Raw genomic sequence first — 40434 nt, forward strand, 5'->3', positions numbered from 1 at the left:
CTTCGGTATCGCCACGATGACGATGACCTCGTCCCTGGGCGAGAGCTTCTACCGGTCCGTCAATCTGCCTTGGTTGCAGAGCATTTCGGATGACCAGCATATGGGCGGCGCCATTGCCTGGGGTTCGAGCGAGCTGCCGGTCGTCATCGTGGTGATTGCCCTGGTGGCCCAGTGGGCACGTCAGGACCGCCGGGCGGGTGCACGCGAGGACCGCCACAGCGATCGCGGGTACGACGACGAACTCGACGCCTACAACGCCATGCTGAGCGAGCTGGCCCGTAACCGGCGTTGACTCCTAGGTCATTCGGCCGCGTCGGAACCGCACGTGCAGTTGCTCCCGCAGGTGCAGTTTTCACACGTACAGTTCGGGTTGTCGCACTTGGTCGACTCCACGGTTTCATTGCTGGTCATGCATATGAGGTTACGCCCCAGGGGTGCCGATCACGCCACAACGGAACTAATCACGTCGTGCTCCCGACCAATCAGCAGGGCCATCGAGAACCGCAGTGCGCAACTGCCTCTCGTGCCCGCATTGAAGGCGTAGCTCAACGAGCCGTGGGGGGAACCACAACCATGCAGCAGTCGCATCGATTGCCCGCGCCCCGGGTGGAGCTGTGGGAGTGGCAGCGGCTGGGACGGTGTCGAGATTCCGGGCAGGCGATGTTCTTCTTCGGCCCGGACGGGGAAGATCGGCGCACCCGCAACCGAAGGGTTCAGCAGGCCAAGCTGGTGTGCGCAGACTGCCCGGTACAGTCGACATGTCGTGACCACGCACTCGCCGCGGCCGAGCAGCACGGTATCTGGGGCGGCCTGACCCCAAGCGAACGTGACGCGATTCTCGAGAATTCGCCGCCCCGCCACGCCCCTATGGTCCAGGTCAGGTAGTCAGACACATTGATGAGCGAGGTATCTCGGTGACGACGAGGCAGACCAGCGACACGGTCGAGGCCGAACTACGGGCGATCGAGCGTCGGGTCTTCGAAGACGTCTGGATCAGCGCCACGCGCGCCCGTGCTCTGGCCGCACTCGCCACCGCATTGACGGTGTCCGCCGTGGCACTGCAGGCGACCGGCGCGACACCTACCGGCGCTACGCGCAACGGGCACTGGATATCCCTGGTGGCGTTCTCCCTGTTCGCCTTCGCGGCATCCGGATCGGCATTCGCTCTGCTGCGCCGCCGTTTTCGATGGTGCTGCATGGCGATGTGCGCGTCGGCTGTCGCCACTGTTGTTGGCGCCGGGGCGTTCTGGTGGCATCACACCACACATACCGCTTCCTGGATTCCGGCGGCACTGGGCACACTCTTCGTTGCGGCACTGACCGCAGCATGGCTTGGTGTGTGCCTGGCCCCGCTGGCCTCGTCTCAGCCGGATATGCGCGCTGCCGGCAACTGAGCATCACCGAACGTATTCGGTTGCACCGTACCGTAATTGCGCAACCGCAGGCTGTTCGAGACCACCAGGAAAGACGACACCGCCATCGCCGCGCCGGCGATCAACGGGTTCAGCAGGCCCGCCGCAGCGATCGGGATGGCCGCGACGTTGTACCCGAAGGCCCAGATCATGTTGACCCGGATGGTCCGCATCGTCGCCCGGGCCAGTCCCAACGCCTGCGGGACCGAATCGAGGTTGTCGCGAACCAGGATGATGTCGGCCGCGCCGATGGCTACGTCGGTCCCCCGACCGATGGCCAGGCCCAGGTCTGCGCAGGCCAACGCGGGGCCGTCGTTGATCCCGTCGCCGACCATGGCCACCACCCGGCCCTGGTCGCGCAGCTTCTCGATCGCGCCGACCTTGTCCTCCGGCAGCACCTCGGCGACGACGTCGTCGATGCCCACGGCCGCGCCGATCGCGGCTGCCGTGGCGGCGTTGTCACCCGTGAGCAGCATGGTCTTCATGCCCTCGGCGTGGAGCTGGGCGATCGCACCGGCCGCCGAATCCTTGACGGCGTCGGCGACACAGATGGCGCCGCGCACGGCATCGCCGCAGGCGACGAATACCACTGTCTGGCCCCGTGACTCGCCGAACTTGCGGGCAGCCGCCAGATCGGCGGGCACCACCCGGTCCCGGGTGACCCAGGCCGGACGCCCGACCGCCACGGCGACCCCGTCCACCGAACCGGTCACACCGTGGCCGGCGAACGCCTGGAAATCCTCCACTGCGGCGATGTCCCGACCCGCACGGGCGGTGACGATCGCATGGGCCACCGGATGCTCGGACGCCGACTCGACCGCTGCCGCATACGCGAGAACTTCGTCCTCGTCCCATCCGCCGCCCTCTGCGACGACGACGGTGATGACCTGAGGCTGCCCGGTGGTCAGGGTGCCGGTCTTGTCGAAGACGACCGTGTCGACGGCGCGGATGGCCTCCAGTGCGCGATGGCCCTTGAGGAAGATGCCGAGTTGAGCGCCCCGCCCCGAGGCCACCATCATCGCCGTCGGGGTCGCCAACCCCAGCGCGCACGGGCAGGCGATCACCAGCACTGCCAGGGCAGCCGATACGGCTCGGTTGACATCTCCATCGATCAGCAGCCAGCAGATCGCGGTGGCCGCCGCGATCACGAGCACGCAGGGCACGAACACCGCGGCGATGCGGTCGGCCAGTCTCTGCGCGTCGGCCTTCTGGGCCTGCGCCTGCTCCACGAGGCGGACCATCCCGGCGAACCGGGTATCGGGCCCCACCGCGGCGGCCTCGACGACCAAGCGACCATCGAGGACGACGGTGCCACCCACCACGCTCGAACCTTCGTGGGTCTGCACCGGTTTCGACTCTCCGGTCATGGCGCTGACGTCGACCGCGGCCGCCCCGCTCACCACGAGACCGTCGGCCGCGATGGCCTCGCCGGGACGCACGACGAACCGCTGGCCCTCTTTGAGCTCGTCCGCGGGCAACACCAGTTCGCCGCCATCGGCAAGCAACACCGTGACCGACTTGGCGCCCAGCGCGGCAAGCGCGCGCAGCGCTCCCCCGGCGCGCGAGCGTGCCCGGGCTTCGAAGTAACGGCCGGCGAGCACGAAAACCGTTACGCCCGCGGCGACCTCGAGGTAGATCGCATCGCTGCCGAGCAGCGCCTGCCAGATCCCCGCAGCGTGGTAGGTCTGATGATCGAAGAAGATCGTGTACATCGACCACACGGTGGCCGCGGTCACGCCGATGGAGATCAAGGTCTCCATGGTCGAGGTTCCGTGCCGGGCGTTGCGCAGCGCAGTGCGGTGGAACGGCCACGCCGCCCACGTCACGATCGGCGCCGCCAACGCGGTGAGCACCCACTGCCATCCCGCGAATCGGGTGTCGGGCACCACGGCAAACATCACCGACAGATCGGCCAGGGGAATGAACAACACTGCGGAAATCGCGAGGCGCCGGAGCAGGCTGTGGGCATGGTCGGCATCGGGGTCGACGTCGGTCGTGGAGCGCTCGGTCCGGGGCGCCGCCTGGTAACCGGCCCGCTCGATGACCGCACAGAGCTGCTCGACACCGATGTCGGGATCGGCTTCCACCGTGGCGACGCGTGTGGCGAAGTTCACTGACGCCCGTACCCCGTCGACCTTGTTGAGTTTGTTCTCCACGCGGGCAGCGCAGGCCCCGCACGACATTCCTGTGACGTCGAGCGCAATGCGCTGAGTCACCTCTTTGTCGGGGACAGTTGCTGTTGTCACCACCACTCCCATTGCTCACTCACCACGTCGGTGGCATACGTCACCGATTACATAGTCGGTCCAGCCCGATGCCGAGTTCCCGGGCGTCATCGAATAATGTCGATGGCTGTGACTACCGAACGCAGCGAGGATCACGTTACGCGGCTGGCCTTCGCCGCCGGCCGCGGTGATTCGGCGGCGCTCGAGCAATTCATCCGGGCCACCCAGACCGATGTCTGGCGAACGGTCGCCTACCTGGGCGATTCCGGGTCTGCCGACGACCTGACCCAAGAGACGTTCATGCGCGCCATCACCGCGCTGCCCCGGTTCAGTGGCCGGTCCTCGGCCCGCACCTGGCTGCTGTCGATCGCTCGGCGGGTTGTGGTCGACCAGATTCGGCACAAGCAGAGCCGGCCGCGGACCCAGCACGGTGTGGACGTCGAGCAGGTTCTCGAGAGCTACCGCCCGGTGGGTGGGTTCGAGAAGATGGTCGAGATTCGCCTCCTGTTGGACGGACTCGATCCCGACCGGCGGCACGCGCTGTTGCTGACCCAGGTCCTCGGCTTGTCCTACGCGGAAGCGGCCGAGGTATGCGGCTGCCCGGTCGGCACCATCCGTTCACGGGTCGCGCGCGCCCGCGAAGACCTCATCGCGGCGGCCGAACGCGACGATCTGACCGGCTAGCGTTGCCGGCGGTGCTGTCGCCATCCCATAACGACGTCCACGGCCACGAACACCACCAGGCTGACCCCCAGCAACGGGATGAACCAGCCCACGGCGGTGGCCACCAGGACCACCGCGACCGCCGCGCCGGGCGGTAGGCCGGTGAGGACACCGCGACGGGGTGCACTACCCACCAGGGCACGGCTCGCCGTGGGGCGACGGTGCCACCACAGCAGGTAGCCGCGCACGATCACGGTGACCAACGCGACCGCAAGGCCCAACAACACGAGCTGGTTGGCGACCCCGAACAGCAGTCCCATGTGCAGTTGGATGCCCCATGCGGAAAGCTTTGCCGCCAAGGGCCAGTCGGCGAACCACGCGATGTCGGTCACCTTCGCGGAGGTTCCGTCCACAGCCACCGCGTTGTTCGACATCACCCAGGGCTGCCGGGTCTGCGCCACGGTGAACGCGGTGTGCGAGTTCGCGGGAATCCCGACCTCGACCCTGCCGCCGACCCCGGCATCGCGCGCTGCCTTCAGCACCCCGTCGATGTCGCCCACCAGCGACGCGTTGGCCACGTGTGCGGCGGAGGGGGCCGCAACACCGTGATGCCCCTCGTGACCGGACATGAGGCCGGGCATATCTTCCGCTGCGCCGTCGAGCGCCGTCGAAACGGTCGGCGTCGTCCACGACAGCGCGGCACGGACAGCGGTGATGTTGTCGCCGGCGAACCGCGACCAGGTGAGCCCTGTCGCCGACAGGAACAGCAATCCGACGGCGATCCAGATCCCCACCGCCCCATGCCAGTTCAATGCGCGCGCTCGACCCCGGAGGGCGCGGTCGAGCGTCAACAACCGGGGCTCTGCACCGCCGCGCCGCGACACACGACGGTATCTGCCCCACCACAGGAACACCCCGGCCAGCGCGATCAGCCACAGCCACGACGCCGCAAGTTCGCTGTACATGCGGCCCGGCTCGCCCAGATGCAGGCTGCGGTGCATCTGATCGATCCAAGTCCGCAGTGGCAGTGCGCCACTGCTGCCGTACACCGTGAGCTCCCCGTGCGAGGCGCCCGTCACCGGGTCGATGAACACAGCATTACGTTCGGACTCACCCAATGACGGATCGTCGAACATGACGCGCGTGGTCTCACCCGGCCCGGTGGCCGGGCGAACCGCGGCGACCGCCAGATCGCGTCGCACGGTTTGGGCCGCGCGGATCTGTTCGGCAACCGGCAGCAGGTCACCGCTGCTGTGGGATTGAAGTTGATCCCGATAGACGAACTGCTCGATGGTGGGTGCGATCGCGTACAGGCCGCCGCTGATCGCGGCGATCAGCAGGAAGGGCCCGACGAAGATCCCGGCATAGAAGTGCAGACGCAGCAGGAACGCGCGGTAATGCGCTGTCCCCGCCGGTGGCGAGATCGACGATTCCGGAGGCGTGGTTTCATCTGTGGCTGTCGACGGGTTCTCGCCCATGGCTCCTCAGCGGTCGAACGGTTCCTCGATAAGAGTGGTCGTTCGCGCCGCGCCGACAGTTCCCGACAAATATTCAGCCACCCATGTGCCCGATGGTCACCCACCGGATGGCCCTCGCCACCAAGGAGGGTTTCGAGGACGGCCCCTCGGGCGCGGTTTCGGGGGCGTCGAGGGCGGTGCGCTCTTCGGCGTGGTAGCCGGCCTGCTCAACGGCATCGCAGAGGTCGGCCACACTGATGTCGGGGCCGGCATCGATGGTCGCGATCTTGGTGGAGATGGCGACCGAGGCCTGCACCCCGTCGATCTTGTTCAGCGCGTTCTCGACCCGGCGCGAACACGCTCCGCAGGACATTCCTGTCACGTCGAGGCGGATCCGTCGGGTACCTGATGTCTCGTGTGCGACCACGTCTGTCACTGCCATCCCTCACTGTCTAACGGCGTCTGATTGATGAGTCGTTGCACAGGCGGGTTGAGTTCCCGAGCCTTGGGTGAGCAGTGCCCGCACCGAGGTCGGCTCCGCCACGAGCTCGCCGACGAATCGCACGTCCAGCGGTAAGGCGGGGTACCCGGCCAGGTACTCCGCGTAGGTGCGTCCATCGAGCTGCAGGCCCAATCCGATCCACGCGTCGATCACCGACCAACGCCGCGGATTGGCTCTTGCCCAATCACTTTCGTCCAACCGGCGCTTCCACTCGTGGCTGTCGACCTCTTCGGAGGCAATCGTGCCGAGCAACTGCCGGTATGCCACCGTCTGCCCGCGCATCACCTCGATCCCGGAACCGAGCTCGTCCGGTCCACCGAACTCGGGCAATCGGCGAAGAATGCTCTCCGCCGCCGCGCGGCCGGTCGTCACTTCCTCGATCAACTCCACCGCCGGGTAAGCCTGTAGCGCACGGCAGGCATCGGCAACGGCCACCAGGATGTCAGCGGACCCGCGCACCTGTTCGGTTGTTCCCAGGACCCGGGGCAGGCGCACGATCGTGAAGTCGAGGTCTCGACCGGCCCCGGCCACTGCCAGTTCTGCGAGTGCCTTGGAGGCTGCGTAGGGGTACGGAGCCTGACACGGGTCGACGACGTGTGGCGAGGAAACATCCGCATTGACGACATAGGACGAAAGGTGCACCAGCCGGGCACCGGTCGCCGCACACGAATCGGCCATGGTCTTCACCAATTCCACATTGGCCGAACGGAGTTCGCGGTAAGGAACCACCACGTTGGTGTTCCCGATGCAGTTGACGACAGTCTGGGCACCGGTCTCGCGGATCAGCGCCTCCAACTCGACCGGACCGAAACCGGCGACGAGGGTCTCGATGCGGACGCCTGGCGTGCCGCGAAGCTCCGTCCAGACCCGGTTGTCGGGGAGGTCCGATCGGGTGGCCAGCACCAGGTCGGGGCGCAGCACATCCGAGCGGGTCAGCTCCAGAATCGCCTCGGCGAATCCGGTCCCCAGCACTCCGGAGGAACCGAGCACCAGCACGGGCTCTGCACCGTGGGCGGACGGTCCCCGTCGTCTCGGCGCTGTCGGGGCGTCCCGCGTCGAAAGTCCCGTGAAGTCACGCTCGATCTCCATCGCGGTGTCGGTATCCATCCAGCTGCCGGTGAACGACATGTCGTCCACCAGGTTCGCCGCGGTGTCGGCACTGATGAGGTCCAGGATCGACACCTGTCGATCGAGATACCTCCGGGTAGCGGGCAGGATTCGCACGAGGTCCAATGACCCGATGCCTTCGTGCAAGAGCGACGCATGCGGTGTGATCGACCTCTCGAGGCAGACGCTCCAGAGTGCGGCGAGACCGTCGGGCCGCTCTCCTGCTTCGGCGGTGTGGGTTCCTGATCCAGACGCGGCAGGTCCCGGCAGCCTCGCCGTGTCGACCTTCCCACCGGGCTTACGCGGAATGCTCGCGACGCTGGAAACAGAGAACGACGGCACCCGCGAGTCCACCAGGATGTTCCTGATACGTGCTGCCGCAGCAGGGTCTTCATCACCGTCGCGGGTTCGCTGGGTTTCGAACCACACCCCCAGACCGGCGTTGTGAAGCTCGACCGCAACGTCGACCACGGTCGGGTCGGTCCCGATACGTCGGGTGATCTCGGCGGTGTCGACGCGCTTGCCCGCGATCTTGACGATCGCGTCCTTACGTCCCGCGAACATCGGGTATCCGTCACCGTCGATCGTCACCCGGTCGGCAGTCGAAAAGGCTCGCTGTCGCCGACCGTCGGGCGTCACGACCCAGCCGAAACTGGCGCTGTCCACGCCGAGGTAGCCGCAGGCCACCATCTCCCCCATCACCACGACTTCGCCGAACGCGACCACCACCGCGTTCGGAACGAGTGGTCGCCCCAGTCGAAGGCGCCCGCCGTACTCGATCACCTGGCCACCGTCGATGATCGGCAAGTAGGTCACCACGACGGTGGTCTCTGTCGGGCCATAGCTCGACACCAGCGATACATCCTCGGTGCCCACGGTGTCGATCCACTTGTCGACAACGGTCGGGCGGACCGGCTCGCCGCCGATCACAATCTGTCGGAGTCGAGAGCGGCCGACTCCGGAGATCGCGTCGAGATCCTCACCCCAGAGCTGCCACAGCGCGGTGGGCAGATCGACGATGGTGGCTCCACTTTCCACCAGATCATGGGTAAGGGCCTGCAGATCAGTGTCTTTCACTGCGGCTGAACGGACGATCCCTGCCCCGGCCAGTGCGGCACCGAACACTTCTTCGACGCTGATATCCGATGTCAGCGGCGCACATTGGAGGATCGTGTCATCCGGTCCCCAGCCATATGCCCGGGTCGCACCGACGCAGAACGTCGCGAGTGCACTGTGGCTGACGTGCACGAGTTTGGGTTCCCCGGTCGACCCCGACGTGGGCATGACGTAGGCGGTCCTGATGGCCAGGCACGGGTCCGTCGCCGTCTGCTCGACACGGGCCTCCACCAGGCGGCGACGGTCCCCGTCGAGATGCGGCAGGATGGTCGCCGACGCGACATCGACGATGTGCGCCGAGATCCCGTTGCCGGATTGGTTGATTCGTTCGGCCCGCGATTTCAGCTGATCATCGCGGTCGCAGACGCTGTACCCGCAGCCCGCGAAGTGACACCCGATCAAGAGGCCGATTGTCTTGTCGGTGCCGTCATCGGCGAACACCACCACATCGCCCGGCGCCGCACCGATTTCGAGCAGCCAGGCGATCGAGGAATCGACGTGGGCGTGGCGACGACGACATTCAGCGATGGTCTCGGGACAGTCGAGAAACCACGCGGGCGCCGGCGATGCCGCAGGCTCAGATTCTTCCGAAACCGGACACAACGACCCGTCCGTGGCGACCGGTCGCCAGGCGCCGACCGTCATCGCGATCGGGGAATCCCACATCGCCGGCATCGATTTCAGGGCGGCCGCGATCCGGGTCGCCACGTTCGAGACACTCTCCCGGGGCAGATCGGGCCGATTCCACATGTTGAGGGTCAATGTGTGGTGGTGCTCGTCGAGCACGGCCGCCACCGTGATGCCCTCGACCGGTCCGATATCCGACGTCACCGGTGCGTCCGACAAGAACGGCGCCAGCTCAGGCGCACAGGGCTCACGCAGAAAATTGAGCGTCAACGTCTCCACGGAGGTGGTCCGATTGATCGCCAGATACATTCGGCGGTACTGCTCTTCGCGCAGCCAACGGCGCCGGCCGGCCTTGACATAGCCCCGGTCCACCACGCGCACCAGGTCAGCCACCGAGGCGTACGGAGAAAATCGGACCGGCTGCGCCAACGAGTTGACCAAGCACGTCGCGACATCGAGGTCAGGATCACCGAAGCGGTTGTCGACCGCATGTACCAGCAGACTCTCGGTGGTGTGACGAAGGCTCGCGTCCACCGCCGTTGCCGCCGCCGCGACGAGGATGTTGAGCGGGATGTTCCCCCGGGCCGCCAGATCAACGATCTGGTCGTAGTCTTCGCCGCGGACCACCACAGTTTCGACGAGAACCCCTCTGGCCGCGGTGGCGGGGCCGCCAGCGGCCGCAGGTCCGTGACCCCCCTCCTCGGCAGCCGCGGCGAGCTCCCGCTGCACAACGGTGGTGAGCCCCGTGAGAGATTTGTCGATCCGGGTCGCCTCTCGGCGGTGAGCGGTGGCGACACCGGTCAGGCCGGCATGAACGCAGGTGGTGTCACCAGGGTCGGCGCCGGAAAGGAAGCGCCCCAGGTCGGCTTCGATGATGCCGATCGCTCCCCCGTCGAGCAGAATGTGATGCGCGTGGGCAGCAAGGCCGACAACCAGGCCACTGCTGTCGAGATGCACGGTATAGCGCGCCAATGGCGTTGCGAAGATACCCGATTCCCACTCGTGCGACAGCGCGGCGTAGGCGTCGCTACCGGACACCTGCACGATATCGTCGGCGGCCAGCCGCGGCACGAGCTCGGGATAACCGCCGGGATCGGACGGCGCCGACAGCACACACAGCTGAACCGGGTTGGCGCGGATGGTCTTCCGTAGAGCGGCCAGGAACTCCGGCTGCGGCGTCGGACGCAACCGGTAGTGCCTTCCGATCAGGTACAGGTGCGGATCATCATCCTGCAGCAGCCCGTTGAAGATGTTCTGCTGTGATCGACTCAGCGGAATGCGTTGCAAATGAGAATCTTCAGGCAGGTTCACCCAGCTTCTCCAACTCCTGGACCCATCCCGCGAGCGACAGGTTGTCCGCCAGCCGCCGCGGAACATCCGATTCCCGATCGATGCCGAGCTGCTTCATCAACAGCACGAAGCGAACGGAGTCCAGCCCGAGATCTCGTAGGTCGGTGGCGTCACCGTCGATAAGATCTGACTCGTCGACGTAGAGCACCTCAGCGAGTGCAGCGAGGATTCTGCTTCTCGACGTCTCACCCACCGGTTACCAGGCCCAAGGCCGCCCGCATGATCTTGCCGGACTGGGTGCGGGGAATCTCCTGCACGAACCTGATTGTCGACGGCCTGGCCATCGGCTCAGATTCCTCTCGGAAGCGGGCCGCAATGGCGTGCTTGAGCCTCCTGGCCCCGGAATCGTCCATGCCCATCGACGTGACCACAGCCAGACCCACCAGCGCGCCGAACTCCTCGTCGGGGATCTCGAAGCAGGCTGCCTCCTCGACGCCCGCTACCCGCTCGGCGATTCGATCGACCTCATCGGGCGCGATGTTGACACCTCCGGAGATGATCATCTCCGATGACCGCCCCCTGATGTAGAAGAAGCCGTCGTCGTGACGATCGAGAAGGTCTCCCGTGTTCACCCACCCGTCGACCAGAGCTTCGGCGGTGCGATCGGCGTCTTCCCAATACCCCAACATGTTCGCCGGGGACTTGATCCACAGCGTGCCCGAAGACGCCGAACCGGAGGAGGACCTGGTGGGTGGACCGCTGCCGTCACCGTCCAGATGGACCTCCACGCCGGGATACGGCCGCCCGACCGCCCCGGCTTCGATCCTGGCGACCGACCCTTCCTCGGTGGGAAGACACAATGCGGTGCAGCCGGTTTCGCTGAGCCCGTAGACCTGAGCGGTATGAACCCCGGCAGCTTCGACAAAGCTGACATCGGAGGCAACCGCGCGGGATCCGCCGTAACCCACCATGCGCAGTGCTGGCGGGACCGGTTTTCCGGCGGCCCGCAGTTCGGCCACGAGGCGGGTCAGGAGCGTGGGCACCAGGCACGTCGTCGCGACGTCGTTCGCGGTGAGGATCTCGGCGATCGACGCGGAAGTCTCACCGCCGGTGATGCAGAGGCCGCCCTGCATCAGGCAATTGAGGATCCACCAGAGACCGCCGATGTGCGTCGCGGGCAACGGTGAGTAGGTCGTTTCGCCGACGACCCAGTCAACCCAGGTCAACTCCGCTCGCTTCAGGATGTCGGCGATGGAGTAGAAAGTCCGGTTGGGCAACAGCACGGCTTTCGGCGCGCCGGTCGTGCCACTGGTGAAGATCATCGCCAGCGGGTGATCTGCTCCATCGACGAGATCGCGGGGCGATGGGTCTGACACCGGTTGGTCAGCGCGGTCGGCCGCGCCTGCGGCGATGTTGACATCGAAGGCAGGGATTGCCTGGAGCGAACTCGAGAGGTCGGACGTTTGCAGCCGGCAGCCCGGTGCGGTCAAAATCGCAGCGGGGTTGGTGATTTCGCCGAAACGGTCAACGGTTGCCGGAGGCAGTCCGCCGTCCACCATGACCGCGATGGCGCCCACTGCAGCACAGGCCAGCACCGACAGGTAGGTCTCGGGTCCATTGTCCGAGACGACGAACACACGGTGTCCCCGAGCGACCGATCGGGAGGCGAGATCGGCTGCCATCCTGTCCACTTCGGCCATCAGGTCCCGGTACCGAATCGAGCTGGATCCGTCGCAGCGACGGAGGGCGATCGCCTCGGGACGTTGTCGCGCCCGCTCGGCGATGCGTTCCAGCACCGTGGATGGTGGGGGTGTCATAGCCATCTTGCTCTCGTAGAAGGTCAGGGGATGTTGAGTGCGGCCAGTTCGACTTCGCCGGATGCGGCGCCCCCGTCCTCATCCCAGAATTCGACCGTGCACGGAATCTTGAGATAGCGGATCGTCCGGTCGACCACCTCGAAGTCCTTGCACAGCAACCGCGCCGAGAACTTCTGGGACTTGATCGGACGCTTGAACCGCGATTTGGTCGTCTTGATCAACATGCTGGGGAGTTGATAGTTGAAGTAGTCCTCGATCGACCAACCCCGGAATTCGGGTATCACCTCGTTGAGGATGGCCGGCGCAAATGCGCTGTACGCGAGTTGGTTGAAGCACAGGACCCATTCGGCGGCGTTGAAGTGACCGGTGTCCCGGATGTATGCGGGCTCTTTGATGCTGAAGTTCCCCACGGCGGATACCGAGGTCTCGGTGGCCTCGTATTCCGCATCGAGAAGGTACCGACACCCTTTGTAGGAATAGGGTTCCAACACCTTGACCAGCAGATCCTCGGGGATCGGCGCCATGTGGGTGATGTCGTACCCACTCGTGACCACAGACAGTGTTTCGGCGGTGCTCATTCTCATACCCCATATCCCGGTGTTGTGAGGCCGTCCAGCATGGTCAGCCGATGTGTCGTCAGAGTTCCTGGCGTCGTTCCGTGTTTCGCCCGGTGCATCAGAACCCGGTTGTCCCACAACACGACATCGCCCACTTCGTAGTGCTGGGCATGGATGAACGGCGAGGTGAAATCCGGATCGAGCTGCCCGGTGGCGGTCATGAGATCCTGCAGCACAGTGGGATCCAGAACACTTCCGTTCTCGTCCTCGATCTTCGTGGTGCCGGATGCGCAGATGTACAGGATCTCCTGCCCGGTCTTCGGGTGTCTGATCACCGTCGGCCAGGCGATCGGAGGCGTGGTCCTGGAGATCTCATCCCATACCTCGCCGATCGGCTTGTACACGTCATGCGGGCGAATCTTGATGTGCCGCCGCGGATCATGCGTGGCGAAGGTGCCACGGACGGGGTCGCGCACGGCATCGGGCAGGGATTCCCACACCTTGTTCAGATCGATGAAGTAGGTCCCTCGGTCAGTCCCCGGCACGGCGAGAGGTACCACCATCGAGAATGCGAACGGCTCGGGCATGAACATGTAGTCGATGTGCCAGAACGCACCGGTCCTCGGGACGCCGAGCCCCTCCTCGGTGGAGGAAACGAAGATCTCCGGGTGGTCTTTGTGGTGATAGATCGGCTCGTAGTACGTGACGACGTCGCCGACGATGCGGCCCAACCGGAGGAATTCCTCGGGCGTCGGATGAACGTCTTTCAGAATCACCAGCTTGTTCTGATAGACGATCTCCCTGATCTCGTCCCTGGTGATGCCGTCGAGATTTTTGGGGTCGATTCCCGTGACGTGCGCCCCGAGCCCCTCCCCCAACACATTCAGCGTCAACTCTTCTCCTCGTTCGGCACAGTTGTGCGACTACCGGATTGGTCGAATCAAACTCGTTGAAAGTTCCGGCTATTCGGGATTTTTCTGTGAACTACCTGTCCAGGTGGCCGGCAGCATCGGGACGGATTCTCCGGAGCTTTCAGACCGAACCATCCCCGCCGCGGTTGCATTCGCGGCGACCGCAGCGGCGCCGGAGAACCCGAGAGTGGTTACCCCCTGGGCACTGGAGAGCGGTGACGCGGGTCGGCCGCTATCAGGGACCTCCGCTGCCTCGGTGTCCTCCAGAAATTCGTGGCGGTAGCTCCGGGCGCGGTCTCGGTCGCGACCAGACTGCTTTCGACGAGTACGCGCGATGACCGCTGCCCTGGCCGCCGCGACGGTGGCCAAGGTATCCGCCATTTCTCCAGGGGATTTCGCACCGGCCCTCGGACCTGCCGCCACTGCCGGCGGATCCAGACCCGGTACGGCGTAGCCAGCGAGGGACGGGCCTGCCGGTCCGCCCGCGGCACCAGGACTGCTCGGGGCGGGTACACCTGACCCCGTAGTGGGCTGCGGAAGTGCTGTTGGCCCCGTGGACAGGGGCAGCGGCATTCGGACATCGACCGACCCGCCGGCGCGATGGCCGGCGTCGACATCGGCGGGTCCTGGCATCGAGCCAGGTACCGGAACCCGGTTCTGCAGCAGCGTCAGTGCGCTCAACGCGCTGAGGGCACTGAGCGCCGGCGCGAAGAACGGCAGGAGCAGTAGCGAGTACGAGGCGTAGTACGGGTACCAGAGCATGTCGTAGAGCACCAACGCGATGGCGGCGAGGATGGCGGTCTCGGCCGGGTTGAAACCCAGTTGCGCGAAGAACTGTTGGAACGTTTCAAGGAGCTGTTGGGGATTGCCGGCTCCCGAGATGAGGTCCGAGATCAGCTTCCAGATGTCGTTCAGCGGCAGGTCGCCTGAGGTTGTGCTCGACGTGTTCTGCAGCTCGCTCGGCGCTTCTCCCCCCGGCGCCAGGATCGACGGAGCCGGCCGGGTCTGCGGAACCACCGAGTACGCGCTCGCGGCCGCCGCTTCGTAGGTGGCCATCGATTCGGCCGCCTGAAACCACATCCGCACGTAATCGGCCTCGTTGAGTGCGATCGGAATGGTGTTGATACCGAAGAAGTTGGTGGCCAGCAGCACGCCGTGGGTGACATGGTTCACCGCGAGTTCCGCCAGGGTCGGCATGGTTGCCAGCGCGCTGCTGTACGCCGCAGCGACCGCCTCATGCTGCGCGGCGGTGACGGCACTGTCGGCTGAAGCCTGCTCCAGCCACGCCAGGTAAGGGCCGTGGGCAGCCACATACTGTGCGGCGCTGGGCCCTTCCCAACTGCTGGTCTGCACGTCGGCCAGGATCTGCGTGAGTTCCACCGCCGCTGCGCTGTATTGCGCACTCAAGCCCTGCCACTGGGCAGCTGCCGCAACCAGGGATCCTGGACCGGGTCCGGCGGTCAACAAAGCCGAATGCACCTCAGGAGGCACCGCAAACCAGAGCGGTGCGGTCACGTCATCACCTCCTCGCATGAGCGTTGATTGCGACCACACAGCCCGGTACGCGTTGCCTCGTAATTCAGCTAGTCGGGCCCGTGCGCCAGAAAGTTCCCGAGAAGTCGGTATTGACCGGTCAACCGGGGCAATGACTCTCGATGGTGTGACACGTGTGCCGCTGCTTGTGCGTTCACGGGTACGGTCGGCGCATGCCAGTCATCGACGCTCGTCACCTGACCGCGATCTCAGAGACCGCGCTCCTGACCCTGCACCAGAGAGCAGCCGAGGCGGCGCGTCCCGACGGCATCATCGAGGACCCGCTGGCGATCGCGCTGCGCGACAGCCTCGGGTACGACTACCAGCATTTCGGCCGTACGCACCAGGCCACCGCCCTGCGGGCCGTCGCGTTCGACAACGCCACCCGCCGTTATCTGCAGTTGCAGCCGCGGGCCACCGTGGTTGCCCTGGCCGAGGGCCTGCAGACCAGCTTCTGGCGCCTCGACAATGGCGAGATGAATTGGCTCTCTGTGGATCTGGAGCCGATTGTGCGACTGCGTCAGCAACTGCTTCCGCCCTCGGACCGACTCCGCCACCTGGCACAGTCCGCGTTCGACTACTCCTGGATGGACCATGTCGACCCCACCAATGGTGTGCTGATCACCGCCGAGGGCTTATTCCAATACCTGGAGCGCGACGCGGTGTTGGATCTCATCGCGGCATGTGCCGCCAGATTCCCCGGAGGACAGCTGATCTTCGACAGCGTCCCTCGATTTCTGAGCTGGTACTCGCAGCGACGCGGCATCAAACTCAGCAAGGAGTACACCGCGCCGCCGATGCCGTTCTCGTTGACCGCCGACCGGTATGACGAGCTGCGTGCCATCCGCGGCGTTCGTGCCGTACACGAACTCGAGATGCCGGCGGGACGCGGCAAGGTCCTGTCGCGCGCCGCGGCACTCGTCTACCGAACCCGCTCGCTCCAGCGCTTCCGAGCGCCTACCAACGTCATCGAGTTCGGTTGATACATCGCAGTAGTGGGCCTACGCGACGCCGATCAGCGCGGCGCGGGCCAATACCTCTTCGGCCTTCTTCACATGAGCGGCGTCGACGAGAACACCCTCGACTCCGACCGCTCCACGACCCGCCGCCTCGGCCTCCCGGTACGCCGCGACGTTGCGGTGCGCCAATGCGACCTCCTCGGCCGACGGGGCGAATACCTCATTGGCGATCGGCACCTGGCTGGGGTGGATGGCCCATTTTCCGGTGTAGCCGTATAGCGACGATCGACGCGCCTCGGCCTCGTAGCCGGCAACGTCCGCGTAGTCGGGGTACGGAGAGTCGATGGCGTCGATTCCGGCGATTCGCGCCGCGACCATGATCTTGTTGCGCGCATACGCCCAGAAGTCACCGGGGTACTCACCCATCGGCACGAAATTGGTGTCCACCCGTGCACCCTGGGACAGCGAGAAGTCGCCGACGCCGAAGATCACCGCGTCCAGTCGCGGGCTCGCCCGTACGATCTCCTCGGCGTTGGCCAGTCCTTCGACCTCCTCGATCAGTACCTCAAGCCGAATCTTCTTCTCCAAGGCCAGCTTTTCTTCCAGCTGGGTCAGCAGCAGGTCGACCCACCAGACGTCCTTGGCGGTGCGGGCCTTGGGGATGACGATGGTGTCGAGTTGGGCACCGGCATGAGTGACGACCTCGATGATGTCGTCGTGGCACCACGGGGTGTCGAGACCGTTGATCCGGATCGCGCGTGCGGTCCGGCCCCAGTCGAGCTCGGTCAGCGCCCGGATGGCCTTGGCCCGCGACTCCACCTTGAGCCCCACCGGAGTCGCGTCCTCCAGATCAAGGAACACCAAGTCGGCACCGCAGGTGACTCCCTTGATGAACATGTGGTCATTGCAGGCAGGCAGGGCGAGCTCAGAACGGCGAACCAGATTGGTCATGAGATGTGAATTCCTTTGCATAACTGAGTGTCAGAGCACACCAACGGTGTGCAAGTGATCGATTTCTTCAGCTGTCAGACCCAACAGCTCGTGGTAGACCTCGGCGTTGTGTTCACCGAGTCGGGGGCCCAGCGAGTCCACCCTCCCGGCGTTCCCCGAGAATCTCGGGACCGGCGCCTGCACCGTCATGGCGCCGAGTTCGTCGTCGGCGACCGATACGAACACTCCACGATGCTGCAGTTGCTCGTCAGCCACCAGATCGGCGATCTCGTACACTGGCGCGGCGGCCACTTCGGCAGCGTCGAACACCGCCATTGCCTCCGACAAGGTATGCGCGGCAACCCATTCCGCGACAACCGAGTCAACTTCGGCGGCGCGCGCCAACCGACGCTGAGGATCCGAGAAATCGTCGTCGGACACCAGGTCATCGCGTCCGATGGCGCGGAATACCCTCAATGCCAGGCTCGGCGAACTTCCGGACATGGCCAGCCAACGCCCATCGGACGTGCGATAGGTGTTGCGGGGCGCTGATATGTCCCAGCGATTGCCTGCGCGGCGCGGAACGATACCGAGCTGGTCATACCCCAACAGGTTCTGCTCCAGCAGTCGAGCCAGCGGGTCGACGAGATTGATGTCGATCAATTGACCACCGGCGCCGTGCACGTCGCGGTGATAGAGCGCCATCATCACGGCATAGGCGGCGTTCAGCGACGCCACCCCGTCGGCGAGCATGAATGGGGGCAGAGTCGGCGGACCTTCGGCTTCGCCTGTCACATGGGCGAATCCGCTCATCGCCTCGCCCAGTGTGCCGAACCCGGGGCGCTCGCTCTTGGGCCCGGACAGTCCGTACCCGGTGATGTGCAGCATCACGACACGATTGTTGACCAACCGCAACGACTCGTAATCCAGACCCCATTTGGCCAGTGTCTGCGGCCGGGTGTTGACGATCACGACGTCCGACTTCTCGACCAGGCGCCGCACCAGATCCTGGCCTTCGGTCACCCGCAGATTGGCGGTCACCGATTTCTTGTTGCGGGACACTGACTTCCACATCAACCCGACACCGTCACGTTGGTTGCCCCAGGTGCGGATGGGGTCACCCTGCCCGGGCTGTTCAACCTTGATGACATCAGCTCCGAACTCGCCCAGATACGTCGCGGCCAGGGGGGCCGCCGCGAGCGTGGCGAGGTCGAGCACCCGAATCCCGCTGAGCATGCCGCCCATCTACGACGCGGACCTGGTGAGTGCGCCGGCGGGCCGATCCAGACCCAGGTGGTCACGCAGAGTGGACCCGCTGTATTGGGTGCGGAACAATCCCCGATGCTGCAGCTCTGGCACCACCATCCGGACGAAGTCCTCGTAGGATCCCGGGGAATGCGTTGCGGCCATGACGAATCCGTCGCAGGCGCCGCTGGTGAACCACTCCTCCATCTGGTCCGCCACCTGCGTTCCGGTGCCGACGAAGCGTGGGCCTTGCAGCAGGGTGGCACGATGTCCCGCCAGGTCGCGCACCGTCACCTTGTCCCCGCCGATATGTGCGCGCAGGTTCTGCACCAGGCCCCGGATGCCCGAGACCGAGGCGATCAGCTCATCGGTCACCGGGTCGTCGAGATCGTGCTGGGCGAAGTCGTAGTTCATCAACTCCGACAGCAGGGTCAGCGACGCCATCGGATCCACCAGGTCGTTGAGGAACATGTCCTCACGTTCCTTGGCATGGGATTCGGACTCGCCTACCACCGCGTACGCCATCGGACAGATCCGCACCGATGAGGGATCCCGCCCGGTGGCGGCGATTCGCGCTTTCTGATCGCCGTAATGCTCGCGTGCCACATCGATGCCAGGATCGCCGGTGAAGATGAGATCTGCCCAGCGTGAGGCGAATTCACGCCCCCGGCCCGACGAACCGGCCTGGAGAATGACCGGACGCCCCTGCGGCGTGCGCGGCACGGTCAGCGGGCCACGCGAGGAGAAGTAACGGCCGACGTGGCCGAGTTCGTGCACCTTGCCCGGATCGGCGTAGTAGCCAGATGCCCGATCGTGCTGGATCGCGCCGTCCTCCCAGGTGTCCCAGAGTCCCGCGACCACGTCGAGGAACTCGTCGGCGCGGTCGTAGCGCTCGTCGTGACCGAGGTGGGATTCCAGACCGAAGTTCTGCGCCTCGCTGTCGTTGACCGAGGTGACGACGTTCCACGCCGCTCGCCCGCGGGACAGATGGTCCAGCGTCGCGAAGGTGCGGGCGACGTGGAATGGGGCGTAATAGGTAGTCGAGTAGGTGGCACCGAGTCCGATGTGGGACGTCGTCTGCGCGAGCACTCCGAGGATGACACTCAGATCCAGCTTGACCGGCCGTGCCCCATAGCGGACCGCCTCGTCTACCGAGCCGCCGTAGATCCCGGGCATCGCCAGGCGGTCGTCGAAGAACATCAGGTCGAAGCAACCTTCTTCGAGCTGCCGGCCGACCTTCGCGTAATACGACGCGTCGAGATAGCCGTGCTCGGTCGCTGGGTGACGCCACGAACCCGCGTATACCGAGGTGCTTCCTGCCTGCATGAATGCCACGAGCGCCATCTGATCTGTCCGCATGTTCGGAATCTAACATCTGATATATCAGATATCAAGGATGATGTTTGACGGATCGGTACGCTGCACGGATGACCCCGCTTGACATCTCAGGCACCGTTCGCGAGCGCGCGGCTCGCGAACTGCGCGACCGGATCATCACCGGCGTGCTCGCGCCCGGGTCACGCATCGACCTCGATGCCATCACCGAAGAGTTCGCGACCAGCCGCACCCCGGTACGGGAGGCGCTGCTGGAACTGTCCTTCGAAGGGCTGGTGCGGGTGGCTCCCCGCAGCGGGATCACCGTCATCGGCGTCAAGTCCGAAGACGTGACCGACAGCTTCACCATCCTCGGTGTCCTCACCGGGCAGGCCGCCGCCTGGGCGGCCGAACGAATCACACCTGACGAACTCGCCCGGCTACGCGAACTGGCCGCCGACGTTGCCCGGCGGTCGGGCGAGGACAGCATCGGCGAGGCAAACTGGCTGTTCCACCAGGAGATTCACCGCGCCGCCCACTCCCCTCGCTTGCTGACCCAGATCCGACAGGCCGCACGGGTGGTGCCGTCGAACTTCCTGACGGTGTTTCCCGAGCATGAGAAACACTCGCTCGACGAGCACGAGCAGCTGCTGGACGCCCTGGAGGCCAAGGACGCCGAGGCCGCCCGCACCATCGCCGAGCGCCACGTTCTGGAGGCCGGGCGCTCGTTGGCGGCCTGGCTCAACGCTCAGACCGCCACGAGCTGACCCCGACACCGGGCTACCCCGCGCGCACCTTCGCGGTAGCGGTGACCAGATGCTTGAGCGACTCGGTCACCTCATCAGTGGTCCGGGTCTTCAAACCGCAGTCGGGATTGACCCAGAGCCGCTCGGCCGGAACGGCTTTGAGCGCCTCCCGCAATGATGTGACGATCTCGTCGACCCCGGGCACCCGGGGCGAGTGGATGTCGTACACACCCGGGCCGACGCTGTTGGAGAAGCCGATGCCGTTGAGGTCATCGAGCACCTCCATATGCGATCGGGCCGCCTCGATCGACGTCACATCGGCATCCAGGTCGGCGATGGCCCCAATCACCTCACCGAACTCCGAATAGCACAGGTGGGTGTGGATCTGCGTGGAGTCGGCAACCCCGGAGGTGGACAGCCGGAACGCGTCGACCGCCCAACTCAGATAGGCCTCCTTGTCCTTGGTGCGTAGCGGCAGCAGTTCGCGTAGCGCGGGCTCGTCGACCTGGATGATCGCGATACCTGCCGACTGCAGGTCCACCGTCTCGTCCCGGATTGCCAGGGCGACCTGAAAAGCGGTGTCGGCCAACGGCTGGTCATCGCGGACGAAAGACCAAGCCAAGATGGTCACCGGCCCGGTGAGCATGCCCTTGACCGGCTTGTCGGTGAGCGACTGCGCGTACGTAGCCCAGTCAACCGTCATCGGCTGCTGACGAGTGACGTCACCGAACAACACCGGCGGACGGACACAACGGCTGCCATACGACTGGACCCACCCGTTCTTGGTGGCGAAGAAGCCGTCGAGCTGCTCGGCGAAATACTGCACCATGTCGTTGCGTTCGGGTTCACCGTGCACGAGCACGTCCAACCCAAGCTGCTCCTGCAGCCGGATCACCGATTCAATCTCGGCCTGCATCCGGTTGCGGTACTCGGCCTCGTCGATCTCGCCGGCCACCAGCGCCGCCCGCGCCTTGCGGATGTCGACGGTCTGCGGGAACGAGCCGATTGTGGTGGTCGGCAGCGACGGCAGGCTGAGCCGCTCATCCTGCGCCCTCTGACGTTCGGTGGCGGCACCGCGGCTGATGCCGCCCGCCAGGACGGACTCCAGCCGAGCCCGCACGCTGTCGTTGTGGAGCCGGGGATCGCCGGCTCTCGACGCGGCCGCAGCGTTGGACGACTCGATCTCGGCGGCCACCTTCTCTTCGCCGTCGCGCAGCGCTACCGCCAGAGTCGCCACCTCGAAGACCTTCTCGGCGCCGAACGCCAACCAGCTGCGCAGCGCGTCGTCGAGACCGTCTTCCGGGTCGAGCGTGTACGGCACATGCAGAGTCGAGCACGACGTCGAAACTGCAACTGCCTTGGCATTTCCGGGGAGTGCGGTCAGGGTGTGCAGCGCGCTTTCAAGATTGGTACGCCAGATGTTGCGCCCGTCGACCACGCCCGCCACCAGCAGCTTGCCCGCAAGCTCGGGAACCGCTGACAGCGCCGAGGCAGATCCGGCCACCAAATCGATGCCAATCGCTTCGACCGGCGTCCGCGCCAGAGCGGGCAACGCGTCGGTGAGTGCACCGAAGTAGGTCGCGACGAAGATCGCCGGCCGCTTCGCCAGCTCGGCCAGCCGGGTGTATGTGCGCTCAGCCAGCTCGGCAGCATTGTCGAGGATGTCGGTCACCAGGACGGGTTCGTCGATCTGTACCCACGTGACGCCCTTGTCCGCGAGCACCGCGAGCAGTTCGGCGTACACACCGACGAGCTCGTCCAGCCTGGCCGTGGGAGCGTCGGCGCCCTCGACCGCCTTGGACAGGGCCAGGAACGTGATCGGGCCGACCACCACCGGGCGAGCCGGAACACCTTGGGCTGCCGCCTCTTCCAGCTCACCGAGTATCTTCGCCGGGTTGAGCGCGAAGGTGGTGCCCGGCCCGATCTCGGGCACGATGTAGTGGTAGTTGGTGTCGAACCACTTGGTCATCTCCAGCGGCGCGATGTCGTCGTTCCCGCGAGCCGCGGCGAAGTAGCGGTCGAGGTCATCGGCGATGCCGTCGACCCGGGACGGCAGGGCACCGACCAGGACCGCTGTGTCGAGCACCTGGTCGTAATAGGAGAAATCGTTGACCGGGACCGAATCCAGCCCGGCCGCGACCAGCGCCTTCCAGGTGTCGCGGCGCAAAGTAGCGGCGACGGACTCCAGTTCGGCGCGATCGATCCGCCCGGCCCAGTACTTCTCGACGGCACGCTTGAGTTCACGATTGGGCCCGATTCGGGGTGACCCCAGAATGGTGGCGGAAAACGGTGTTGCGGTTGTGCTCATGACGAGGTCCTTCAACGTACGAAGAGGATGGCCACCGCCAGGAGACACCGAGCCGAACGCAGGCACCCGCCACGAGTGAACCGCTTTCGGCCACTGCCCATTCCGCGAGGCGATGAACCACCGGACGCGGCGCGCCCGGTACGGCTGGCAGGTCTTCGGACTCACAGGCACGCACGTGGACCGTGCTCCTACTGGCCGTCGCTTCCCAGCCGCACATTTCTGCGGGCCAGTGCTGATGACGGCGGTCGTTCCTGCATACCGCTGCGGGACAGTCCCGGATTCTCACCGGGTTCCCTCTCACGTCGCATCTCGATCAGCCTGCGACGCTCGATGTCGGCACCGTAAACGTCCCGGCGCCGACAAACCAGCTGCGTGGCTCAGACTACCCCGTGGTCAGCACTCCTCATCGAGGCATCGCGGCCTTGATCTTGTCCACCACGTCGGCTGCCTGGGTCACTGAGGATCCCGCCGGCTTGCACGCTTGGATGTCCATGACGAGGTTCGCGGCGGCGGCCAGCGCGCGCTGGCAGTCGCGGGTCTGGTCACCGTCGACGCGAGTGAACGGCAGGGTGAGTTCGTCTTCGGTTCTGGTGAGCGTGCCGCTCTTCCACTTGGGCAGCGGTTCACCGTTGAGCGTGATGTTCACCTTGTGGTCGGTGCACTTGGACCAGCGTTCCGCCGACTGAGCAAGGAAGTCGTCGGCGTCCTGCGCAGACGGAAAGATCACCACCGACTGCACCAGAAGGTTCTCCCAGTTGTCATTGTCCGGTGCCCGCAGCAGCACCTGGCGCATCGCGGCCCAGTGATCCCCGTAGATGGCGGACTCGTTTACCTGCCAGGCGCCCAGGCAGTTCAGGTTGGGCAGCAGGTTGCGATGGTCGCTCATCTCCGTGACCGGTGGGTGCGCTGTCATCCCGTCGGTCCCCATCAGCGTGTTGACCTCTTCGGTGCTGAGCAGCAGACCCTCGAGTGCCGACTTGGGCACGTCCTTCGGCGGCCCCGGGACTGTGTCGGAGTTGCCGGAACAACTGGTGGCCATCAGCACGAGCGCAACCAACGAGATCACAAGCCGGATCACGGCAATCCTTTACTGGAGGCACGGTGCACCGCGCAGGTGGGTGAAAGTTCAAAGATCGCAGGTGCCGGCCCGAGCCGCGATTACCCAATCATTCCAACGTGATTGGCGCTTCGTCAGGCGTGTGTGCCCGCGGCGGCACAGGCCATCTGCGCGTTGTTGGCATCGTTGTTGAGCTGGGTCGCCGTGTCGTTGAGCGATTGACCGCCGGTCCGCAGCCCCATCTTCAGCAGCAGCTTGGTGGCACCGAAAGACCATGAGCGCATCGGGTTGGCAATGTCGGGCGAGAGTCCCGGTGTGCCTGCGGCATTCATCGCCGACGCGGCGGCTTCACGCAGCGCCGTCCGGCCACTGGTGTTCGTCGTACTGATGGTCGGATCCCCGTAGTCGGGCCGCTCCACACCTTCGATCGAATCGGCGAAATCGCCGTAGAAGGTTGATGCCGAATCGAGCGCGTTGGCGAACGTCGAGCAAGCCGTAACCGCAGGCACGCCAGGGTCATCCGTACTCGCGACCGGCACCGGCACCGGACCCGCAACCGGCGCACCCGCTGTCACCGGCGGCAACTCGGGCACCGCGGGCGCCGCCGGCCCCGGTGCGCCCGCCTCATCGCCGGGTTCCGCGAACGCGGCGGGCGCGGAACCAAACCCAATGCTGAAGGCAATGAGCAACGATGCCACGCCTCGCTCGTACACCTGAGACGACCTCAACGATTCCTCCGTCAGTCGGATAGCAGTTCGACGCCAAGGCGCCACAGTTGACGTCCGCGCCTCATCGACGCATCTGCCGTCCCCCCGGATGCACCTCACCGTCGAGGGTCCACATGTCCAAAAGGTGAACTGCAGGCCAACCCGTTCCCCCTAACGGTCGTCCATTGTGCGCCGGCCGCACCCGTCGATGCCTCATATATGTAATGCGCTGCAGCACACGCCATTTCCCAGCAATCTCACAGGTTCGGCGATTCCAGCTCGACGGAAATGAGGTGGCAACTGTTGGGACGTTGTTCACCAAACCGAAACGCGACCGGTTCATGATTCGTCGCGACAGATTCCTTGGGCCCTTTGAGTTTTGACGACCACGGCGCGTCGCATAACGCAGGGCCCAAAACCACGAGAGGCGCAAGTTCACGCATGTTGAGTCGTTTTGCCCCCCTGGCTGCAGTCTGCATGTTGGCCCCTGTAGCGATTGCGCCCCTTGCATATGCAGATCCCCCGCCGCCGCCGGACCCCGCGGTGCCCGCCGCAGCGGCGGCGCCCGCCCCGCCCCCACCGGACACGGGCGCAGTGCCCTCCTCGCCCCCCGGAGTCCTCGACACCCCCGACGGCTGGCACGTGACGGTCGCCGGATCCAACGAAACCCTGCTGCCGGTCGCACCACTGACCACCGCGGTGTCGTCACGTGAGTACCTCGTCGGCGGCACCTTCAACGGAAAGGTATCGGGCGGGGGCAAGACCAAACTGACCGGCGGCACGCTCGAAGCCGGCGCCCAGATCGGTTGCGGCATCATCACTGACGAAACGGAAATCAACCCGGGCATCAGCTTCACCCCGGGCATCAAGATCCCGTTCACCGGTTCGGCCGGCGATGCCAGCCTCGGTACCGGTGTCAGCCTGCAGGGCAAGGTCTACCTCAAGCCCGGCACCGTGACCATCGTTCCGATCGACAAGAAGTCGTTCAAGGGCACGGGCACTCGCGTGACGATCACGGGCGTGCGTATCAAGTTCGATCAGTGCGCCGGTCAGTCGTTCATCCGCACTTACGCGACGCTGACCAGCTCCACCGACAACACCGACGACGTCGTCACCTACCTCGGCGTCACCAAGGCCGTCTGACCGCGGCCTCGCGACGGCACCGACCATCTTTCGCCCCGATCACGACGCCGATACCTCGGATTCGAACCCCATGAGAGGCACAAGTTCCCGCATGTTGAATCGTTTCGCCACATTGGCCGCTGTCTGTATATTGGCCCCGGTTGCGCTGGCGCCCCTCGCGTCGGCCGACCCGCCGCCACCACCGCCGGATCCCGCCGCACCCGTCGATGCCGGACCACCGCCGGACAACGGGCTGGTCGCCTCCGCCGAGCCGGGCGTGGTCACCACCCCCGACGGCTGGAAACTCACAGTGTCGGCCAAAGACGAGAGCCAGCTGCCGGTCGCGCCGCTGACCACCGCGGCATCGTCACGTGAGTACATGGTGGGAGCCACCTTCACCGGCACCGTCACCGGCGGCGGATCCACCTCGCTGACGGGCGGCACGCTGGACACGGGCTACCAGATCGGCTGCGGAATCGAGCTGGGCCAGGTCCGTCTGATCGGGTCCATCGGTCTGAGCACGTCGGGCTCGACGCTGGCCGGCATCATCCCGACCGGGGTGAGCATGCCGATCTCGGGCACCTTGGAGGTCCACCCCAAGCCCGGTACCGTCACCAACGTCTCGGTGAACAAGAAGTCGTTCAAGGCCGCACCGGTGCGCGTCACCCTCAAGGACGTTCACATCAAGGTGGACGGCTGCGTCGGCCAGTCCTTCCTGCGGTCCTACGCGACCCTGACCAGCTCCACCACCGACACCGACGATGTGGTCGCTTACTACGGCGTCACCAAGTCGGTCTGACGGGCTGGGCGTGAAAGCGAAACACGAAGGTATGAGCGAGAACCCGGACGCCACATTCGCGATCAAGAATGCGATGGCCGCCTTCGCCGCAGCCGGGCTGTTCGTGGTCGGCGCGGCGGTTGCCTGTTCGGCAACCGCCGCCGCCGACCCGGCGCCACCAGAGGTTCCCGGTGCTCCCGCGGTCGCCGCCCCGGCTCCTGCTCCGGCTCCCCCACCCGGACCCGACGTGCCCCTGATGGGCGCACCCCTCGGGCCGAGCGGGTTGTCGGTACTCGGACAGACCGGGACCGAGACGGCACCTGGACGCCTCGGCGTCCCCAACGGGGTCGACATGAGTCCCGGTGCGCTGCTCGGGCAGTACACGGTGCCGTCGGCACCGGGTGGACCGCCCCCGACCGAGGCACCCAACCTCAGGGCGTTCAACAACGGAAACTTCTTCCCGCAGAACGAGAAACCGTCGGCGCCCGGTCAGGGCACCGTGGTCGGGGTCCCGCCGGGTCAGGAGAACGCGGACATCTCCGGGCTCGACTGGATGCGGAACATGCGCGACATGTACCGCAACGGGAACCTGCGTGGCGCGATGCTCGGCCAGCTGCCCAAAGAGCAACTCGGTGAACCGCTTCCGGGCACCGCACCGCCACCCGGGACGAACGTGCCTTCGGGTCTCGGTGAGTACCTGCCGGATCCGGCTGCACCGCCTCCGGCACCAGGAGCTCCGCCGGCGCCGGGAGCACCTCCCGCGCCACCTGCTCCCTGACACATTCGGGCAGCGTCCGGTAATCCCGGAGGCTGCCCGATTTTCTTGGCCCCTACCGCTGCGTGAGCCGAGCCAGACCGGCCCGGAGCTGTCGGCCGCGCAAATATTCCGTCACTTTCTGTTAACTTTCCGTACACCAGGAATACACTGACTGATGACGGCCGGGGCTACCGGTGAGAGCGACAGCATGAGATCCGACCGTCAGGAGGGTCGGGATGCTGTTCCATGCTCGATATACGAAGATCGTCGGACTGGTTGTGCTCATACCGGCCATCGCAATCGGGGCCACCCCGGTTGCCACGGCGGAGCCGACTGCGGGCAGCGGCCAACGGGCCGACGAAACGATCTCGGCCCTCAGCGCCGAGGGCTACAACGTGGCGATCAACTGGGTCGGCGGCAAGAGCACATTGTCGCTGTCGCTGTGCCGCGTCAATTCGATCCACAATCCCAACCGCGGGTCGCCGCCCCTACCCAAGTCAGACGTAACGGTCTACGTCGATGTGCAATGCCCCGACGAGGGCTCGAATTCCTGAACCACGTCATACCTTTGCCGGCGGAATAGACTGGCACAAGCCGATCCGACCGCCGGAAGGGTCATCATGCGACGAGTAGTGCGTTGCGCGAAGGTGTTCACACCCTTCGCAGCGCTGTGTGTCGGCATGGTCCTGGCTCCATCTGCCGTAGCGGACCCGACGGCAGGCACCCGATCGGCCGCCGACACGATCAACGATCTCACCGCGAAGGGCTACAACGTCCAAATCAACTGGGTCAGCGGAGTCAGCAGCGAGCCACTCACACGCTGCCGGGCAACGGCGGTTCACAATCCCGATCGGTCACCCGGCGTCGACCCGTCGAACACGACTGTCTACGTAGACGTTTCGTGCCCCAACGAGCCCGACGACGACATCTCGGGTGGCATCGGAATCGGGTTCGGCTGACCCGGTCCTCGCGCGTGTCGGTCAGTACGCATCAGAACGCGGCCCCGTTGGGCACCGAAGTCGTGGCATAGGGATTCGACATCGTCGTGGTCGGCGGCGCGGTTGTGTCGGACGGGGCTTCCGGGGGTGGCGGTGGCGCAGTCGAAGGTCCGATGTCCTCGCTGGTGCTCACCGGCGTCCGCGGCGTCGTGCTCGTGCTGGTAGTCACCGCGCGCGACGACGGCTTCACCGGCGTCACCGGCGTCAGCCGATCAGGTTGAGGAGGCAGCACCGACTGGTGTGACGTCATCAGAATCGCCAACACCAGCGCACCGATGGCCACCACGGCCCCGACTCCGGCAAGGACCATCGCAGTGCGGGTCTCGTGCCATGCGGCGCTCGGCCGGTCGTCCGCTGAACCGACCCGGTGGTCGGGATTAGTTTCCAGCATGCGGCTCCGGGCTCCGGGCGGCGCCGTTGAACGGAAAACCCGACAGCGACAACGCAATCAACCAGACCACACCTGACAGCACGGCGAGATCGGCGACGTTGAACACCGGCATCGGGCCGATGGCCAGAAAGTCGACCACGTGCCCCCGCATCGGACCAGGGGCACGGAAGAATCGATCGATGAGGTTCCCCCCGGCGCCGCCGAGGATGGTCCCCAGACCCACGGCCCACCACCGAGAGCGGACGTTCACACCGATCCAGGCGATGGCCGCAGCCACGGACAGGACGACGATGGTCAGCAGCACGGTCCGGTCCGCGGCCATCGACATGGCGGCACCGGAATTGCGGGTGAGCTCGCAGGACAGCCAGGTGCCCAATAACGGGACGGGATGGCCCGGTTCGAGCGTGCCCACCGCCAGCGCCTTGGTCCCCAGATCGAGCAGGAAGATCGCCCCGGCTGCCATGAAGAGGAGCCGACGCCGCGTCGGCGTTGCCGACTGCGCGCCAGAAATACCGGCAATGTCAGCCGTCACCGAATCATTGTCCGCTCATGCCGGCGGGACCGCTGGGCAATGGGGCCGACGTTCCGATGAACATTTGTGGTCACCCGCGCCGAACATCACGTGCCGAATACCCCGCGCCGAATGTCACGCCAGAGTGGCGCGCGAGCGCGGGCGCCACTCTGGCGTGACGCTCACGGGCAATACCCACGGAGGCTAGGGTGGCTTGGTGCCGGATTCAGTGTTGGTCAGCGTCGACGATCACATCGCAGTCATCACCGTCAACGATCCCGATCGCCGCAATGCGGTGACCTTCGAGATGTCGGCAGCCCTGCGCGCCGCGGTCGAGGGGGCCGAGGCCAACCCCGACGTGCACGCCGTGATCGTCACGGGTGCGGGCAAGGCGTTCTGCGCCGGGGCCGACCTCACCGCGCTCGGCGAGGCCACCGAGGACGGGCTGCGCAAGATCTACGACGGGTTCCTGGCGGTCGCCAACTGCACGCTGCCGACGATCGCCGCGGTCAACGGCGCCGCAGTCGGCGCGGGCCTGAACCTGGCGCTGGCCGCCGATGTCCGCATCGCCGGCCCGGGCGCGCTGTTCGATCCACGGTTCCAGAAGCTGGGCATCCACCCCGGCGGCGGCGCCACCTGGATGCTGCAGCGAGGCGTCGGCCCACAGGTGGCCCGGGCGGCACTGTTGTTCGGCATGCGCTTCGACGCCGAATCCGCGGTGCGCCACGGGTTGGCGCTGTCGATCGCCGAGGATCCGGTGGGCGCCGCGCGCATGCTCGCCGCGGGCCCCGCCAGTGCTCCGCGTGACGTGGTGATCGCCACGAAGGCCTCAATGCGGGCCACCGCCAATCCGGGAACGGTCGACACCGACCAGCACGGGACAGCCGTTGACATCGAACTCGGTCCGCAGGCACGCTCGATCGAATCTCCCGAGTTCGCAGCGCGTTTGGCTGCCGCCAAGCGGAAGTAGTGGGCTACAACTCTCCCCTAGAGGTCCAGCACGGCGAGCTCGGGCGCCTCGACCAGGGCGCGCAGGTCAACCAGGAATGCCGCGGCCTGCGCGCCGTCGACGACGCGGTGGTCGAATACACACGTCAACGACATGGTCGGGCGGGCCGCCACCGCACCGTCCACGACGACTGGTCGCGGTTTGATCGAACCCATGCCCAGAATCGCCGCCTCCGGATAGTTGATCACTGGTGCGCCGTCGTCCAGGCCGAGGGCACCGAAGTTCGACACCGTGAACGTCGACCCGCTGAGCTCCGCCGGGCTGAGTGTGCCGGCTCTGGCCCGCTCCACGAGCCTGGCGACCGCAGCGGCCAACTGCCGGGTCGTCATGGTCTGCGCGTCACGGACCACGGGAACCAGCAGGCCACGCGGTGCGGCCACCCCGAAGCCCAGGTGCACGGCCGGATGCCGGTGGATCTGAGCACCTTCCGTGGTTTCCAGCCACGTGGAGTTCAGCAGTTGATGCCGCCCCAGCGCCATCACCAGCAGCCGCAGCGTCAGCACGAACGGTGTGACGGGCAGCTCCGCATCGGCGGCCCGAATCCGGTCGCGCAGCTGCAACAACGCACTGCAATCGACCTCGACGCGGGCGTGGGCATCAGGAATTTCCTTGTGCGACAGAGACATCCTTCGCGCCATGGCGGCCTGCACGCCAGTGACATCGAGATTCTCCGAATTACCCGCGGCGGCCAGCACATCGTCGCGGGTGACGATCCCCTCGGGCCCGGATCCCGGGGCAAGTGCGTCGAGGTCCACCTGCAGATCAGCTGCCAGTTTCCGCACCGGTGGTTTGGCACGAGCCCGGTCACCCGTTGGTGGCGTTCGCCTACTGGCATCCATGCTGTCGTCGGCGCCGTATCCGACCAGCACCGATTTACGCTGCGTCGCACCGTTTTTCGCAGGAAGGGTGGGGGCAGCGGCCGGCTCACCGGCATCGATCCGGACCAGCAACGACCCGACGGTCAAGGTATCCCCTGCCGCGCCGCCGAGTTCGAGCACCTGCCCAGCGAACGGACTGGGGATCTCCACCTCGGCCTTGTTCGTCTCGACGGTGCACAGTGTCTGGTTGAGTTCGACCGTGTCGCCCACCGCGACACTCCAGCTGGTGATGGTGGCGTCCTGCAGGCCCTCGCCGAGATCAGGGACCAGAAACTCGCGGTTCACGGCTGTTCCAGCGCACGCTCGACACAGTCGAGCAACCGGTCGACGCCGGGCAGCCACGCCTTCTCCAGCCGGGCAGGGGGATACGGTGTGTCAAAACCCGTGGCGCGCAACACCGGTGCCTCAAGGTCGTAGAAACATTCCTCGGAGATCCGGGCGGCAAGTTCGGCACCGAAGCCCAGAGTCCGAGGGCCTTCGTGCATCACCACCGCACGACCGGTGCGCTGCACCGCGGCCGCGACGGTGTCGAAGTCGAGCGGGTTGAGTGATCGCAGGTCCACCACCTCAAGGCTCCAGCCGCGGTCGGCGGCCAGCTCGGCAGCGTTGAGCGCGGTGCCCACCAGCCCGCCGTAGGTGATGACCGTGACGTCGGTTCCGTTGCGCCGCACCGCGGCCCGGCCGATCGGCGGCGCAGGTGCGCTCGTGTCGACGAGTTCGCGGGCCCAGTAGCGCCGCTTGGGCTCCAGGAAGATCACCGGATCGGGGCTGCTGATCGCATACCGCAGCAGCCAGTACGCATCCGACGGGGTCGACGGTACGACGACCTTGAGGCCGGCGGTGTGCAGCCAGTACGACTCGGTGGACTCCGAGTGATGCTCGACCGCGCCGATACCGCCGAACGACGGAATCCGCACCGTCACCGGCATCTTCACGTCACCGTGAGTGCGCATGTGATATTTAGCCAGGTGGCTGGCGATCTGGTCGAAGGCGGGATAGCTGAATCCGTCGAACTGCATCTCCGGGACCGGGACGAAACCGCGGATCGCGAGGCCGATGGAGATACCGATGATCGCCGATTCGGCCAGTGGAGTGTCGAAGCACCGGTCGGCACCGAAGGTTTCGGCCAGCCCCTCGGTGACCCGGAAGACGCCACCGAGGGTGGCGACGTCCTCGCCGAACACCAGGACATGTTCATCGGCAGCCATGGCGTCACGTAGCGCCCGGTTGATGGCCGCGACCATGGTCAGTTCGGCGACCGCAGGCTCGGACCGCGGGGGCGCGGGCCTCCTGAGCGGAGTCAGCTCCCGCTCCCACGGGTCCGGCGAATCCCCCTGAGCGGCAGGACGATCGATGATCTGGGTCATGGGTCTCACGCCTCCTTCGCCAGTTCGGCCAACAACTGATCGCGTTGGCGTGCCAGATCCGGGGTGATCTCGGCATACACGTTGTCGAACAGCTCGGCCGGATCGGCGTCGGCGGCTCCGACGATCGTGTCGCGCAACTCTGTGCACAGCCGCAGTGACCGCGCCGCGACTCGTTGCTCCAGACGGTCGTCGAGCACTCCGGTGGTCTGGAGGTAGTTGCGGTAGCGCGCGATCGGATCACGGGCCAGCCAGTCATCGAGCTCATCGGCCGACCGGTAGCGGGTGGGATCGTCGGAGGTGGTGTGCGGACCCATCCGGTAGGTGACGGCCTCGATGAGCGTGGGACCGCCGCCCTGCCGGGCACGTTCGGCCGCCTCTGCCATCACCGCATAACAGGCCAGCACGTCATTGCCGTCGACGCGGACACCCGGCATGCCGTAGCCGGTGGCGCGGTGCGCGATCGACGGCCCGGCCTGTTGCCTGCTGACCGGCACGGAGATCGCCCACTGGTTGTTCTGCACGAAGAACACGCACGGCGCCTTGAACACCGAAGCCAGGTTGAGCGCTTCGTGCGCGTCACCCTCACTGGTCGCGCCGTCGCCGAGAAATGCGACGGTCACCGAATCCTCGCCGAGACGTTGGGCAGCCATCGCCGCGCCGACGGCATGAAGTCCGTGAGTGCCGATCGGAATGGCGATCGGGGCGACGCAGCGCCTGGTGAACTCCGTGCCCCCGTGCCACTTGCCTCGCCACACCGCACCCATCTGGCCCGGCGTGATGCCGCGCAGCAAGAACGCGCCGATCTCCCGGTACTGGGGGAACAACCAGTCGGTCTTGCGTAGGCAGGCCGTGGCCCCGATCTGCGCGGCCTCCTGACCCCGACACGACGCGTACAGCGCCAGCTCACCCTGGCGTTGCAGGTTGATGAATTCCGTGTCCAGATCGCGGGTCACCACCATGGACTCGTAGAGCCAGGCCAGGGTTTCGTGGGGCAGATCGCGGCTGAAGCGGGTCTCGGCGGTGGGTGACCCGTCTGCGTCCACCAGGCCTACCGGGTCCAGTTCGACACTCGGTGCCGCATACATCCCAGCCATCCCGCCTCCTTCTCAGGTGACGGCATGTCGCGCCGCCAGTCCGTGAGGTGCTCAGAGCAGCGGCGGTACGTGCAAAACCCCTGGTGAGAGGCCTCCGGCTAATGCCTGGGTGTGGCGCTAGTCAGACGATCCGCTCGGCCCGTCGCAGCACTGGGGCATATCGCCATTATGCGCCCGAACCGAGTTCGGCCGGGTCCATCGCCGGTAACGATTGGGTGCGTGTCGGAGACGCCGGCGAGCAGACGCTGCGGTACCCCAGAAACACTGGTTTCGGGTACCGACGCGTCTGCTCGCGGTAGCGACTAGGGGGCCAGGGCGACGATCCGCTCGGCCCGGCGCAGCACCGGGGCGTCGACCATCAGACCGTCGTGCTGGAAGACGCCGCGTTCGGTAGCCACCCGGGCGAGTACTGCCCGCGCCCAGCTGATCTGCTCATCGGTGGGCGCATAGGCCGAGCGGATGACGGCGACCTGTGTGGGGTGAATCGCCACCTTGGCGTCGAAACCGACCGCGACCGCGTCGTCGGACTCGGCCCGCAGGCCGTCGAGATCCTTGATGTCGAGGTACACCGAATCCAGCGCCAGCTTCCCGTAGGCCTTGGCCGCCAGCAGGGTCTGCGACCGCACGTGCTGGGCGACGTCACGGTAGGTGCCGTCAGGCCACCGGTTGGCGGTGCCACCGGTGACCGCGAAGAGGTCCTCGGCTCCCCACATCACCGCGAAGGCGTTGTCGGGCTGCACCAACTCGACGACGTTCAGCGCGGCCAGCGGGGTCTCGATCAACACCACGACATCCAGCGGGGCCAGGGCGCGCACCTGATCGGCATGCTCGGTCTTGGCCAGCATCACGGTGGTGTAATCGGTTGCGGCGACTGCCTTCAGGTCCAGTTCGTGATCGGCGGTGTCGGTCGGGTTGACCCGCACCACGGTGCGGGCCGGATCCAGCCGCGTGTCGATCAAGGCCTGGCGGGCGGCGGAGCGGTCCTTGGCCGCGCATCCGTCCTCGAGATCGAGGATCACCACATCGGCTGCCGCCGCGGCCTTTTCGAATCGCTCCGGACGGTCGGCCGGGCAGAACAGCCAGCCTGGACCGGGTGCCTGGAGTGCCATCAGGAATCCCCCTCCGGGCGCATCCGCATCAGGGCCTTGCGGGTAGCCGTGGCCACGATGTCACCGTGCTGGTTGCGGCCGGTGTGCACGAACGTGACGATGCCCTCGCCGGGACGGCTCTTGGATGCCCGCTTCTCGGTGACGACGGTCTCGGCGTAGAGCGTATCGCCATGAAACATCGGCTTGGGGAAAGCGATTTCGGAGAACCCCAGGTTTCCGACGGTGGTGCCCTGGGTGAGCTGAGAGACAGAGAGCCCGACCAGAGTGGCCAGCGTGAACATCGAGTTCACCAGCCGCTGGTTGAACGGCGGCTGCTGCTCGGACCAGGCCGCATCGAGGTGTAGCGCCTGGGTGTTCATGGTCACCGCGGTGAACAGTGTGTTGTCGGCCTCGGTGATGGTGCGCCCGGGACGGTGCAGGTAGCACACTCCGGTCTCGAACTCCTCGAACCAGAGCCCACGCTGTTCGATCACTCGCTCCTCGGTCACAGACCCGCCTCCCGCGCGATCAGCATCAGCTGCACTTCGGTTGTCCCCTCACCGATTTCGAGGATCTTGCTGTCCCGGTAGTGACGCGCCACCGGGTACTCGTTCATGAAACCGTAGCCGCCGAAGATCTGGGTGGCGTCGCGGGCGTTGTCCATCGCCGCCTCGCTGGAGACCAGCTTGGCCACCGACGCCGCCTTCTTGAACGGCTTGCCGGACAGCATCAACGCCGCGGCGTCGTAGTACGCGGCGCGGGCAGTGTGGGCGCGGGCCTCCATCCGGGCGATCTTGAAGGCGATGGCCTGGTACGTGCCGATGGCCGCGCCGAAGGCCTGACGTTCCTTGGCGTACTTCACACATTCGTCCACGCAACCCTGCGCCACACCGACGGACAGCGCCGCGATGGCGATGCGGCCCTCGTCGAGGATGCGCAGGAAGTTGGCATAACCGCGGCCGCACTCACCCAGCAGGTTCTCGGCGGGTACCCGGACGTCGTCGAAGCTCAGGGGGTGGGTGTCCGAGGCGTTCCAGCCGACCTTGTTGTAGGCCGGTTCGGCGGTGAATCCCTCGATGGGCACGGGCACCAGGATCGACGAGATCTCCTTCTTGCCGCCGTCACGTTCGCCGGTGACCGCGGTGACCGTGACCAGCTTGGTGATGTCGGTACCGGAGTTGGTGATGAACTGCTTGGAGCCATTGATAATCCAGTGGCCGTCGTCCATCTTCGCGGTCGTCTTGGTGGCGCCGGCGTCGCTGCCGCCGCCGGCCTCGGTCAGGCCGAAGGCGCCCAGCGCCTTGCCACTGGCCAGCAGCGGCAGCCACTCTTCCTTCTGGGCGTCGTTACCGAAGCGGTAGACCGGCATGGCGCCCAGGGAAACCCCCGCCTCCAGCGTGATGGCCACGCTCTGGTCCACCTTGCCGAGTTCCTCCAGGGCCAGGCAGAGCGCGAAGTAGTCGCCGCCCATGCCGCCGTACTCCTCGGGGAAAGGCAGTCCGAACAGACCCATGTCGGCCATGCCGGCCACGACCTCATACGGGAACGAATGTTCCTCATCGTGTTTCGCGGCCACCGGGGCGACGACGCTCTGGGCGAAGTCGCGGACGGTCTTGGCCAGTTCCGCGTAATGGTCCGGCAAGGTGCCGGTGGACAGAAAGTCCGTCATTGCTCGTTCTCCTGTGTTGCAGCGGTAATCCGGGCCAGCGGCTGGCCCACCTTGACCTGGTCGCCGACGGCGACAAGTAGCTCGGCCACACCATCGGTGGGCGCCGTCAGGGCATGCTCCATCTTCATCGCCTCCACGGTGACGACCATGGTTCCGGCGGTCACCTCGGTGCCGCTCGCAACGCCCACGGCGACAACCGATCCCGGCATGGGGCTGACGAGTTCGGCGTTGCCGCTGTGCTCGTCGTCGGGTCGCACCGGCGCCTCGCGGACCTCCTCGACGAGGTAACTGCGTCCGGCGCCGGAGAGCCACAGCTGACCGACACCCCCGCTCAGTTGCGTGGCGACCAGGTACTCGGCCCGCATCCCGTCGAGGGTGAGGGTGAACCGATCTCCGACGAATGCCGCGCTGACGGTGTGGGTTTCACCGTGCTCGACGGTGGCCGTGGCCTGATCGGGAGTACCGGTGAGGTACACGTGGTCGGTGCGCTCGCCGGCCCGCAGCCGGAACGCCGCGGGGGCACGCTCCCCCACCCGCCAACCGGTCGGCCGTGCCCACAGATCGTCGCCGGCCTCGGTCCAGTTGCTGATCCACTGGTAGGCCGCCGCGGCGATCAACTCGGCGTCGCCGAGGGCCTTGGGCGCGAAATCCGGCGCCCGACGGTCCAGCAGGCCGGTGTCCAGTCGGCCGGCCGCCACATCGGGATCGGCCAGCAGGAAGCGCAGGAACTCGGTGTTGGTGGTCAGGCCCAGTACCGCTGTATCGGCCAGCGCCCGGTCCAGCTTGTGCAGCGCCGCGGCCCGGTCGGCGCCGTAGGCGATGACCTTCGAGAGCATCGGGTCGTAATCGCTGCCGACGACCGTGCCCGCGGCCAGGCCGGAATCCACCCGCACGCCGGGCCCGGTCGGCTCGCGCAAGCCCAGTACCGGCCCTCCCGTGGGAAGGAAGCCGTTGGCCGGGTCCTCGGCGTACAACCTGGCCTCGATGGCATGTCCGGTCATGACGATGTCGTCCTGGCCGAGCACGAGCTTCTCCCCCGCGGCAATGCGCACCTGCTGCTCCACCAGGTCCACACCGGTCACCATTTCGGTGACCGGGTGTTCCACCTGAAGCCGGGTGTTCATCTCCATGAAGAAGAACTCATCGGGCGCATCCGCGGACACGATGAATTCCACCGTGCCGGCGCCCGTATAGTCGACGCTACGCGCGGTGTCGCAGGCGGCGGCCCCGATGCGAGCCCGGGTGGCCGGATCCAACAGGGGTGACGGCGCTTCCTCGATGACCTTCTGGTGGCGGCGCTGCAGGCTGCATTCGCGCTCCCCCAGGTGGATCACGCTGCCGTGGCCGTCGGCGAGCACCTGCACCTCGATATGGCGGGGCCGCAACACGAATCGTTCCAGAAACAGGGTGTCGTCACCGAACGCGGCCGCGGCCTCGCGACGGGCGCTGGTCAGCGCGGCAGGCAGATCGGCAGCCTGTTCGACCACACGCATGCCCTTGCCACCACCACCTGCCGACGGCTTCACCAGAACGGGGAACCCGACCTCGGGTGCGCCCGCGATCAGCTCGTCATCGGTCAGGCCTGGACGCGAGATGCCGGGTACGACGGGGACGCCGAACGCGGACACCGCGGCCTTGGCCGCGATCTTGTCGCCCATGGTGGCGATCGCCGAAGCGGGCGGGCCGATGAACACGATGCCCGCGGCCTGCAGTGCGGCGGCGAACTCGGCGTTCTCGGAAAGGAATCCGTAGCCGGGGTGCACTGCCTGCGCACCGGTGCGCTGCGCAGCCGAAACCACCGCGTCGATGTCGAGGTAGCTCTGCCGGGCCGCGGCCGGTCCGATACGGACGGCCACGTCTGCCTCTGCGACATGTCGGGCGCCGGCGTCGGCGTCGCTGAACACCGCCACCGACCGGATGCCCATGGCTCGCAGCGTGCGGATGACCCGCACCGCGATCTCGCCACGGTTGGCGACGAGGACTGTGTCGAATAGGGAGAGGCTCATCATCACATCCGGAATACGCCGTAGGAGACCGGCTCCAGCGGAGCCTGGCCGACAACCGAAAGAGCAAGTCCGAGCACGGTTCTGGTGTCGGCCGGGTCGATCACCCCGTCGTCCCAGAGCCGGGCCGTCGAGTAGTACGGGTTGCCCTGATGCTCGTACTGGGCCCGGATCGGCGCCTTGAACTGCTCTTCTTCTTCTGCGCTCATGTCGCCGCGCACCGTGGCCAGCACCGAGGCGGCCTGCTCGCCGCCCATCACCGAGATGCGGGCATTGGGCCACATCCACAGGAACCGCGGCGAATAGGCACGCCCGCACATCGAGTAGTTGCCGGCCCCGTAGGAGCCGCCGATCACGACGGTCAGCTTGGGCACCCGGGCGCAGGCCACCGCGGTGACCATCTTGGCGCCGTGCTTGGCGATACCCGAGGCCTCGTAGTCGCGGCCGACCATGAACCCGGCGATGTTCTGCAGGAACAACAACGGGGTCTTGCGTTTGTCGCACAGCTCGATGAAATGCGCTCCCTTGAGCGCGGATTCGCCGAACAGCACACCGTTGTTGGCGACGATGCCGACCGGGTGGCCGTGGATGCGGGCGAACCCGGTGACCAGGGTGGTGCCGTACTCGGCCTTGAACTCGCTGAACTCGCCGCCGTCGACGATCCGGGTGATCACCTCGTGCACGTCATACGGCACGCGGGAGTCGACCGGGACCACGTCGTAGAGCTCGCTCTGGTCGGCGACGGCGTCCACGGTGGGTGTCACGGCCCAGGGCGGGGCCTCGGCCGGCCCGAGGGTGGCGACGATGTTGCGCACGATCCGCAGCGCATCACGGTCGTCGTGGGCCAGATGGTCGGTGACACCGGAGGTCTTGGAATGCAGGTCACCGCCGCCGAGGTCCTCGGCGGTCACGACCTCACCGGTCGCGGCCTTCACCAGCGGCGGACCTCCCAGAAAGATCGTGCCCTGGTTGCGCACGATGACGGCCTCATCGCTCATCGCGGGCACATAGGCGCCACCCGCAGTGCACGAGCCGAGCACCGCGGCGATCTGGGCGATGCCCTGCGCGCTCATCGTGGCCTGGTTGTAGAAGATCCGGCCGAAGTGCTCGCGGTCGGGGAACACCTCGTCCTGACGCGGCAGGAAGGCACCGCCGGAGTCGACGAGATAGATGCACGGCAGCTTGTTCTGCAGCGCGATCTCCTGCGCACGCAGGTGCTTCTTGACCGTGACCGGGTAATACGTGCCGCCTTTGACGGTCGCGTCGTTCGCGACGATCAGGCATTCCCGGCCCGACACCCGGCCGATGCCCGCGATCATCCCGGCACCGGGACACTCGTCGTCGTACATCCCGTCGGCAGCCAGTGCGGCGATCTCCAGGAACGGGCTGCCCGGGTCCAGCAGCCCGTCGACCCGATCGCGGGGCAGCAACTTGCCCCGGTCGACGTGGCGTTGACGGGCCCGCTCGGGGCCGCCGAGTGCGGCGGTGGCGAGCTTGGCGCGCAACTGCCCAACCAGCGCCAGATGCTCCTCGCGGTGCGATGACAAGGCAGCTCCCATTTCGGTTAATGACGACTAACTCGTGCTAGGTTAGTTTTCATTAACTGAGTTGTCTACCCCCGGAGGCGCCATGTCCGACAGCGCCGTCACCCGTCGCAGCAAGGCGAAGTCCGACCGCCGCAGTCAACTGATCGCTGCCGCCGAACGGCTTGTGGCCGAACGCGGTTACCTCGCGGTACGCCTGGAGGACATCTGCTCTGCGGTCGGCATCTCCGGGCCGGCCATCTATCGGCACTTCCCCAACAAAGAGGCCCTGCTGGTCGAACTGCTGGTCGGGATCAGTACCCGCCTGCTCGCCGGAGCGCAGGAGGTCACCGCCCGCAGCGCCCCGCCCGCCGACACCCTGAACGGCCTCGTGGACTTCCATCTCGACTTCGTCTTCGGCGAGCCCGACCTGATCCGTATCCAGGACCGCGACCTGGCACATCTGCCCGACACCGCCAAGCGTCAGGTGCGGCGGTCCCAGCGGCAGTATGTCGAGATCTGGGTGGCGGTCCTGACCCAGGTGAACCCGGATCTGGCCGAGGACGACGCCCGCGTGATGGCTCACGCCGCGTTCGGCCTGCTGAACTCGACCCCCTACAGCGTGAGACCCGCTGTCCCCAAGACACATTCCCGCGCGGTACTGCGCCGGATGACGCTGGCCGCGCTCACCGCCGACTAGGGCGTGTCTGACAAAACTAGAAGCCAGAGGGTGACGGCGCGTAGGACAGCTGCTGCCCGGTAG

General features: G+C 66.3%; 38 protein-coding genes and 1 riboswitch (1 of these 39 cut by a window edge). Of the genes, 13 read left to right on the forward strand and 25 right to left on the reverse strand.

Features of this window, described 5'->3' with window-relative positions; genetic code table 11:
* From AC4ELH_RS27440 to AC4ELH_RS27450, 3 genes are all read left to right on the forward strand, one after another.
* On the forward strand, positions 1–292 hold the 3' end of the coding sequence (locus AC4ELH_RS27440) for a cytochrome c oxidase assembly protein (protein ID WP_498887861.1). The gene continues 1649 nt to the left of window position 1, outside the view; 292 of the gene's 1941 nt are visible here — the last part of the coding sequence; its start codon lies beyond the left edge, outside the window; the stop codon is at positions 290–292.
* Positions 293–573: 281 nt separating this feature from the next.
* The gene (locus AC4ELH_RS27445; RefSeq protein ID WP_448448258.1) at positions 574–885 is read left to right on the forward strand and encodes a WhiB family transcriptional regulator; all 312 of its coding nucleotides are present in this window, start codon (positions 574–576) and stop codon (positions 883–885) included.
* A 29-nt stretch (positions 886–914) separates the two neighbouring features.
* Positions 915–1394, forward strand: a complete 480-nt coding sequence (locus AC4ELH_RS27450) for a hypothetical protein (protein WP_448448257.1) — start codon at positions 915–917, stop codon at positions 1392–1394.
* Here AC4ELH_RS27450 and AC4ELH_RS27455 read toward each other — a convergent pair.
* Complete coding sequence (locus AC4ELH_RS27455) at positions 1364–3670, reverse strand: heavy metal translocating P-type ATPase (protein WP_498887863.1); 2307 nt, start codon at positions 3668–3670, stop codon at positions 1364–1366. The genes AC4ELH_RS27450 and AC4ELH_RS27455 overlap by 31 nt on opposite strands.
* 84 nt (positions 3671–3754) lie before the next feature.
* Here AC4ELH_RS27455 and sigC point away from each other — a divergent pair, with 84 nt between their 5' ends.
* Complete coding sequence (gene sigC, locus AC4ELH_RS27460) at positions 3755–4321, forward strand: RNA polymerase sigma factor SigC (protein WP_082449030.1); 567 nt, start codon at positions 3755–3757, stop codon at positions 4319–4321.
* Here sigC and AC4ELH_RS27465 read toward each other — a convergent pair.
* The 8 genes from AC4ELH_RS27465 to AC4ELH_RS27500 all read right to left on the reverse strand — a co-directional run bounded on the left by AC4ELH_RS27465 (position 4318) and on the right by AC4ELH_RS27500 (position 15199).
* A complete protein-coding gene (locus tag AC4ELH_RS27465) occupies positions 4318–5778 on the reverse strand; it encodes a PepSY-associated TM helix domain-containing protein (RefSeq protein WP_498887866.1) in 1461 nt (486 codons plus the stop codon). The genes sigC and AC4ELH_RS27465 overlap by 4 nt on opposite strands.
* 73 nt (positions 5779–5851) lie before the next feature.
* Positions 5852–6199 carry a heavy-metal-associated domain-containing protein gene (locus AC4ELH_RS27470; RefSeq protein WP_498887868.1) on the reverse strand — a complete coding sequence of 116 codons (348 nt, stop codon included), beginning with the start codon at positions 6197–6199 and terminating at the stop codon, positions 5852–5854.
* Positions 6200–6202: 3 nt separating this feature from the next.
* A complete protein-coding gene (locus AC4ELH_RS27475) occupies positions 6203–10420 on the reverse strand; it encodes an AMP-binding protein (protein ID WP_498887870.1) in 4218 nt (1405 codons plus the stop codon).
* Positions 10407–10652 carry an acyl carrier protein MmaB gene (mmaB, locus tag AC4ELH_RS27480; protein WP_064886008.1) on the reverse strand — a complete coding sequence of 82 codons (246 nt, stop codon included), beginning with the start codon at positions 10650–10652 and terminating at the stop codon, positions 10407–10409. Before mmaB ends, AC4ELH_RS27475 begins: the two co-directional genes overlap by 14 nt.
* Positions 10645–12216 (reverse strand): fatty acid--CoA ligase FadD10, encoded by a 1572-nt coding sequence (gene fadD10 / locus AC4ELH_RS27485; protein ID WP_498887905.1) that lies wholly within the window; start codon positions 12214–12216, stop codon positions 10645–10647. Before fadD10 ends, mmaB begins: the two co-directional genes overlap by 8 nt.
* Before the next feature lie 23 nt (positions 12217–12239).
* Positions 12240–12794 carry an FcoT family thioesterase gene (locus AC4ELH_RS27490; RefSeq protein ID WP_064886005.1) on the reverse strand — a complete coding sequence of 185 codons (555 nt, stop codon included), beginning with the start codon at positions 12792–12794 and terminating at the stop codon, positions 12240–12242.
* A gap of 2 nt (positions 12795–12796) precedes the next feature.
* Positions 12797–13666, reverse strand: a complete 870-nt coding sequence (gene scoE, locus AC4ELH_RS27495) for a (3R)-3-[(carboxymethyl)amino]fatty acid oxygenase/decarboxylase (protein WP_064886003.1) — start codon at positions 13664–13666, stop codon at positions 12797–12799.
* 69 nt (positions 13667–13735) lie between these two features.
* Positions 13736–15199: a PPE family protein gene (locus AC4ELH_RS27500; protein ID WP_498887873.1), complete on the reverse strand. Its 1464-nt coding sequence runs from the start codon at positions 15197–15199 to the stop codon at positions 13736–13738.
* 191 nt (positions 15200–15390) lie between these two features.
* Here AC4ELH_RS27500 and AC4ELH_RS27505 point away from each other — a divergent pair, with 191 nt between their 5' ends.
* Positions 15391–16200, forward strand: a complete 810-nt coding sequence (locus AC4ELH_RS27505) for a class I SAM-dependent methyltransferase (protein WP_498887875.1) — start codon at positions 15391–15393, stop codon at positions 16198–16200.
* Between the two features lie 18 nt (positions 16201–16218).
* On the opposite strand, the gene AC4ELH_RS27510 is transcribed toward AC4ELH_RS27505, so the two are convergent.
* The 3 genes from AC4ELH_RS27510 to AC4ELH_RS27520 are packed head-to-tail and all read right to left on the reverse strand — an operon-like array spanning position 16219 to position 19710.
* Positions 16219–17127 (reverse strand): HpcH/HpaI aldolase/citrate lyase family protein, encoded by a 909-nt coding sequence (locus AC4ELH_RS27510; protein ID WP_064885996.1) that lies wholly within the window; start codon positions 17125–17127, stop codon positions 16219–16221.
* A 30-nt stretch (positions 17128–17157) separates the two neighbouring features.
* Positions 17158–18342 carry a CaiB/BaiF CoA transferase family protein gene (locus AC4ELH_RS27515; RefSeq protein WP_064886039.1) on the reverse strand — a complete coding sequence of 395 codons (1185 nt, stop codon included), beginning with the start codon at positions 18340–18342 and terminating at the stop codon, positions 17158–17160.
* A 9-nt stretch (positions 18343–18351) separates the two neighbouring features.
* The gene (locus AC4ELH_RS27520) at positions 18352–19710 is read right to left on the reverse strand and encodes an LLM class flavin-dependent oxidoreductase (protein WP_448448251.1); all 1359 of its coding nucleotides are present in this window, start codon (positions 19708–19710) and stop codon (positions 18352–18354) included.
* Positions 19711–19778: 68 nt separating this feature from the next.
* On the opposite strand from AC4ELH_RS27520, the gene AC4ELH_RS27525 reads away from it, so the two are divergent.
* Complete coding sequence (locus AC4ELH_RS27525; RefSeq protein ID WP_064885992.1) at positions 19779–20432, forward strand: GntR family transcriptional regulator; 654 nt, start codon at positions 19779–19781, stop codon at positions 20430–20432.
* 13 nt (positions 20433–20445) lie between these two features.
* Here the strand turns inward: AC4ELH_RS27525 and metE are convergent, their stop codons facing one another.
* The 3 genes from metE to AC4ELH_RS27540 all read right to left on the reverse strand — a co-directional run bounded on the left by metE (position 20446) and on the right by AC4ELH_RS27540 (position 24474).
* Positions 20446–22719: a 5-methyltetrahydropteroyltriglutamate--homocysteine S-methyltransferase gene (gene metE, locus AC4ELH_RS27530; RefSeq protein ID WP_498887878.1), complete on the reverse strand. Its 2274-nt coding sequence runs from the start codon at positions 22717–22719 to the stop codon at positions 20446–20448.
* Positions 22720–22848: 129 nt separating this feature from the next.
* A riboswitch (cobalamin riboswitch) is annotated at positions 22849–23065 on the reverse strand.
* A gap of 57 nt (positions 23066–23122) precedes the next feature.
* A complete protein-coding gene (locus AC4ELH_RS27535) occupies positions 23123–23797 on the reverse strand; it encodes a sensor domain-containing protein (RefSeq protein ID WP_448448248.1) in 675 nt (224 codons plus the stop codon).
* Positions 23798–23910: 113 nt separating this feature from the next.
* Complete coding sequence (locus AC4ELH_RS27540) at positions 23911–24474, reverse strand: Rv2240c family protein (RefSeq protein WP_463794611.1); 564 nt, start codon at positions 24472–24474, stop codon at positions 23911–23913.
* A 450-nt stretch (positions 24475–24924) separates the two neighbouring features.
* Here AC4ELH_RS27540 and AC4ELH_RS27545 point away from each other — a divergent pair, with 450 nt between their 5' ends.
* The 5 genes from AC4ELH_RS27545 (at position 24925) to AC4ELH_RS27565 (ending at position 28099) form a co-directional block, all read left to right on the forward strand.
* Positions 24925–25626: an MspA family porin gene (locus AC4ELH_RS27545; protein ID WP_448448246.1), complete on the forward strand. Its 702-nt coding sequence runs from the start codon at positions 24925–24927 to the stop codon at positions 25624–25626.
* 91 nt (positions 25627–25717) lie between these two features.
* On the forward strand, positions 25718–26404 hold the full coding sequence (locus AC4ELH_RS27550; protein ID WP_498887881.1) for an MspA family porin: 687 nt from the start codon (positions 25718–25720) through the stop codon (positions 26402–26404).
* A gap of 31 nt (positions 26405–26435) precedes the next feature.
* A complete protein-coding gene (locus AC4ELH_RS27555; protein WP_498887883.1) occupies positions 26436–27161 on the forward strand; it encodes a hypothetical protein in 726 nt (241 codons plus the stop codon).
* A gap of 215 nt (positions 27162–27376) precedes the next feature.
* Positions 27377–27694, forward strand: coding sequence for a hypothetical protein (locus AC4ELH_RS27560; RefSeq protein WP_064887007.1), 318 nt, complete (start codon positions 27377–27379; stop codon positions 27692–27694).
* 66 nt (positions 27695–27760) lie between these two features.
* Positions 27761–28099, forward strand: a complete 339-nt coding sequence (locus tag AC4ELH_RS27565; protein ID WP_463794606.1) for a hypothetical protein — start codon at positions 27761–27763, stop codon at positions 28097–28099.
* 31 nt (positions 28100–28130) lie between these two features.
* On the opposite strand, the gene AC4ELH_RS27570 is transcribed toward AC4ELH_RS27565, so the two are convergent.
* Both AC4ELH_RS27570 and AC4ELH_RS27575 read right to left on the reverse strand, forming a co-directional pair.
* Entirely contained in the window at positions 28131–28529 is a 399-nt protein-coding gene (locus AC4ELH_RS27570; protein WP_498887885.1) for a hypothetical protein, read from the reverse strand.
* The gene (locus AC4ELH_RS27575; RefSeq protein ID WP_064887010.1) at positions 28516–29061 is read right to left on the reverse strand and encodes a signal peptidase II; all 546 of its coding nucleotides are present in this window, start codon (positions 29059–29061) and stop codon (positions 28516–28518) included. The genes AC4ELH_RS27570 and AC4ELH_RS27575 overlap by 14 nt, the downstream gene beginning before the upstream one ends.
* A gap of 196 nt (positions 29062–29257) precedes the next feature.
* Here AC4ELH_RS27575 and AC4ELH_RS27580 point away from each other — a divergent pair, with 196 nt between their 5' ends.
* Positions 29258–30010 carry an enoyl-CoA hydratase gene (locus tag AC4ELH_RS27580; protein ID WP_448448242.1) on the forward strand — a complete coding sequence of 251 codons (753 nt, stop codon included), beginning with the start codon at positions 29258–29260 and terminating at the stop codon, positions 30008–30010.
* A gap of 17 nt (positions 30011–30027) precedes the next feature.
* On the opposite strand, the gene AC4ELH_RS27585 is transcribed toward AC4ELH_RS27580, so the two are convergent.
* The 8 genes from AC4ELH_RS27585 to AC4ELH_RS27620 form a co-directional block, all read right to left on the reverse strand.
* The gene (locus AC4ELH_RS27585; RefSeq protein ID WP_498887887.1) at positions 30028–31212 is read right to left on the reverse strand and encodes a dihydrolipoamide acetyltransferase family protein; all 1185 of its coding nucleotides are present in this window, start codon (positions 31210–31212) and stop codon (positions 30028–30030) included.
* Positions 31209–32294, reverse strand: coding sequence for an alpha-ketoacid dehydrogenase subunit beta (locus AC4ELH_RS27590; RefSeq protein WP_498887888.1), 1086 nt, complete (start codon positions 32292–32294; stop codon positions 31209–31211). The genes AC4ELH_RS27585 and AC4ELH_RS27590 overlap by 4 nt, the downstream gene beginning before the upstream one ends.
* 5 nt (positions 32295–32299) lie before the next feature.
* Entirely contained in the window at positions 32300–33388 is a 1089-nt protein-coding gene (pdhA, locus tag AC4ELH_RS27595; RefSeq protein WP_498887890.1) for a pyruvate dehydrogenase (acetyl-transferring) E1 component subunit alpha, read from the reverse strand.
* Positions 33389–33690: 302 nt separating this feature from the next.
* The gene (locus AC4ELH_RS27600) at positions 33691–34497 is read right to left on the reverse strand and encodes an HpcH/HpaI aldolase/citrate lyase family protein (RefSeq protein ID WP_448448238.1); all 807 of its coding nucleotides are present in this window, start codon (positions 34495–34497) and stop codon (positions 33691–33693) included.
* A complete protein-coding gene (locus AC4ELH_RS27605; RefSeq protein WP_064957814.1) occupies positions 34497–34985 on the reverse strand; it encodes a MaoC family dehydratase in 489 nt (162 codons plus the stop codon). The genes AC4ELH_RS27600 and AC4ELH_RS27605 overlap by 1 nt, the downstream gene beginning before the upstream one ends.
* The gene (locus AC4ELH_RS27610; protein ID WP_498887892.1) at positions 34982–36145 is read right to left on the reverse strand and encodes an acyl-CoA dehydrogenase family protein; all 1164 of its coding nucleotides are present in this window, start codon (positions 36143–36145) and stop codon (positions 34982–34984) included. The genes AC4ELH_RS27605 and AC4ELH_RS27610 overlap by 4 nt, the downstream gene beginning before the upstream one ends.
* Entirely contained in the window at positions 36142–38151 is a 2010-nt protein-coding gene (locus AC4ELH_RS27615) for an acetyl/propionyl/methylcrotonyl-CoA carboxylase subunit alpha (RefSeq protein WP_498887894.1), read from the reverse strand. Before AC4ELH_RS27615 ends, AC4ELH_RS27610 begins: the two co-directional genes overlap by 4 nt.
* 2 nt (positions 38152–38153) lie before the next feature.
* Entirely contained in the window at positions 38154–39707 is a 1554-nt protein-coding gene (locus AC4ELH_RS27620) for a carboxyl transferase domain-containing protein (protein ID WP_498887896.1), read from the reverse strand.
* Positions 39708–39777: 70 nt separating this feature from the next.
* On the opposite strand from AC4ELH_RS27620, the gene AC4ELH_RS27625 reads away from it, so the two are divergent.
* Positions 39778–40371 carry an SACE_7040 family transcriptional regulator gene (locus AC4ELH_RS27625; RefSeq protein ID WP_064887020.1) on the forward strand — a complete coding sequence of 198 codons (594 nt, stop codon included), beginning with the start codon at positions 39778–39780 and terminating at the stop codon, positions 40369–40371.
* The last annotated feature ends 63 nt before the right edge of the window (positions 40372–40434 follow it).

This window comes from Mycobacterium shunyiense, assembly GCF_058270075.1.

Excerpts from the sequence above, each read along its gene's own strand:
- AC4ELH_RS27490 (WP_064886005.1), bottom strand. The coding sequence starts at position 12,794 with ATGAGCACCGCCGAAACACTGTCTGTGGTCACGAGTGGGTACGACATC.
- AC4ELH_RS27545 (WP_448448246.1), top strand. The coding sequence starts at position 24,925 with ATGTTGAGTCGTTTTGCCCCCCTGGCTGCAGTCTGCATGTTGGCCCCT.
- AC4ELH_RS27590 (WP_498887888.1), bottom strand. The coding sequence starts at position 32,294 with ATGACCCAGATCATCGATCGTCCTGCCGCTCAGGGGGATTCGCCGGAC.
- AC4ELH_RS27620 (WP_498887896.1), bottom strand. The coding sequence starts at position 39,707 with ATGGGAGCTGCCTTGTCATCGCACCGCGAGGAGCATCTGGCGCTGGTT.
- pdhA (WP_498887890.1), bottom strand. The coding sequence starts at position 33,388 with ATGGCTGGGATGTATGCGGCACCGAGTGTCGAACTGGACCCGGTAGGC.
- AC4ELH_RS27625 (WP_064887020.1), top strand. The coding sequence starts at position 39,778 with ATGTCCGACAGCGCCGTCACCCGTCGCAGCAAGGCGAAGTCCGACCGC.
- fadD10 (WP_498887905.1), bottom strand. The coding sequence starts at position 12,216 with ATGACACCCCCACCATCCACGGTGCTGGAACGCATCGCCGAGCGGGCG.
- metE (WP_498887878.1), bottom strand. The coding sequence starts at position 22,719 with ATGAGCACAACCGCAACACCGTTTTCCGCCACCATTCTGGGGTCACCC.
- AC4ELH_RS27550 (WP_498887881.1), top strand. The coding sequence starts at position 25,718 with ATGTTGAATCGTTTCGCCACATTGGCCGCTGTCTGTATATTGGCCCCG.
- AC4ELH_RS27455 (WP_498887863.1), bottom strand. The coding sequence starts at position 3,670 with ATGGGAGTGGTGGTGACAACAGCAACTGTCCCCGACAAAGAGGTGACT.
- AC4ELH_RS27610 (WP_498887892.1), bottom strand. The coding sequence starts at position 36,145 with ATGACGGACTTTCTGTCCACCGGCACCTTGCCGGACCATTACGCGGAA.
- AC4ELH_RS27515 (WP_064886039.1), bottom strand. The coding sequence starts at position 18,342 with ATGCTCAGCGGGATTCGGGTGCTCGACCTCGCCACGCTCGCGGCGGCC.
- AC4ELH_RS27555 (WP_498887883.1), top strand. The coding sequence starts at position 26,436 with ATGAGCGAGAACCCGGACGCCACATTCGCGATCAAGAATGCGATGGCC.
- AC4ELH_RS27520 (WP_448448251.1), bottom strand. The coding sequence starts at position 19,710 with ATGCGGACAGATCAGATGGCGCTCGTGGCATTCATGCAGGCAGGAAGC.
- AC4ELH_RS27615 (WP_498887894.1), bottom strand. The coding sequence starts at position 38,151 with ATGAGCCTCTCCCTATTCGACACAGTCCTCGTCGCCAACCGTGGCGAG.
- AC4ELH_RS27560 (WP_064887007.1), top strand. The coding sequence starts at position 27,377 with ATGCTGTTCCATGCTCGATATACGAAGATCGTCGGACTGGTTGTGCTC.
- AC4ELH_RS27525 (WP_064885992.1), top strand. The coding sequence starts at position 19,779 with ATGACCCCGCTTGACATCTCAGGCACCGTTCGCGAGCGCGCGGCTCGC.
- AC4ELH_RS27510 (WP_064885996.1), bottom strand. The coding sequence starts at position 17,127 with ATGACCAATCTGGTTCGCCGTTCTGAGCTCGCCCTGCCTGCCTGCAAT.
- sigC (WP_082449030.1), top strand. The coding sequence starts at position 3,755 with ATGTCGATGGCTGTGACTACCGAACGCAGCGAGGATCACGTTACGCGG.
- AC4ELH_RS27565 (WP_463794606.1), top strand. The coding sequence starts at position 27,761 with ATGCGACGAGTAGTGCGTTGCGCGAAGGTGTTCACACCCTTCGCAGCG.
- AC4ELH_RS27465 (WP_498887866.1), bottom strand. The coding sequence starts at position 5,778 with ATGGGCGAGAACCCGTCGACAGCCACAGATGAAACCACGCCTCCGGAA.
- AC4ELH_RS27570 (WP_498887885.1), bottom strand. The coding sequence starts at position 28,529 with ATGCTGGAAACTAATCCCGACCACCGGGTCGGTTCAGCGGACGACCGG.
- AC4ELH_RS27600 (WP_448448238.1), bottom strand. The coding sequence starts at position 34,497 with ATGGCACTCCAGGCACCCGGTCCAGGCTGGCTGTTCTGCCCGGCCGAC.
- AC4ELH_RS27470 (WP_498887868.1), bottom strand. The coding sequence starts at position 6,199 with ATGGCAGTGACAGACGTGGTCGCACACGAGACATCAGGTACCCGACGG.
- AC4ELH_RS27505 (WP_498887875.1), top strand. The coding sequence starts at position 15,391 with ATGCCAGTCATCGACGCTCGTCACCTGACCGCGATCTCAGAGACCGCG.
- AC4ELH_RS27445 (WP_448448258.1), top strand. The coding sequence starts at position 574 with ATGCAGCAGTCGCATCGATTGCCCGCGCCCCGGGTGGAGCTGTGGGAG.